39 protein-coding genes, 2 tRNA genes and 1 riboswitch are annotated in these 42,729 nt (G+C 72.1%); of the genes, 16 read left to right on the forward strand and 25 right to left on the reverse strand.

All coding sequences use genetic code 11. From position 1 onward, the window contains the following. On the forward strand, positions 1-461 hold a 461-nt coding region (locus EF918_RS06010), incomplete at its 5' end, for a glucosamine-6-phosphate deaminase (protein ID WP_148141216.1). Between the two features lie 382 nt (positions 462-843). Here EF918_RS06010 and EF918_RS06015 read toward each other — a convergent pair. The 4 genes from EF918_RS06015 to EF918_RS06030 all read right to left on the reverse strand — a co-directional run bounded on the left by EF918_RS06015 (position 844) and on the right by EF918_RS06030 (position 5,671). Next, on the reverse strand, positions 844-2,340 hold the full coding sequence (locus tag EF918_RS06015) for a glycoside hydrolase family 3 protein (protein ID WP_125641926.1): 1,497 nt from the start codon (positions 2,338-2,340) through the stop codon (positions 844-846). Positions 2,341-2,348: 8 nt separating this feature from the next. After that, positions 2,349-3,167 carry a carbohydrate ABC transporter permease gene (locus EF918_RS06020; protein WP_260609874.1) on the reverse strand — a complete coding sequence of 273 codons (819 nt, stop codon included), beginning with the start codon at positions 3,165-3,167 and terminating at the stop codon, positions 2,349-2,351. Positions 3,168-3,214: 47 nt separating this feature from the next. After that, the gene (locus EF918_RS06025) at positions 3,215-4,234 is read right to left on the reverse strand and encodes a carbohydrate ABC transporter permease (RefSeq protein ID WP_125641929.1); all 1,020 of its coding nucleotides are present in this window, start codon (positions 4,232-4,234) and stop codon (positions 3,215-3,217) included. Positions 4,235-4,387: 153 nt separating this feature from the next. After that, positions 4,388-5,671 carry an extracellular solute-binding protein gene (locus tag EF918_RS06030; RefSeq protein ID WP_125641932.1) on the reverse strand — a complete coding sequence of 428 codons (1,284 nt, stop codon included), beginning with the start codon at positions 5,669-5,671 and terminating at the stop codon, positions 4,388-4,390. Between the two features lie 291 nt (positions 5,672-5,962). Between EF918_RS06030 and EF918_RS06035 the strand changes: the two genes are divergently transcribed. The 5 genes from EF918_RS06035 (at position 5,963) to EF918_RS06060 (ending at position 13,355) form a co-directional block, all read left to right on the forward strand. Beyond that, on the forward strand, positions 5,963-6,727 hold the full coding sequence (locus EF918_RS06035; RefSeq protein ID WP_125641935.1) for a GntR family transcriptional regulator: 765 nt from the start codon (positions 5,963-5,965) through the stop codon (positions 6,725-6,727). Positions 6,728-6,928: 201 nt separating this feature from the next. Continuing rightward, positions 6,929-9,082: a carbon starvation CstA family protein gene (locus EF918_RS06040; RefSeq protein WP_125641937.1), complete on the forward strand. Its 2,154-nt coding sequence runs from the start codon at positions 6,929-6,931 to the stop codon at positions 9,080-9,082. Further along, positions 9,079-9,276: a YbdD/YjiX family protein gene (locus EF918_RS06045; RefSeq protein ID WP_125641939.1), complete on the forward strand. Its 198-nt coding sequence runs from the start codon at positions 9,079-9,081 to the stop codon at positions 9,274-9,276. Before EF918_RS06040 ends, EF918_RS06045 begins: the two co-directional genes overlap by 4 nt. A 412-nt stretch (positions 9,277-9,688) precedes the next feature. Further along, a riboswitch (cobalamin riboswitch) is annotated at positions 9,689-9,765 on the forward strand. A 174-nt stretch (positions 9,766-9,939) separates the two neighbouring features. Continuing rightward, positions 9,940-12,339, forward strand: coding sequence for a ribonucleoside-diphosphate reductase subunit alpha (locus tag EF918_RS06055; protein ID WP_125641940.1), 2,400 nt, complete (start codon positions 9,940-9,942; stop codon positions 12,337-12,339). Continuing rightward, positions 12,339-13,355 (forward strand): ribonucleotide-diphosphate reductase subunit beta, encoded by a 1,017-nt coding sequence (locus tag EF918_RS06060; protein ID WP_125641943.1) that lies wholly within the window; start codon positions 12,339-12,341, stop codon positions 13,353-13,355. Before EF918_RS06055 ends, EF918_RS06060 begins: the two co-directional genes overlap by 1 nt. Positions 13,356-13,458: 103 nt before the next feature. Here the strand turns inward: EF918_RS06060 and def are convergent, their stop codons facing one another. The 8 genes from def to EF918_RS06100 all read right to left on the reverse strand — a co-directional run bounded on the left by def (position 13,459) and on the right by EF918_RS06100 (position 20,951). After that, positions 13,459-14,094 carry a peptide deformylase gene (gene def, locus EF918_RS06065; protein WP_125641946.1) on the reverse strand — a complete coding sequence of 212 codons (636 nt, stop codon included), beginning with the start codon at positions 14,092-14,094 and terminating at the stop codon, positions 13,459-13,461. Positions 14,095-14,152: 58 nt separating this feature from the next. Then, positions 14,153-15,148, reverse strand: a complete 996-nt coding sequence (locus EF918_RS06070) for a hypothetical protein (protein ID WP_125641948.1) — start codon at positions 15,146-15,148, stop codon at positions 14,153-14,155. Positions 15,149-15,266: 118 nt separating this feature from the next. Further along, positions 15,267-16,535, reverse strand: a complete 1,269-nt coding sequence (locus EF918_RS06075; protein ID WP_125642028.1) for an HD domain-containing protein — start codon at positions 16,533-16,535, stop codon at positions 15,267-15,269. A 47-nt stretch (positions 16,536-16,582) separates the two neighbouring features. Further along, positions 16,583-17,989, reverse strand: a complete 1,407-nt coding sequence (locus tag EF918_RS06080) for an HD-GYP domain-containing protein (protein WP_125641951.1) — start codon at positions 17,987-17,989, stop codon at positions 16,583-16,585. 193 nt (positions 17,990-18,182) lie between these two features. Continuing rightward, a complete protein-coding gene (gene rsrA / locus EF918_RS06085; protein ID WP_125641956.1) occupies positions 18,183-18,485 on the reverse strand; it encodes a mycothiol system anti-sigma-R factor in 303 nt (100 codons plus the stop codon). After that, positions 18,482-19,291 (reverse strand): sigma-70 family RNA polymerase sigma factor, encoded by an 810-nt coding sequence (locus tag EF918_RS06090; RefSeq protein WP_125641960.1) that lies wholly within the window; start codon positions 19,289-19,291, stop codon positions 18,482-18,484. The genes rsrA and EF918_RS06090 overlap by 4 nt, the downstream gene beginning before the upstream one ends. A gap of 105 nt (positions 19,292-19,396) precedes the next feature. Next, positions 19,397-20,065, reverse strand: coding sequence for an alpha/beta family hydrolase (locus tag EF918_RS06095; RefSeq protein WP_125641963.1), 669 nt, complete (start codon positions 20,063-20,065; stop codon positions 19,397-19,399). A gap of 70 nt (positions 20,066-20,135) precedes the next feature. Further along, a complete protein-coding gene (locus EF918_RS06100) occupies positions 20,136-20,951 on the reverse strand; it encodes an SOS response-associated peptidase (RefSeq protein ID WP_125641967.1) in 816 nt (271 codons plus the stop codon). Between the two features lie 50 nt (positions 20,952-21,001). On the opposite strand from EF918_RS06100, the gene EF918_RS06105 reads away from it, so the two are divergent. The 4 genes from EF918_RS06105 (at position 21,002) to EF918_RS06120 (ending at position 24,546) form a co-directional block, all read left to right on the forward strand. Beyond that, on the forward strand, positions 21,002-21,730 hold the full coding sequence (locus EF918_RS06105) for a M50 family metallopeptidase (RefSeq protein WP_125641970.1): 729 nt from the start codon (positions 21,002-21,004) through the stop codon (positions 21,728-21,730). 42 nt (positions 21,731-21,772) lie between these two features. Continuing rightward, positions 21,773-23,110: a 3-phosphoshikimate 1-carboxyvinyltransferase gene (gene aroA, locus EF918_RS06110; RefSeq protein ID WP_125641973.1), complete on the forward strand. Its 1,338-nt coding sequence runs from the start codon at positions 21,773-21,775 to the stop codon at positions 23,108-23,110. Between the two features lie 4 nt (positions 23,111-23,114). Beyond that, entirely contained in the window at positions 23,115-24,125 is a 1,011-nt protein-coding gene (rsgA, locus tag EF918_RS06115; RefSeq protein WP_125641976.1) for a ribosome small subunit-dependent GTPase A, read from the forward strand. 97 nt (positions 24,126-24,222) lie between these two features. Further along, positions 24,223-24,546 (forward strand): multidrug efflux SMR transporter, encoded by a 324-nt coding sequence (locus tag EF918_RS06120; protein WP_125641979.1) that lies wholly within the window; start codon positions 24,223-24,225, stop codon positions 24,544-24,546. Here the strand turns inward: EF918_RS06120 and EF918_RS06125 are convergent. Next, the gene (locus EF918_RS06125; RefSeq protein ID WP_125641982.1) at positions 24,500-25,096 is read right to left on the reverse strand and encodes a TetR/AcrR family transcriptional regulator; all 597 of its coding nucleotides are present in this window, start codon (positions 25,094-25,096) and stop codon (positions 24,500-24,502) included. The genes EF918_RS06120 and EF918_RS06125 overlap by 47 nt on opposite strands. Positions 25,097-25,203: 107 nt before the next feature. On the opposite strand from EF918_RS06125, the gene hisN reads away from it, so the two are divergent. Both hisN and EF918_RS06135 read left to right on the forward strand, forming a co-directional pair. Further along, a complete protein-coding gene (gene hisN, locus EF918_RS06130; protein WP_125641985.1) occupies positions 25,204-26,007 on the forward strand; it encodes a histidinol-phosphatase in 804 nt (267 codons plus the stop codon). A gap of 242 nt (positions 26,008-26,249) precedes the next feature. Next, complete coding sequence (locus tag EF918_RS06135; protein ID WP_125642031.1) at positions 26,250-26,642, forward strand: cyclic nucleotide-binding/CBS domain-containing protein; 393 nt, start codon at positions 26,250-26,252, stop codon at positions 26,640-26,642. A 75-nt stretch (positions 26,643-26,717) separates the two neighbouring features. Here EF918_RS06135 and EF918_RS06140 read toward each other — a convergent pair whose 3' ends face one another. After that, entirely contained in the window at positions 26,718-28,169 is a 1,452-nt protein-coding gene (locus EF918_RS06140) for a catalase (protein ID WP_125641988.1), read from the reverse strand. Between the two features lie 133 nt (positions 28,170-28,302). Here EF918_RS06140 and EF918_RS06145 point away from each other — a divergent pair, with 133 nt between their 5' ends. Beyond that, complete coding sequence (locus EF918_RS06145) at positions 28,303-28,719, forward strand: Fur family transcriptional regulator (protein WP_125641991.1); 417 nt, start codon at positions 28,303-28,305, stop codon at positions 28,717-28,719. Between the two features lie 162 nt (positions 28,720-28,881). Here EF918_RS06145 and EF918_RS06150 read toward each other — a convergent pair. The 4 genes from EF918_RS06150 to EF918_RS06165 all read right to left on the reverse strand — a co-directional run bounded on the left by EF918_RS06150 (position 28,882) and on the right by EF918_RS06165 (position 34,136). Next, a tRNA-Met gene (locus tag EF918_RS06150) sits at positions 28,882-28,955 on the reverse strand. 72 nt (positions 28,956-29,027) lie between these two features. Further along, positions 29,028-30,896, reverse strand: coding sequence for a tetratricopeptide repeat protein (locus tag EF918_RS06155; protein WP_125641994.1), 1,869 nt, complete (start codon positions 30,894-30,896; stop codon positions 29,028-29,030). 228 nt (positions 30,897-31,124) lie between these two features. After that, positions 31,125-31,198, reverse strand: a tRNA-Met gene (locus tag EF918_RS06160). 46 nt (positions 31,199-31,244) lie between these two features. Then, on the reverse strand, positions 31,245-34,136 hold the full coding sequence (locus EF918_RS06165) for a UPF0182 family protein (RefSeq protein WP_260609881.1): 2,892 nt from the start codon (positions 34,134-34,136) through the stop codon (positions 31,245-31,247). 127 nt (positions 34,137-34,263) lie between these two features. Between EF918_RS06165 and EF918_RS06170 the strand changes: the two genes are divergently transcribed. Continuing rightward, a complete protein-coding gene (locus tag EF918_RS06170) occupies positions 34,264-34,830 on the forward strand; it encodes a PPA1309 family protein (RefSeq protein WP_185921606.1) in 567 nt (188 codons plus the stop codon). Positions 34,831-34,848: 18 nt separating this feature from the next. Here the strand turns inward: EF918_RS06170 and EF918_RS06175 are convergent, their stop codons facing one another. From EF918_RS06175 to EF918_RS06190, 4 genes are all read right to left on the reverse strand, one after another. Next, on the reverse strand, positions 34,849-35,937 hold the full coding sequence (locus tag EF918_RS06175) for a PDZ domain-containing protein (protein WP_125642004.1): 1,089 nt from the start codon (positions 35,935-35,937) through the stop codon (positions 34,849-34,851). 98 nt (positions 35,938-36,035) lie between these two features. Next, complete coding sequence (locus EF918_RS06180; RefSeq protein WP_125642007.1) at positions 36,036-36,230, reverse strand: hypothetical protein; 195 nt, start codon at positions 36,228-36,230, stop codon at positions 36,036-36,038. Positions 36,231-36,357: 127 nt separating this feature from the next. Further along, positions 36,358-36,819, reverse strand: coding sequence for a molybdenum cofactor biosynthesis protein MoaE (locus EF918_RS06185; protein WP_125642010.1), 462 nt, complete (start codon positions 36,817-36,819; stop codon positions 36,358-36,360). A 203-nt stretch (positions 36,820-37,022) separates the two neighbouring features. Further along, a complete protein-coding gene (locus EF918_RS06190; protein ID WP_125642013.1) occupies positions 37,023-38,177 on the reverse strand; it encodes an SDR family oxidoreductase in 1,155 nt (384 codons plus the stop codon). 193 nt (positions 38,178-38,370) lie between these two features. Between EF918_RS06190 and EF918_RS06195 the strand changes: the two genes are divergently transcribed. Together EF918_RS06195 and EF918_RS06200 are read left to right on the forward strand one after the other, a co-directional pair. Then, entirely contained in the window at positions 38,371-39,798 is a 1,428-nt protein-coding gene (locus tag EF918_RS06195; RefSeq protein WP_125642016.1) for a zinc-dependent metalloprotease, read from the forward strand. Next, on the forward strand, positions 39,795-40,319 hold the full coding sequence (locus EF918_RS06200; RefSeq protein ID WP_125642019.1) for an NUDIX hydrolase: 525 nt from the start codon (positions 39,795-39,797) through the stop codon (positions 40,317-40,319). The genes EF918_RS06195 and EF918_RS06200 overlap by 4 nt, the downstream gene beginning before the upstream one ends. 38 nt (positions 40,320-40,357) lie before the next feature. On the opposite strand, the gene EF918_RS06205 is transcribed toward EF918_RS06200, so the two are convergent. The 3 genes from EF918_RS06205 to EF918_RS06215 all read right to left on the reverse strand — a co-directional run. Next, positions 40,358-41,113, reverse strand: coding sequence for an AIM24 family protein (locus EF918_RS06205; protein ID WP_125642022.1), 756 nt, complete (start codon positions 41,111-41,113; stop codon positions 40,358-40,360). A 17-nt stretch (positions 41,114-41,130) separates the two neighbouring features. Then, positions 41,131-41,811, reverse strand: a complete 681-nt coding sequence (locus EF918_RS06210) for an AIM24 family protein (protein WP_125642034.1) — start codon at positions 41,809-41,811, stop codon at positions 41,131-41,133. 20 nt (positions 41,812-41,831) lie between these two features. Beyond that, the coding region (locus tag EF918_RS06215; protein WP_148141217.1) for an AIM24 family protein at positions 41,832-42,729 on the reverse strand (898 nt) is incomplete at its 5' end.

The following is a 42,729-nucleotide window of genomic DNA, read 5'->3' on the forward strand; positions in this document are numbered from 1 at the left end:
TGGTGGCGGCGTGCGAGACGTACGACCGGGCGCTCGCCGAGGCCGGCGGGGTCGACCTCCAGCTCCTCGGCATCGGGACCGACGGGCACATCGGGTTCAACGAGCCGTGCTCCTCGCTGGCCTCGCGGACGCGGATCAAGACGCTGACGGAGCAGACGCGCGTCGACAACGCGCGGTTCTTCGACAACGACATCGACCAGGTGCCCCACCATGTGATCACCCAGGGCATAGGCACGATCCTGGACGCGCGGCACCTGGTGCTGCTCGCCACAGGTGAGGGCAAGGCCGAGGCCGTGGCCCAGACGGTGGAGGGGCCGCTGTCGGCGCTCGTGCCGGCGTCGGCGCTGCAGTTGCACCGGCATGCCACGGTGGTCGTGGACGAGGCGGCTGCCTCGAAGCTGAAGCTGGCGGACTACTTCCGCCATGCGTACGGCAACAAGCCGAGCTGGCAGGGCCTGTAGCCCTGCACCCGCCAAGGCCGGGCCCCCTCCTCCGGGACCCGGCCTTCGCCGTCCCCCCTCGCACGGGGGCTCCACCCCCGTGCCCCGGGTCCTCGAACGCCGGACGGGCTGAAAGCGTCCTGGGGCTCCGCCCCGGACCCCGCGCCTCGAACGCCGGCGGGGCCGGACAGGTACGCGGGGGCTGGATGAAAGCCCGCGCGGCGATCGAGCGCACCAGGGCGGGCAGCGCCCGGTCCGCCCGCCGCAGCCCGCACCTGCCCGGCGAGGCCGGCCACCAATGATCCGGCCCCGCCGGCGTTCGAGGCGCGGGGGTGCGGGGGCAGAGCCCCCGAAACCCGGAGCGGGGGCCCGGGCCCCCGGTCGCAGGGGGCCGCGGGGACGGTCAGGCCCCCGCTACGACCTCGGCCGCGGCCCGGCCGCATACGCGGGAGGCGCCGTGGGTCGCCACGTGGTAGGCGCCGGTCGGGGCCGCCCGGGGTACGCCCATCTCCACGACCACGGTGTCCGGCCGCGCCGAGATCAGCTCGGACAGGGTCCGGGCCATCCACGGGTGGCGGTGGGCGTCGCGGACCACCGCGACGATCGTGCGGTCGCCCGCCGCCGCCAGGACCTCCGCCGCCGTCACGCCCTCCGGGTGCACGGCCCCGGCCGTGTCCGGCAGCAGGGCCGCCAGCTCCGCGGCCACGCCCCACGGGGTCTCGTCGCCCACGGCGATGTTCGCCACGGGCGCGAGCGTGGCGACGTACGGGCGGGTCACCGGGACCGGGGTGCCCGACACCCGCAGCGCCCGCCTCGCGGCCACCAGGCCGACGCCGGGGCCGGGCGCGCTCCCCTCCTGCGGCGCGCCCGGCGCGGCGGCGGCCCGGGCGCGCCGGGTCCACTCGGCGAGGGCCCGGACCCGGGCGGCGGCGTCGGCGAGCCGCTCCTCGGGCAGGGCGCCCCCGCGCACGGCGTCCACCAGGGCGTCGCGCAGGCGCAGCACGGTGGCCTCGTCGGCCAGGCCGCCGCCCACACAGATGGCGTCCGCGCCGGCCGCGATCGCCAGGACCGAGCCCCGCTCGATCCCGTAGGTGCCGGCGATGGCGTTCATCTCCATGCCGTCGGTGACGATCAGCCCCTCGTAGCCGAGCTCCTTGCGCAGCAGCCCGGTCAGGACGAGCGGGCTGAGCGTGGCCGGGCGGACCGGGTCGAGGGCCGGGACCAGGATGTGGGCGCTCATCACGGCCTTGGTGCCGGCCGCGACGGCGGCCCGGAACGGGACCAGCTCGCGCTCGGCCAGCGTGTCGAGGTCCACGTCGATGCGCGGCAGCGCGTGGTGGGAGTCGACGTTGGTGTCGCCGTGGCCGGGGAAGTGCTTGGTGCAGGCGGCCACGCCGGCCGCCTGGAGGCCCTCCACGTACGCGGCGGTGTGCCGGGCCGCGAGGTCCGGGGAGGCACCGAAGGAGCGGACGCCGATGACCGGGTTGTCGGGGTTGGAGTTGACGTCCGCGGACGGGGCCCAGTTGAGGTTGACCCCGCACTCGGCCAGGCGGCGGCCCAGCTCGTGGGCCACGTCCCGGGTCAGGGCGGTGTCGTCGACGGCGCCCAGGGCGAGGTTGCCGGGGAAGCTGGAGCCCTGGCGGACCTCCAGGCGGGTGACGTCGCCGCCCTCCTCGTCGATGGCGACGAGCACGTCCTCGCGTTCGGCGCGCAGCTGCGCGGTCAGCGCGGCCAGCTGTCCGGGCGAGGCGATGTTGCGGCCGAACAGGCCGACGGAGGTCAGGCCTTGGGAGACCTGGCGCAGCAGCCAGGCGGGGGCGGTGGTGCCTTCGAAGCCGGGCTGGAGGACCGCCAGGGCGTCACGGGTGACCGTGTCGGGGCGGTGCGCAAGGACTGTCATGGGTGCCGTTATCCCTTCACTGCGCCGGCGGTCATCCCGCCGACGGCCTTGCGCTGGAGGAAGACGAAGACGAGCAGGACCGGCAGGGCGAACAGCGTGGAGGCGGCCATGGTGGCGCCCCAGTCGTTGCCGAAGGCGGTCTGGAACTGGGTCAGCCACAGGGGCAGGGTCTGCGCGGACTTGTCCTTGTCGAGGATCAGGACCATCGCGAACTCGTTCCAGGCGGTGATGAAGCCGAAGAGCGAGGTGGACATCAGGCCCGGGGCCAGCAGCGGGAAGATGACCTTGCGGAAGGCCTGGCCGCGGGTGCAGCCGTCGATCTGGGCGGCCTCCTCCAGGGTCACCGGGACGGCGGCGATGAAGCCGCGCAGGGTCCAGATGGTGAAGGGCAGGACCATCACGAAGTAGATCGCGGTGAGCAGCGGGAGGCTGTTCAGCATCTCGGAGTCCCGGGCGATCATGTACATCGCGATGACCATGACCTCCCAGGGGGCCATCTGCGCCATCATCACGCCGAGGACCATCGCCTTGCGGCCCTTGAACTTCATCCGGGCGATGGCGAAGGACGCGGCGAGGGCGACGAGCAGCGCCAGCAGCACGGCGCTGACGGTGACGACCAGGCTGTTGGTGACGTAGGTCCAGAACAGGTCGACGGCGGTGGCGGTGCCGAAGTTGTCGAAGGTCGGGGTGAAGAGGAAGACCGGGTCCTTGGTGAGGATCTGGCTCGACGGCTTCAGGGCCGAGGAGAACATCCAGTAGACCGGGAAGACGAACACCACCGCGAGCAGGAGCGCGCCGAGGTTCTTCGCCACGGCGGCGGGGCGCAGCGGCTTGCGGGTGCGGAGGGTCTGCGCGGGCTTGGGTGCGGTGGTGCTCACTGCTCCTCCTCCTGCTTCAGGATCAGGCGGAAGTAGAACGACATGACGACCAGGAGCATCAGGATCGTCAGGACGGAGATGGCGGCGGCGAGGCCGTAGTGCTGCTGGGACTGGCCCTCGATGTAGGCGAAGACCGGGAGGGTCTCGGAGGCGCGGTCGGGGCCGCCGGCGCGCATCGCGTAGACCTGGGTGAAGGCCTTGAAGACCCAGATGACCTCAAGGAAGGTGGTGACCAGGAAGAAGGGCTTGAGGTTGGGGAAGACGACCTTCCAGAACGTCTGCCAGCCGTTGGCGCCGTCCATCCGGGCGGCCTCGTACAGCTCGGCGCCGACGGTGGTCAGGCCGGCGTACATGTTGAGCGCGACGAACGGGATGGAGCCCCAGACCACCAGGATGGTGATGATCACCAGGGTGGAGAAGCCAGTCTCGAACCAGTTGTGCTGCTCGTAGCCGGCGAAGCCCAGCGTGCGCATCAGCCAGTTGACGACGCCGAACTGCTCGTCGAAGAGCCACTGGAAGACGGTGACGGAGGCGACGATCGGCATGGCCCAGGCCATCACCAGGGCCAGCGAGAGGACCAGGCGCATCGTCTTGCCGAGCCGGTTCAGCAGGATGCCGATGAGGCTGCCGAGCACCATGATCAGCGCGACGTTGGCGGCCGTGAAGACGAAGCTGCGCACGACCACGGTCCAGAACCGGGAGTCGCCGAGCAGCGCGGTGTAGTTGTCCAGGCCGACGAAGGGGGCCTTGCGCTGGATCAGCTCGATCTTGTTGACCTGCTGGAACGACAGCAGGATGTTCTTGAAGAGCGGGTAGAGCAGCAGTCCGGCGAGGGCGAGGACGGCCGGGGCGACGAGCGCGTACGGCAGCCAGCCCGAGGGGAGCGACGCTCTGGCGCGGCGAGGGGAACCGGAGGTCCGGCCGGCTGCGGCCGGGGGCGTCTTCGGGCGTCCGGCGGACGGCGGTGGTGCGTCCTGTGGAGCGCTGGGCGCCGCTCCCTGGGAGTGCACGGTCATGGCGGTGGTTTCCTCGCGTTGACTTAAGGAGTCACATGCGCGACCAGGGGTACGGCCGGCGCCCGGGCGCCCGCGCCGTACCCCGGTGCGTTCACTGCTGGTGGTGCGTGGTGCGTGACGGGTGGTGCGTGGGGAGAGGTGCTGCGGGCCGCGTCACTTGTTGATGCGGCTCGCGATCTCCTTGTCGGCCGCCTCGCCCGCCTTCACGGCGTCCTCGCCCTTGAGCACCTTGGTCATGTACTCCTTGATCGGGTTGGGCTCGGTCTCGACGTTGGCCCAGCCCGCGGTCACCGGTGTGATCTTGCCGTTGACGGCGCCCTTGGCCATGGACTCGGCGAAGGAGCCCGCGGCGGCGGCGAAGTTGGCGGCCTGCTGGTTGGGCAGCAGCGCGCCCTCGGTGGCGGCGGCGTACTTGGTCATCTGGTCCTTGCCCGCGGCCAGGGCCAGCCACTCCTTGGCGAGGTCCTTGTTCTTGGAGCGCTCGGCCACGGCGAGGTTGGAGCCGCCGAGGAAGACGGAGCCGGGCTTGTCGGCGGTCTTGCCCGGGATCGGGAAGTAGCCGAAGTCGCCCTCCTTGCCCGCTTCCTTCAGGGCCTTCAGCGCGCCCTGGGCCTCCCAGCCCAAACCGATCCAGGAGGCGACGCCGCCCTTGGGGACGATGTCGGTGGACTGCTGCGGGGTGGCCTCGTCCTTGTCCTTGGGAGCGGTGGAGTAGGACTGGAGCTTCTTGTAGAACTCCATCGCGGAGGCGGCCTGCGGGGTGCCGAGCTGGCCCTTCCACTTGCCGCCGTCCTTGACGGCGAGGTCGCCGCCCTCGTCCCAGATGAAGCCGGCGAGGACGTACCAGCTCTGGCCCGGGAGGTAGATCGGCTGCGACGCCGGGTCGGCGGCCTTCAGCTTCTCCAGGCCGGCGATCCACTCGTCGCGGGTCTTCGGAGCGGTGATGCCGGCCTTCTCGAAGGCCTTCTTGTCGTAGACCACGACGCGGTTGGCGGCGTACCAGGGGGCCGAGTACAGCTTGCCGTCGACCTCGGCGGAGCTGAGCATGCCCTTCTGCCAGGCGTCGGCGCCGAGCTTGGACTTGTCACCCGTGAGGTCGGCGAGGCCGCCGGTGACCGCGTAGCCGGCGGTCTGGGTGTTGCCGAGCTCGATGACGTCCGGCGGGGTGTTCTCGGAGAGGGCGGTGGTGACCTTCTCCTGGATGCCCTTCCACTGCTGGGTCTCGACCTTGACCTTGGTGTTCGGGTGCTTGGCCTCGAACTCCTTGTTGACCTCGTCGAGCCAGGCCTTCGGCGCGGAGCCGTCCATCACCCATACGGTGACGGTCTTGTTTCCGTTGGCGTCGGCCGTACCCTTGTCGTCGCCACCATTGCCACAAGCCGCGACACCGGCCATCATGCCCGCGACACCGACCGCCGCGATGAGCTTGCGCTTCACGCCACCCTCCTCAGGGATGCTGTCTGCACTTCCCTTGCCCGCCGCGATGACATACGCCAAGTACTGCTTGTGGGGCCGGGATCTGATCCAGATTGGTTTAGACCAGTACCCGGAGCTTGGCCTAGACCTTTAGGGGTGTCAAGGGTCTAATGAGCGGGGGTCACGTCCGTTACCGGACCGACACCTCGGGGCGGGGGCGAGGTACGCCCTCCACACCGTGTCACCATGTGACCGCAGATAACGGAGGAGCCGGTGACGGCAGCGAAACTGGAGTCGGGAAGGCGGGCGGCCATGGCCACCGATGGGGAGTCCGGGGAGCCGGAGGGCGGGGCGGCCACCCGCACCGCACGGGTGCCCAAGTACTACCGACTCAAGCGGCACTTGCTCGACATGACCGAGACCCTGCCGCCCGGCACGCCGGTGCCCCCGGAGCGCACCCTCGCGGCCGAGTTCGACACCTCGCGGACCACCGTCCGCCAGGCCCTGCAGGAGCTCGTCGTCGAGGGCCGGCTGGAGCGGATCCAGGGCAAGGGCACCTTCGTGGCCAAGCCCAAGGTCTCCCAGGCCCTGCAACTGACCTCGTACACCGAGGACATGCGCGCCCAGGGCCTGGAGCCCACCTCCCAGCTGCTGGACATCGGCTACGTGACCGCCGACGACACCCTGGCCGGGCTGCTCAAGATCGCCACCGGCGGGCGGGTGCTGCGCATCGAGCGGCTGCGCCTGGCCAGCGGTGAGCCCATGGCCATCGAGACCACCCACCTGTCGGCCAAGCGGTTCCCGGCCCTGCGCCGCCAGCTCGCCAAGTACACCTCGCTCTACACGGCCCTCGCCGAGGTCTACGACGTCCACCTCGCCGAGGCCGAGGAGACGATCGAGACCTCGCTGGCGACCCCGCGCGAGGCCGGGCTGCTGGGCACCGACGTCGGCCTGCCGATGCTGATGCTCTCCCGGCACTCCCTGGACGCGGACGGCGAACCCGTCGAGTGGGTACGGTCGGTGTACCGCGGCGATCGTTACAAGTTCGTGGCTCGGCTCCAGCGCCCCGCCGTCTGATTCGTAGTTGACTCTCGTACCGCTATGCGGACGGGGGCTTACGCCAGGCGGGCGGGCCCCCGTAGATTCCTGCGCTCACTGCAGATGATCAACGAGGGGACGAGGATCATGCCAGAACCAGGATCAACCGGCACGGAACGGAACGCGGCGAGTCCGGGCGGCCCCACGGACTCGCTCCCCTCCACCGCTCCCCCGTCCCGGGTGACGCCGAAGTCGATCGCCGGCTGGTCGCTCGTCGCCCTGGTCGGTGCGGTCGGCTGGAGCGTCCTGGCGCTCTCCCGCGGCGAGGAGGTCTCGGCCGCGTGGATGCTCGCGGCGGCCCTGGGCTCGTACGCGATCGCGTACCGCTTCTACTCCCGCTTCATCGCCCACCGCGTGCTCAAGGTGGACAAGACCCGGGCCACTCCCGCCGAACGCCTCGACAACGGTGTCGACTTCCACCCGACCGACCGGCGGGTGCTCTTCGGCCACCACTTCGCCGCCGTCGCGGGCGCCGGCCCGCTGGTCGGCCCGGTGCTCGCCGCGCAGATGGGCTATCTGCCGGGCACCATCTGGATCGTCGCCGGCGTGATCTTCGCTGGCGCCGTCCAGGACATGGTCACGCTGTTCTTCTCCACCCGGCGCGACGGGCGTTCGCTCGGCCAGATGGCCCGGGACGAGATCGGCCCGTTCGGCGGGGCCGCGGCGCTGGTCGCCGTGTTCGCCATCATGATCATCCTGCTGGCGGTGCTCGCCCTGGTCATCGTCGGGGCGCTCGCGCACTCGCCGTGGGGTGTCTTCTCCATCGGGATGACCATCCCGATCGCCCTGTTCATGGGCCTGTACCTGCGGATCCTGCGCCCGGGGCGGGTCACCGAGGTCTCGCTGATCGGTGTGGCCCTGCTGCTGCTCGCGATCGTGGCGGGCGGCTGGGTGGCCGAGTCGTCCTGGGCGGAGTTCTTCACGCTGAAGCCGACCACGCTGGTCATCTGGATGGTGGCCTACGGCTTCCTGGCCTCGGTCCTGCCGGTGTGGCTGCTGCTCGCGCCGCGCGACTACCTGTCCACCTTCATGAAGGTCGGCACGATCGCGCTGATGGCCGTCGGTGTCGCGGTGGCGGTGCCGACGCTGAAGATGGACGCCATCACCTCGTTCGCGGGCCGCGGCGACGGGCCGGTGTTCGCCGGGTCCATGTTCCCGTTCGTCTTCATCACCATCGCCTGCGGCGCCCTGTCCGGGTTCCACGCGCTGGTCTCCTCGGGCACCACCCCGAAGATGGTGCAGAAGGAGACCCAGATCCGGATGATCGGCTACGGGTCGATGCTGACCGAGTCCTTCGTCGCGATCATGGCGATGATCGCCGCCTGCATCATCGAGCCGGGCCTGTTCTTCGCGGTCAACTCGCCCGCCGGGTTCATCGGCACCACCGTGCAGTCGGCCTCCGAGGCGGTCTCCCACCTCGGGTTCGCCATCACGCCCGAGCAGCTCACACAGGCGGCCAAGGACGTGGAGGAGGCCAGCCTGCTGTCGCGGACCGGTGGCGCACCGACGTTCGCACTCGGAATGTCGCAGATCTTCTCCTCGGTGTTCGGCGGGGCGTCGATGAAGGCGTTCTGGTACCACTTCGCGATCATGTTCGAGGCGCTGTTCATCCTCACCACGCTCGACGCGGGCACCCGGGTGGGGCGGTTCATGCTCCAGGACATGCTGGGCAACGTCTACAAGCCGTTCAAGCAGATCAGCTGGAAGCCCGGCGTGTGGATCGCCAGCGCGCTGGTCGTCGGCGCCTGGGGCTACTTCCTGTGGGTCGGCGTGAAGGACCCGCTGGGCGGCATCAACCAGCTCTTCCCGCTGTTCGGGATCGCGAACCAGCTGCTGGCCGCGGTGGCCCTGGCGGTGTGCACCACGCTGCTGGTGAAGTCCGGGCGGCTGAAGTGGGCCTGGGTCACCGGTGTCCCGCTGCTCTGGGACGCGGCCGTGACGCTCACGGCGAGCTGGCAGAAGGTGTTCTCCGAGGACCCGCGGGTCGGGTTCTTCGCCCAGCGCGACAAGTACCAGGCCGGCATCGACGCCGGGAAGACGCTCGCCCCGGCGAAGAGCATGGACGACATGCACACCGTGGTCCTCAACTCCACGGTGGACGGCGTCCTGTCCGCCCTGTTCGCGATCCTGATCCTGATCGTGCTGGCCGATGCGGCCCGGGTCTGCGTCAAGGCCGTGCGCGACCCCGGGTCGGTGCGGCTGGCGGAGGTCCCGTGGACCGAGTCCCAGCTCGTCGCGCCGGCCGGGCTGTTCCCGACGGCCGAGGAGAAGGCCGAGCTGGCCGCGGCCGGCCTGGACTCCGGAGGTGGCCGGGCCAAGGAACCGGTCGGATGACCGCCCTGCGGGACCGCCTGGCCCGGATCCGGTACTACGTCCGCGAGTTCTCGGGCGAGGCGGCGTACGACCGCTACGTCGCCCACGCCCGCGCCCACGACCCGACCGCCGAGGTCATGACCCGCCGCGCCTTCGAACGCGCCCGCACGGACGCCCGCGAGGCCGACCCCCGCGAAGGCTTCCGCTGCTGCTGAGGCCGACCGGCCATGAAGGGCCCCGCCGGACCACCGGCGGGGCCCTTCATGCTGTCCGGGCCAGCGCACCCCGTCCTTGAGGACCTCGGTCCGGAGGGTGATGCCGACGGGGTCGGGGAGGTGGACGTCCTTGCCGAAAGGCACGGTGCGCACGATTTCGTAGTGCATCCCGTTGGGCTCACCGTGCACGGACACGGGGCGGCTGTGCGGGCGAGGGTCTCGAACTCTTCCGTCAGCATCTGGGGATGTTCGGCCATGACGGTCCTACCTCACTCGCCTTCCTGGGAGGTGCTCGCTCCGACGATAGCGGAGAGGTACGACACACGACGCTGCGTCGCCGGGCGACACAACATCTAGGGGGTCACACAGACATGGCCCCCCACATGTATGCTCGTCCTCGCTGTCGCCGCAGGGGAATCCGGTGGGAATCCGGAACTGTCCCGCAACGGTATGAAGTGTCCGGCCGCCCGGGCGCCAAGTCCGATGACCTGCCGACGGCGCGCCCGGGTCGACCGTCCCGGACGCCGACCACGTCCGGGCCTCGCGGTTGGGCCGGTGGACGCCGTGCGGTGCACATGAGCCTTCGTCGCTCCCGCCTGCCCGCGCGCGCTCCCGCCTGCCCCGCCGTTCGATGAGCCGGAGCCGAGCGAGGGAGAGCCCCCCGTGACCATCGCGCCTGCCGCATCGCGCGCCGAGTCCGACCTGCCCGAGTCCGCCGCCGAGGCCGGCGGCCCCGGGGCCGCGCTGCTGCGCACCCTCACGGAACTGACCGCCGACCTGCCCGACACCGACCCCGGCCGGGTCGCCGCCGCCGCCCTGCGCGGCCGCAGCGCCGACGCGGACGAGGCCGAGCTGCGCGGGCTGGCCACCGAGGCCGCCGCCGGTCTGATCTCCGAGGACCCGGCCTACTCCCGGCTCGCCGCCCGGCTGCTGACCCTCGCCGTCGCCGACGAGGCGGCCGGCCAGGGCGCCACCTCCTTCTCCGCCTCCGTCGCGGTCGGTCACCGCGAGGGCCTGATCGCCGACCGCACCGCCGCGTTCGTCGCCGCCCACGCCGCCCGCCTGGACGCGCTGGTCGAGCACGCGCTCGCCGAAGGCGCCGACGACCGGTTCGGCTTCTTCGGCCTGCGCACCCTGCACAGCCGCTACCTCCTGCGCCACCCGATCACCCGTCAGGTCATCGAGACCCCGCAGCACTTCATGCTGCGCGTGGCCTGCGGCCTGGCCGAGGACGACAGCGTGCGCGCGGTCGAGGAGGTCTCGTCCCTCTACGGGCTGATGAGCCGGCTGGACTACCTGCCCTCCTCCCCCACCCTGTTCAACTCCGGCACCCGGCACCCGCAGATGTCCTCCTGCTACCTGCTGGACTCCCCGCTGGACGAGCTGGACTCGATCTACGGCCGCTACCACCAGGTGGCCCGGCTGTCCAAGCACGCCGGCGGCATCGGTCTGTCGTACTCGCGCATCCGCGCCCGCGGCTCGCTGATCCGCGGCACCAACGGCCACTCCAACGGCATCGTGCCGTTCCTGAAGACCCTCGACGCCTCCGTCGCCGCCGTGAACCAGGGCGGCCGCCGCAAGGGCGCCGCCGCCGTCTACCTGGAGACCTGGCACGCGGACATCGAGGAGTTCCTGGAGCTGCGCGACAACACCGGTGAGGACGCCCGGCGCACGCACAACCTGAACCTCGCGCACTGGATCCCGGACGAGTTCATGCGCCGCGTGAACGCCGACGGGCAGTGGTCGCTGTTCTCCCCCGCCGACGTCCCGGAGCTGGTCGACCTCTACGGCGAGGAGTTCGACGCCGCCTACCTCAAGGCCGAGGCCGCGGGCCTGGCCAAGAAGACCATGCCGGCCCGGGACCTGTACGGCCGCATGATGCGCACCCTCGCGCAGACCGGCAACGGCTGGATGACGTTCAAGGACGCCTCCAACCGCACCGCCAACCAGACGGCGCTGCCCGGCCGCGTGGTGCACTCCTCGAACCTGTGCACCGAGATCATCGAGGTCACCAACGACGACGAGACCGCCGTCTGCAACCTCGGCTCGGTCAACCTCGGCGCGTTCGTCCTGACCGAGACCGGCGACCTGGACTGGGAGCGCCTGGACGAGACCGTCCGCACCGCCGTGACCTTCCTCGACCGCGTGGTGGACATCAACTTCTACCCGACCGAGCAGGCCGGCAACTCCAACGCCAAGTGGCGCCCGGTGGGCCTGGGCGCGATGGGTCTGCAGGACGTCTTCTTCAAGCTGCGCCTGCCGTTCGACTCCGACGCGGCCAAGGCGCTGTCCACGAAGATCGCCGAGCGGATCATGCTGGCCGCCTACGAGGCCTCCGCCGACCTCGCCGAGCGCAGCGGCCCGCTGCCGGCGTGGGCGGAGACCCGGACCGCGCAGGGCGTGCTGCACCCCGACCACTACGGGGTCACCCACCACTGGCCCGAGCGCTGGGAGGCGCTGCGCGCCCGGATCGCGAAGACCGGCATGCGCAACTCGCTGCTGCTGGCCATCGCCCCCACCGCCACCATCGCCTCGATCGCGGGCGTGTACGAGTGCATCGAGCCGCAGGTCTCCAACCTCTTCAAGCGCGAGACCCTCAGCGGTGAGTTCCTCCAGGTCAACGGCTACCTGGTGGAGGACCTCAAGAAGCTGGGCGTCTGGGACGCGCAGACCCGCGAGGCGCTGCGCGACTCCTCCGGCTCGGTCCAGGGCTTCGGCTGGATCCCGGCCGAGGTCCGCGAGCTGTACCGCACGGCGTGGGAGATCCCGCAGCGCGGCCTGATCGACATGGCGGCGGCCCGTACGCCGTACCTGGACCAGAGCCAGTCGCTCAACCTCTTCATGGAGACGCCCACCATCGGCAAGCTCAGCTCGATGTACGCGTACGCCTGGAAGCAGGGCCTGAAGACCACCTACTACCTGCGCTCCCGTCCGGCGACGAAGATCGCCCGCGCCGCCCAGGCACAGCCGGCGGCCACCCCCGCCCCCCTTCCGCAGGCCGTCGACGCCGACGCGCTGGCCTGCTCCCTTGAGAACCCCGAGTCCTGCGAGGCCTGCCAGTGATGAGCACCACCCGAAAGCAAAACCTTCTCGACCCGGGCTTCGAGCTGACCCTGCGTCCGATGCGCTACCCGGACTTCTACGAGCGCTACCGGGACGCGATCAAGAACACGTGGACGGTGGAGGAGGTCGACCTCCACTCCGACGTGGCCGACCTCGCCAAGCTGACCCCGGCCGAGCAGCACATGATCGGCCGCCTGGTGGCGTTCTTCGCCACCGGCGACTCGATCGTCGCGAACAACCTGGTGCTGACGCTGTACAAGCACATCAACTCCCCGGAGGCGCGCCTGTACCTGTCGCGCCAGCTCTTCGAGGAGGCCGTGCACGTCCAGTTCTACCTGACCCTGCTGGACACCTACCTGCCCGACCCGGACGACCGCGCGGCCGCCTTCGACGCCGTCGAGAACATCCCGTCGATCCGCGAGAAGGCGCAGTTCTGCTTCAAGTGGATGGACTCGGTCGAGAAGATCGAGAAGCTGGAGACGGCCGCCGACCGCCGCCGCTTCCTGCTGAACCTGATCTGCTTCGCCGCCTGCATCGAGGGCCTGTTCTTCTACGGCGCCTTCGCCTACGTGTACTGGTTCCGCAGCCGCGGCCTGCTGCACGGCCTGGCCACCGGCACCAACTGGGTGTTCCGCGACGAGACCATGCACATGAACTTCGCCTTCGAGGTCGTGGACACGGTCCGCAAGGAGGAGCCGGAGCTCTTCGACGACGCGCTCCAGCAGCAGGTCACCGACATGCTGAAGGAGGCCGTCGAGGCGGAGCTGCAGTTCGGCCGCGACCTGTGCGGTGACGGCCTGCCCGGCATGAACACCGAGTCGATGCGCGAGTACCTCCAGTGCGTCGCCGACCAGCGTCTGGTCCGCCTCGGCTTCGCGCCGGTCTACGGCTCGGCGAACCCGTTCTCGTTCATGGAGCTCCAGGGCGTCCAGGAGCTGACGAACTTCTTCGAGCGCCGCCCGTCGGCCTACCAGGTCGCCGTCGAGGGCACGGTCGACCTCGACGAGGACTTCTAGTCCGCACTCCGCACCACGGACGAAGGCCCCGCACCGGAACGATCCGGTGCGGGGCCTTCGGCGTGCGCGTGGACGGGCGGGAAGCCCGGCCCCTGGTCCGGCCCTACTCGTTGGGGACGGTCTCGTAGCGCGGGGTGCCCTCGGCCATCTGGCGCAGGGCGTCCTTGCGGTCCCGCTTGGAGAGCTTGTCGATGTACAGGAAGCCGTGCAGGTGGTCGGTCTCGTGCTGGAGGCAGCGCGCGAAGTAGCCGGTGCCTCGGACCTTGATCGGGTTGCCCTGGGCGTCCTGGCCGGTCACCTCGGCGTAGTCGGGGCGCGGCAGCGAGGCGTAGGCGGTGGGGACCGACAGGCAGCCCTCGTTGGAGTCGTCGAGCACCCGGGCGGCGGCCGGCAGGTCGACCAGCTTCGGGTTGACCACGACGCCGGTGTGGCGCACGCCCTCGTCGTCCGGGCAGTCGTAGACGAAGACCTTCTGGTCCACGCCGATCTGGTTGGCGGCCAGGCCCACGCCCTCGGCGGCCCGCTGGCTGGCGAACATGTCGTCGATCAGCTGCGCCAGTTCGGCGCCGAACTCGGTGACGTCCTTGCACTCCCGGTGCAGCACCGGGTTGCCGACGACCGTGATCGGGCGCGCGGTGCCGCGCTCACGGTGGGCGAGCTCACGCGCCTCACAGTCCTCGGTGTCCACGACGTATCCGTCGGCATCGACCTTGAGGACCTCGTTCTCCTGCTGCGCCATGTCCCGCGTACGCCTTCCCTGAAGCCACTGGTGTGCCCGTACAGCCTACGTGCAGGGATCAGCAGACTTCTTCGAGATCCCGCCATTCCCGGGTGTCCGGGCTGTCGGCGACCCAGCCGTCCAGCAGTCCGCGGACCAGTCCGGCCGGGGCCGCGATGCCGCACTCCCGCTCGGGCACCCACAGGGAACCGGAGCCGGCCGTGCGGTGCCCGAGCGGGCCGGGGTGGCCCGGTTCGCTGTGGTCGTGCGGGTCGAGGTGCTCGCCGTCGCCCTCGTCGCTGGGCATGGAGCTCTCCGAGCAGGTCCGGCACAGCAGCCGCACCGACGAGGACCAGTCCTCGGCGGCGAAGCCGGCGTCGGAGGCGAGTCGCTCCAGGGCGTCGCGGTCGGCCTCGGTGGCGGCCTCCAGCAGCACCACCCAGGTCGGTACCGGGGACGGCGCCCACAGCTCGATCTCGTCGAAGACCGGGTACGCGGGCCCGGCCGCGGTGACCCGCTCGCCGTGCGGGACCCCGTCGTGCAGCACGACCTCGCCCCAGCGCCGGCCCGAGGAGGGCAGCGGGATGGACAGGACCTCCATCCGCGCCGGGTCCAGCCGGCGGCCCCAGACCACCTCGGCCTCGCCCTCGGGCGAGAGCCGCACGGCGGCGCTGCCCAGCTCCATCCCGACCGGTTCGCCGGTGCCGGCCGCGCCGTGCGGCTCGCCCGGCACCCGCAGCCCGTAGGCCTGCCAGGCCCGGCGCGCCAGCGGCCAGTCCTGCAGGGCGGTGGCGGCGATGCCGACGTTCCACCAGTCCGGCGCACCGGTCTCGCGGTCGAGCAGGGCCACGGCCCGCAGTCCGGCGGCCCGCGCCTGTTCCCAGTCGTGCCGGAACTTGTGCAGCAGCGCCAGGTTGAACCAGGACTCCGACAGCCACGGTTCCAGGTCGGCCGCTCTGGTCAGCAGGGCGCCCGCGTCCTCGTACCGACCGTCGCCGATCAGCGTGAACGCGCGGTCGGTGGCCTGCCGCCACGAGGCGGAGGGCCGATGCCGTACCTTCCCGAAGATCCTCACGATTCCCGCCTGTGGGGGTCCCCCCAGCGGTGGCTGGGGGATTAACGGTGCAGCCTGGTGGACACTCTCACTTCGCATCCAACCATGCCCACTCGGACGGCCGCTCATTACCCATGGGTTACCCCGGTGGGACGGGTACGACTCTGGCACGTCCGTCCCGGGCGAGAACCCGCGCGAGGCCCTCCACGACCTCCGGCTGGTAGTCCCGGGCCGTGCCGAGGCGCAGCTGTTCCAGGGCCGCCAATGAGCCACCCGGGTGACGGCTCCCGCCGACCAGGTCCTCGTAGGCGTTGACCACCCGGACGATACGGGCCGCGACCGGCTGCTCACGGTACGGATCGGCCTGCCGTTCCACCACCACCGCGACCTCGGCCGGCACCCCGGTCTGCCGGGCCACCTCCCCGCCGAGCTCCGCGATCCGCCGGGCCTCGGCCGCCGCCAGCGGGGCGGTCGCCCCGGCCGGGACGGGGTCGATCAGGGAGAGCTGGCCGATGTCGTGCATCAGCGCCGCGTACTCCAGCACGGTCAGCTCCCGCTCCGACAGGCCCAGCTCCCGGCCGACCGCGCAGCTCAGGGCCGCGACCCGGCGGGCGTGGCCGGGCGGGGTGTACCCGGCGATCTCGGTGGCCCGGGCCAGCGAGGTGATGGTCTGGCGGTAGGTGGTGCGGATCGCGGTGATCCGGCGGAACGACATCTGGGTCAGCAGCAGCGGCACGCTGAAGGCGGGCAGCGCCCACAGCCCGGCGACGGCCACCCCGAGACCCATCACCACCCCCGTGGCGCAGATCGCCGAGCCGATCCCGGCCAGCGCCCGCAGTTCGTCGCGCAGCAGGGGCCCGTACGGCCAGCCGGTGCGCGCCCCGGCCAGCGCGGCGGCGAGCACGGCGTCGCACAGGGCGGTCAGGCCCAGCAGCCCGAGCAGCAGGAACACCAGGTACGGGCCCTGGCCGACGCTCTCGGCCAGCCGCCCGGAGTGGTAGAGCGGCCGGAAGCAGGCGGCGGCGAAGGCCACGGTGAGCACCCGCCGGGCCACGTCGTCCAGGGCCGGACCGCGGCCCCGGGCGACGTGCGGGACGATCCCGACGAGGGCGGCCGCGACGACCACGGCCACCACCTGGAGCACCCCGTGGTGGGTGGGCCGCCCGGCCGCGTGCCCGAGCAGCGCGTACGCCAGCGCCCCGGCCGAGCCGAGCGGGGCGGGGTGGCGGTCCTCGGCCGGATGGGGGTGGCCGGGCCGGGGCCGGCCGTCGCGCCGGGCCAGCTCGCCGACCGCGATCAGCACGCCGAAGGCGAGCGCGGTGCCGGGCTCGACGACGCCGTGCCAGAGCGTGTGTCCGAGCCCGGCCGCGGTCAGGGCGGCGGCGCCGGCCCGGACCGCCCAGGGCATGACCACCGCGCCGGGCCGCAGGCCGCCGGCCGGGACGGCGGCGGGCCTCACCCGCCGCCCCCGGCGGCCCGGGTCCGGCTGCCGGCGTCGCCCTGGGCGGGCATGCCCGGCAGGGCGGTGGTGCCGTCGGTGGCCGGGATCACCTGGAGGTCGGCGTCGGAGGTGACCACCGGGTGCCAGCCGTGCCGGCCGATGGCGCGGACCAGGGCACGGACCATGGCCGGGTCGAAGTGGGAGCCGGCGCAGCGCTGGAGTTCGGCGAGGGCGGTGGGCACCGGGCGGGCCCGGCTGTAGGAGCGGGTGGAGGTCATGGCGTCGAAGGCGTCGGCGACGGCCACCACCCGGGCCAGGACCGGGATCTGTTCCCCGCTCAGGCCGTAGGGGTAGCCGGAGCCGTCGATGCGTTCGTGGTGGTGCAGGATCGCCACCCGGGCCTCGCCGAGGAAGCCGATGCCGCGGACCATCTCGTGCCCGTACTCGGGGTGGAGTTCGATGACCTGGCGCTCCTGCGGGGTCAGCGGGCCGTCCTTGCGCAGCAGCCGGGTGGGGACGCCGAGCTTGCCGACGTCGTGCAGGATGCCCGCGATCCGGACGCATTCGAGGCGGTCCCCGTCCATGCCGAGCTCGCGGGCGATCATGGCGGAGGCCTGTCCGACCCGTTCGCTGTGGCCGCGGGTGTAGCGGTCCTTGATGTCGACGGCCTGCACCAGGGCCCTGATGGTGGCCTGGTGGGCGGCGCGTTCGCGGTGGTACTGGGCGAAGATCCAGCAGGAGAGGTACATCGGCAGCAGCACCAGCAGCGCGGCCGGCGGCCCGTACGGGCTGTGCCAGAGCACGGCCATCATCAGCCCGGCCAGGGCGTGCACGGCGTGCGGGGCCAGCGAGCGGGCGAGCAGTCCGCGCCAGGCCCGGGTGGCGGGGCGGCGTTCGGCGGCGACCAGGATGCCGCCGTCGAGGGCGGTGAGGACCAGGCAGAACACGGCGGCGGCGACGGCCGCGGGCAGCAGGACGTAGGGGAAGTCCGCGACCCAGTCCTGGCCCCCGCCGCCGAGCGCGGCCGGACCGTGCAGCAGGGCGAAGGCGTGGGCCGCGGCCCAGGCGGCCCCGGCCTGCTGGGCGGCGTGCCAGATCCGGCGGACCCCGGCGGGCCGTTGCACCACGGGCCCGGCCAGCGCGCCGGGGACCGCGACGAGCGCGGCGGCGGCCGGCGGGAGCAGGTAGACGGCGGCGAGCAGCACCGGCAGGAAGGAGCCGATGCCCTCGGGGGCCCGGCCGGCCGGCAGCGGGCACAGGCGGACCAGTTCGCAGCCGAGGTAGAGCCCGGTGAGGAGGACGACCGGAAGCAGGGGCACGTGCCCGTGCCGCAGCGCGGTCAGGGCGGGCAGCACACAGACGAGCGCACCGCCGACGGTGCTCAGGAGAAAGATCCGGGCCGCCGGCGGAAGTACCCGCATCGCGTTCTCCTCCCCGTACCGGTGCGCTGTCGCGCACGCCGGGGCACCGGTCGCACCGGTACCGATTGGGGAGAATAGGCGGGCCCCCGTCAGCGGGGGGCCGCCTTGTGGCATTGCGCCGTCCGGGCACCCCCGGATTAACGCCTTCGGGTGAACGAAGGGGTGTTCCCGGGGCGGCCGTTCGGCCGAAAGGTCAGCCGGTGGCCGGACCCGCGGTGACGTCGTGGTCGGGCACCGACTGCCCGGCGCGGATCAGCTCGATCCGCCCCATCACCTTGGCGCGCAGGTCGGACGGTACGTCGTCGGACCCGCAGCACCGCTGCACCAGCTTCTTGACGGCCTTCTCCAGGCCGTACTTCTCCAGGCACGGGTTGCACTCGCCGAAATGCGTCTCGAACTTGGTGCAGTCCGAGTCCGGCATTTCGTGGTCGAGGAACTCGTAAAGGTGGTCCAGGACCTCAGAGCAATCCGTCTCGTGCGGCTCTCCGCAGCTCATGAGCCCGAGCCTTTCCGTTCGTTCGACTCTCCCGCGCCGGCCGGGACCAGCCCGCGCTCACGAGCGTAGTCCTCCAGCATTCCGCGGAGTTGACGGCGGCCACGGTGCAGTCGCGACATGACCGTACCGATGGGTGTACCCATGATGTCCGCGATCTCCTTGTACGCAAACCCCTCCACGTCGGCGAGATACACGGCGATGCGGAACTCTTCCGGAATGGCCTGGAGCGCTTCCTTCACGTCCGAGTCCGGCAGGTGGTCCAGTGCCTGCGACTCCGCCGAGCGCAGGCCCGTCGACATGTGCGACTCGGCACGGGCCAGCTGCCAGTCCTCGATCTCCTCCGCCGCGCTGCGCTGGGGCTCGCGCTGCTTCTTGCGGTAGGAGTTGATGAAGGTGTTGGTCAGGATGCGGTACAGCCACGCCTTGAGGTTGGTCCCCTCGCGGAACTGGTGGAAGGACGCGTACGCCTTGGCGTACGTCTCCTGGACCAGGTCCTCGGCGTCGGCCGGGTTGCGCGTCATGCGCAGCGCGGCCGAGTACATCTGGTCGAGGTAGCCGAGTGCGTCCCGCTCGAAGCGCGCGTTGCGCTCCGCGGGCGTCTCTTCCGCGTGGCCTTCGTCGGTCCCAGGGACGGAACCCACCTCCTCCGACTGCGTGGCGGCTCCGAATGCGGACCCACTCGAATCGGAGAATAGTCGACCATCGCGCCCCTGCGCCGCCCGGGCCGGGGCGCGCTTGGGGGCGGGCAGCACCGTCCAGTCCAGGTCAGTGGCCTGTGGGCGGTTCTGGCTCATGACCTGGGTCATGCGCGTCCTCTCCTTCGGCGGTTCCGTGCGTTCCGACATCCGGCACAACCAAGGAGCCGGCGTGCGCATTCCCGTGCGGGAGGCGGGTGCCGCACGGGGTCCGCGTCAGGTCGTGCGCGGCGCCGGGAGCGGGAGCCGGTCCAGCCAGTCGGCCACCGCGCCGGTGATCACCGCCAGGGCCTCCTGCTGGGTGAGCTCCGCCTTCTTGGGCACCGCGAAGCCGTGGTCCCCGTACGGGACCTCCAGCAGGTCGAAGCCGCCCGCGGGGAACTCCTCGGGGCGGCCGAAGGTGTCCCGGCCGCCCTGGAGCACCAGCGTGGGCAGCCCGGCACCGAGCAGTTCGTCGGCCCGGGACTTCTCGGGCCGGCCGGGCGGGTGCAGCGGGAAGGCCAGCGCCAGCACCCCGGCCGCGCCGAGTGCGGCGGCGGTCCGGCAGGCCACCCGGGCCCCGGCGCTGCGGCCGCCCGCGACGACGGGCGGGCCGGCGGCGGCGAGCTGCGGCCACAGTCCGCGCCAGCCCTCGTCGAGGGTCTTCGGGGCGGCGGCGACCTTCTTGCCCGCGACCCGCCAGGGCTGCTCGACCAGCGCGACGGTGACCCCTCGCCCGGGCAGGGCCGCGGCCAGGGCCTGGAGGTCGCGGGCCTCGATGCCGCCGCCGGCGCCGTGGCCCAGGGCCAGGACCAGCCGGGCGTCGGGGGCTTCGTGCCAGGTGATCCGTGCCTCGCCGGCCGGGGTGTCCACGCTCTGGGTGCGGCGGGGGGTGTGCGACGTCATGCGCCCATCCTGCCGGGTCGCGCGCGTGCTGCCGGGGTCGGCGCCGCCGGGGCGGACCGGCGGCGCCGGGTCAGAAGAGCGTGCCGAGCTCGGGCGCGGCCAGTTCGTGCAGCAGCTCGGGCCCGTTGTTGCGGACGTTGCTGACGGCGGTGGCGACCGGGTAGGCCCGCATCAGTCCGCCGGGCGGCGGCTCCAGCAGCGGGCGCAGGGCGTCGACGTCGGTCCTGGCCGGGTCCAGCCAGGCGTCCCAGCGGTCCGGGGTGAGCATCAGGGGCATCCGCGGGTGGATCTCGGCGAGCGAGCCCGGCCCGTCGGCGGGGGCGGCGGCGAGCGGGGTGGTCTCGGCCTCGGTGGTGATCACCGAGCAGGTCACCCACCAGGCGTCCGGGTGGTCGTCGGGCAGGGTCCGGTCGCGCCAGAACTCATAGAGGCCGGCCATGGCGAAGACCGAGCCGTCGGCGGGCCGCACGAAGTACGGCTGCTTGCGCGGGCGCTTCTTCTTCCCCTCGACCTCCAGCTGCCGCTCGTCGGCGCCGGTGACCCACTCGTAGTAGCCGTCGGCGGGGATGATGCAGCGGCGCTGGGCGAAGGCCCGGCGGAACGAGGGCTTCTCGTGCAGGGTCTCGGACCGGGCGTTGATCATCCGGGCCGCGCCGTCGGGGTTCTTGGCCCAGGACGGGACCAGACCCCATTTCAGGACGCGCAGCTGGCGAACCGGACGCGGGTCCTGCGCGTCCTTCAGTGCACGGTCGAGGACGACGTGGACGGCTTTGGTCGGTGCCACGTTCCAGTCCGGGTCCAGGGTCTCCGTCGGCTCCCACCGCTCGATGCCGAAGACGTCCACCAGGTCCTCGGGCCTACGACTCGCTGCATACCGTCCGCACATGGCTGCCACACTGCCATGGCCCCGTCCCCGCTCGCCAAGGAGTCCGCCCCATGACCGTCGCCTCTTCCGCGGGTACCACCGCCGCCGGGATCTGGGACCGGCTGACCGGGCTCCAGCCGGCGCCCGAACTGTGGCTGGTGGTGCTGACCGCGGCGGTGGCGCTGGCGGTCGTGGCGCCGCGGCCGCTGTGGCGGATATCCCGCAACGCCGTGACCATCGCCCACGAGGGCGGGCACGGTCTGGTGGCCGTGTGCACCGGGCGGCGTCTGGACGGGATCCGGCTGCATTCGGACACCAGTGGCCTGACCGTCAGCCGTGGCAATCCCTCGGGTCTCGGCATGATCCTGACCGCCGCCGCCGGCTACATCGCGCCGTCCCTGCTGGGGCTCGGCGGGGCCGCGCTGCTGGGGGCGCACCGGATCACGCTGCTGCTGTGGGCGGCCACGGCCCTGCTGCTGGCCATGCTGGTGATGATCCGGAACGCGTACGGGGTGCTGACCGTGGTGGTGTCCGGCGGGACCTTCCTGGCGGTGTCCTGGCTGGCTCCGCCCGAGGTCCAGGCGCTGTTCGCCTACGGCGTGGTGTGGTTCCTGCTGCTCGGCGGGGTGCGGCCGGTGTTCGAGCTGCAGGCGAAGCGGAGGCGCGGCGGGGCGCCCGACTCGGACGCCGACCAGCTGGGGCGGCTCACCCATCTGCATCCGGTCGTCTGGCTGGTCATGTTCCACGTGGTGACGCTGTGCTCGCTGATCGGCGGCGGGCGGTGGCTGCTCGGCCTGTGAGCGGATCATCGGGGGCCACGGCTCTGCCACTAAAGTGAGGGCATGACCCAGACCCCTGCGCTGCCCGCCCTCTGGCCCGCCCCGCTCGCGGACGGAGCCGTCCACGCCACCGTGACCGTGCCGGGGTCGAAGTCGGTGACCAACCGCGCCCTGGTGCTCGCGGCCCTCGCGGCCGAGCCGGGCTGGGTCCGCCGGCCGCTGCGCTCGCGCGACTCGCAGCTGATGTCGGACGCGCTGCGCGCGCTGGGCGTCGGCATCGAGGAGACCGTCTCGTCCAGCTCGGCCGAGGCCGGTTCGGGCGAGGCCTGGCGGATCATCCCGGCGGCGCTGCACGGCCCGGCGACCGTGGACGTCGGCAACGCCGGCACCGTGATGCGCTTCCTGCCCCCGGTGGCGACCCTCGCCGCCGGCGACATCCGCTTCGACGGCGACCCGCGGTCCTACGAGCGCCCGCTCGGCCAGGTCATCGAGGCGCTGCGGGCGCTGGGCGCCCGGATCGACGACGGCGGGCGCGGTGCGCTGCCGCTGACGGTGCACGGCGGCGGGGCCCTGGAGGGCGGCACGGTCGAGATCGACGCCTCCAACTCCTCCCAGTTCGTCTCGGCGCTGCTGCTGTCGGCGCCGCGCTTCAACCACGGCGTGGAGGTCCGGCACGTCGGTGCGACCCTGCCCTCGCTGCCGCACATCAAGATGACGGTGGAGATGCTGCGCGCGGCCGGCGCCCAGGTGGACACCCCGGAGGCGGGCGGCGAGAAGAACGTGTGGCGGGTGGCGCCGGGCGCGCTGCTGGGCCGCGACATGGTGGTGGAGCCGGACCTGTCCAACGCCCAGCCGTTCCTGGCGGCGGCGATGGTCACCGGCGGCACGGTCACCATTCCCGACTGGCCGCGCCGCACCACGCAGCCGGGTGACGCGCTGCGTTCGATCTTCACGGAGATGGGCGGCTCCTGCGAGCTGACCGACGCGGGCCTGGTCTTCACCGGCACCGGCACGATCCACGGCATCGACGTGGACCTCGGTGACGTCGGCGAGCTGACCCCGGGCATCGCGGCGGTGGCGGCGCTGGCGGACTCCCCGTCCACCCTGCGCGGCGTGGCGCACCTGCGTCTGCACGAGACGGACCGGCTGGCCGCGCTGACCAAGGAGATCAACGAGCTGGGCGGTGACGTCACCGAGACCGCCGACGGTCTGCACATCCGCCCGCGCCGCCTGCACGGCGGGGTCTTCCACACCTACGACGACCACCGCATGGCCACCGCGGGCGCCGTCATCGGCCTGGCGACCCCGGGCGTGCAGATCGAGAACGTCGCGACCACCGCGAAGACCCTTCCGGACTTCCCGCGGATGTGGGCGGACATGCTCGCGGGAGCGGGAGAGTAGCGCCATGCGCCGGTACGGCAAGCACACCGACGAGGACGACATCCGGAGCCGCCCCAACCCGAAGGGGAACCGGCCCCGGACGAACATCCGGCCCAAGCACGAGGACGCGGCCGAGGGGTTCGTCCTCACGGTCGACCGGGGCCGGCTGACGTGTCTGGTGGAGGACCGCGAGATCACCGCCATGAAGGCCCGTGAGCTGGGCCGCAAGGCGGCGGTGGTCGGCGACCGGGTGGGTCTGGTCGGTGACCTGTCGGGCCGCAAGGACACCCTCGCGCGGATCGTGCGCATCGAGGAGCGCAGCTCGGTGCTGCGCCGTACCGCGGACGACGACGACCCCTACGAGCGGGTGGTCGTGGCCAATGCCGACCAGCTCGCGATCGTGACCGCGCTCGCCGACCCCGAGCCCCGGCCGCGGCTGATCGACCGCTGTCTGGTCGCCGCGTACGACGCGGGCCTGGAGCCGCTGCTGGTGCTGACCAAGTCGGACCTGGCCCCGGCCGACAAGCTGCTGGACACCTACGCCTCGCTGGGCGTGGCCCATGTGGTGACCAGCCGGGACGAGCTGGAGAACGGGGACGCGGCCGACCGGGTGCGCGAGCGGCTGGCCGGGCGGATCACGGCGTTCGTGGGGCACTCGGGCGTCGGCAAGACCACGCTGGTCAACTCCCTGGTGGCCGAGGACCGGCGGCGGGCCACCGGCCATGTCAACCGGGTCACCGGGCGCGGCCGACACACCACGACCTCGGCGCTGGCGCTGCCGCTGCCGGGCGTGGAGGGCTGGGTCATCGACACCCCGGGCGTGCGGTCGTTCGGGCTGCACCACGTGGACCCGTCCCGGGTGATCCTGGCCTTCCCGGACCTGGTGCCGGGCACCGAGGAGTGCCCGCGGGCGTGCAGCCACGACGAGAAGGACTGCGCGCTGGACGCCTGGGTGGCCGAGGGCCATGCCGATCCGGCCCGGCTGTACTCGCTGCGGCGGCTGCTGGCGACGCGGGAGCGGCGCGAGGGCGACTGACGTTTGCCGGGCGGCGCAACCGGTCAATGCATAGTCGCACCGAGTGGCGCGCGGCCGAGGCCAGGACCGTGTCACCTGACGCGGGGAGGCATCCGACATGGCGTGGCTGCTGGTCGTGGTCGCGGGAATCCTGGAGACCGGGTTCGCGGTCTGCCTCAAGCTGTCCCACGGGTTCACCCGGCTGTGGCCGACGATCGCCTTCGCCTGCTTCGCCCTCGGCAGTTTCGGCCTGCTCACCCTGGCCCTGAAGAAGCTCGACGTGGGGCCGGCGTACGCGGTGTGGACGGGGATCGGCGCGGCCGGTACGGCCATCTACGGCATGGTCTTCCTCGGCGACCTGGTCTCCACGCTGAAGATCGTCTCGATCACCCTGGTCATCGTCGGGGTGATCGGCCTGCAACTGTCGGGCTCGTCCCACTGACCGCGCCCAGCAGCTCGTCCAGCACGGGCCCGGCCGCGTCCTCGGCCGGGGCGATGACGTAGGACAGGGCGAGCCGTACGACGAGTTCGCAGTGGCCGGGCGAGGTGTACGCGGGGCCGAGTGCGGCCGCGGCCCGGTCGCGTACCGCCCGGGTGAGCGCGCCCGGTTCGGGGGCCACCGTGCCGGGCGGCCGCGGGGCGGGGAAGCCGGGGCCGGGCTCGGGTAAGGCGTCGGTCCAGCAGCCCGTGAGCGCGGCGCGGACCACGGGGCGGCTGCGGGCGGTCCGTACGGTCCAGTCGGCGAGGGCGGCCAGCCGCTGCGCCGGGGGCGCCGGGGAGTCCAGGGCCCGGTCGACCCCGTCGAGGAACCGGTCGGTCTCGCGGCGCACCAGCGCCCGGCCCAGCCCGTGCTTGCCGCCGAACTCGTTGTAGAGCGTCTGCCGGGACACCCCGGCCGCCGCCGCGACGTCGACCATCCGTACGACCCGCCAGGGGCGCGCGGCCAGCGCCGCACCCGCCGCTTCCAGCAAGGACTCCCGCGCTGCCGGCATTGCCGCCTCCCGCCCGCCCGTCCGTTCCCGCCAGCGTTGACGGCGGTTCGGACAGTGTCAAGAGAGGCCGTGTGGTCCGCCCGGTCGGGTGCCGATACTGTTCGGCCATGCCCGAGTATGACGATGATCTGCGCCTCGCCCACGCCCTCGCCGACGCCGCCGACACGGTCACCACGGCCCGCTTCAAGGCCCTGGACCTGAAGGTGGAGACGAAGCCGGACATGACTCCGGTGAGCGAGGCCGACACCGCCACCGAGGCCGCGATCCGCGCCCTGCTCCAGGAGGCGCGGCCCGAGGACGCGATCCTGGGCGAGGAGTACGGGCTGGTCGGCTCGGGGCCGCGGCGCTGGGTCGTGGACCCGATCGACGGGACGAAGAACTACGTGCGCGGGGTGCCGGTCTGGGCCACGTTGATCTCCTTGATGGAGGAGGACGAGAACGGCCGGTTCCGGCCGGTCGTCGGTGTGGTCTCCGCCCCGGCTCTGGGCCGGCGCTGGTGGGCGACCGAGGGCGGCGGCGCGTTCTGCGGCGGGAGCCTCGCCGAGGAGGGCCCGATCGGGGTCTCCAAGGTGGCCTCGCTCGCCGACGCCTCGTTCGCGTACTCCTCGCTGGGCGGCTGGGAGGAGCAGGGCCGGCTGGAGGGCTTCCTCGACCTGACCCGCGCCTGCTGGCGCACCCGCGCCTACGGGGACTTCTGGCCGTACATGATGGTCGCCGAGGGCTCGCTCGACCTGTGCGCGGAGCCGGAGCTGAACCTGTGGGACATGGCCGCCATCGCGGTGGTGGTGACCGAGGCCGGCGGGCGGTTCACCGGCCTGGACGGGGTGGACGGCGTCCACGGCGGGAACGCGGCCGCCTCCAACGGGCTGCTGCACGAGGAGCTGCTGTCGTACGTGCGCCCGCGCGGCTGAGCCCCGGGTCCACGGGCCCGCGCCCCCGCGGCTGAGCCCCGGGTCCACGGGCCCGCGCCCCCGCCCGGTGCTGTGGGACGCCGGGCGACGGCGCCACCCGCGCTCCCATTCACCGGCTGTGCCCTCTTGATGACCCTGTGCGGTCGTGGGACTCTGAGAATTCCTCCGCTTGTGCGCTTGTGAATCTCTTCTCACAGCGCTCCGCCCGAGCGGAGGTCTCGACCCAGGAGGTGGCTGACTTCATGCTCGTCCGTGACGCCATGAGCACCGTGATCCTCACCCTCGGACCCGCCCACACCCTCCGACAGGCAGCGACCCTGATGTCCGGCCGGCGCGTCGGCGCGGCCGTCGTCCTCGACCCCGACCACAGCGGCATCGGCATCCTCACCGAACGCGACATCCTCAACTCCATCGGCGCGGGGCACGACCCCGACCGCGAGGGCGTGGGCGCGCACACCACGAACAACGTGGTGTTCTGCACCCCCGACGCCACCCTGCAGGAGGCCGCCGAGGCCATGGTCCACGGCGGCTTCCGGCATCTGATCGTGCTGGAGCAGGGCGGTCCCGTGGGGATCGTCTCGGTGCGCGACATCGTCCGCTGCTGGGTGCCCGCGCGGCGCTCGGTGGCGGCCTGACGGTCCTGAAACGGCGGCGGGCCGGAACCCCGGGTGGGGTTCCGGCCCGCCGTCTCGCCCCGGCGAGCGGTCCGGTCAGCCGCGCAGGGCCTGGACCGCGGCCTCCAGCCGCTTGCCGAAGTCGGCGTCCGCCCGGCGGAAGTTGTCCACCGCGCGCTCGACGATGTCGTCGCGGGAGACCTTGGCGATGAAGCCGGACAGGTTCTCCACCAGACGGTCCTGCTCCTCCTGCGACATCAGCCGGTAGAGGTTGCCCGCCTGCACGAAGTCGTCGTCCTCGGCGTGCAGCGGGGCCGCGTGGTTGCCGGTGCCGCCGGTGAACGCGACGGACTGCCACAGCGGGCGGCCGGTCTGCTGCGGGCCGCCGAAGGAGTTCGGTTCGTAGTTCTTCGCGCCCTTGTGCCGGCCGTCGTAGAGGAAGCCGTCACGGGAGTTGGTCCGCGCCTCGGTGGCGTGCGGCCGGTTCACCGGCAGGTGGTCGGCGTTGATGCCGACGCGGTAGCGGTGCGCGTCGCCGTAGGCGAACAGGCGGCCCTGGAGCATCTTGTCGGGCGACGGGCCGATGCCGGGCACGAAGTGCGCGGGCGAGAAGATGCTCTGCTCGACCTCGGCGAAGACGTTCTCCGGGTTGCGGTTGAGCTCCAGCTTGCCGATCTCGATCGGCGGGTAGTCCTCGTGCGGCCACACCTTGGTGAGGTCGAACGGGTTGAAGCGGTATCCCGGCGCGTCGGCCGCGGGCATGATCTGGACCTGCACGGTCCAGGTCGGGAACTCCCCGCGCTCGATGGCCTCGCGCAGGTCGCGCTGGTGGCTGTCGGGGTCCTCGCCGGCCAGCTTGTTGGCCTCGGCCTGGGTGAGGTTCTTGATGCCCTGGTCGGTCTTGAAGTGGTACTTGACCCAGAAGACCTCGCCCGCCTCGTTGTTCCACTGGAACGTGTGCGAGCCGTAGCCGTTCATGTGCCGGTACGAGGCCGGGATGCCGCGGTCGCCGAACAGCCAGGTCACCTGGTGCGTGGACTCGGGCGACAGGCTCCAGAAGTCCCAGACGTTGTCCGCCTCGGTCGAGCCGGTGTACGGGTCGCGCTTCTGGGTGTGGATGAAGTCCGGGAACTTGATGGCGTCCCTGATGAAGAACACGGGGGTGTTGTTGCCGACGAGGTCGTAGTTGCCCTCTTCGGTGTAGAACTTCAGCGCCCAGCCCCGGGGGTCGCGCACGGCGTCGGCGGCGCCGAGGTTGCCCGCCACGGTCGAGAACCGCAGGAAGACCTCCGTCTGCTTGCCGATCTCGGACAGGAACGCGGCACGGGTGTAGGGCGTCACGTCGGCGGTGACGGTGAAGGTGCCGTAGGCGCCGGCGCCGCGGGCGTGCACCACGCGCTCCGGGATCCGCTCGCGGTTGAAGTGGGCCAGCTTCTCCAGCAGCAGCTGGTCCTGGACCAGAACCGGACCCCCGACACCCGCGGTCTCGCTGTTCTGGTTGTCGGCGACCGGCGCGCCGGCCTCGGTGGTCAGCGGTCCCTGCGTCACGTGCGCCTCCTGCGTCTGTCCTGTCCTTGCTGATACGTGATCCTACGCTGGACTTTGTCTAAGTCAAATAAACATCCAAGTCCGTATCCACTCGGGATCTACACCAGGTCCCCGCGCTGTTACGCTGGCTCCTATGAGTGACCTCCTGGAACGACTTCGCGGCCGCGGCTGGCGCATGACCGCACAGCGGCGCGTCGTGGCCGAGGTGCTCGACGGTGACCACGTCCACCTGACCGCGGACGAGGTGCACGCGCGCGCCGTGGCCAAGCTGCCCGAGATCTCGCGCGCCACGGTGTACAACACCCTGGGCGAGCTGGTGGCCCTCGGCGAGGTCCTGGAGGTCTCCACGGACCGCCGGGCCAAGCGCTACGACCCCAACGCCCACCGGCCGCACCAGCACCTGGTCTGCGCCCGCTGCGGCGCGATCCGCGACGTCCACCCGGCCGGCAACCCCCTGGCGGACCTCCCCGCCTCGGAGCGCTTCGGCTTCACGGTCGAGGGCGTCGAGGTCACCTACCGCGGCATCTGCCCGAACTGCACGGCGGCCTGAGCGCCCCGGAACGACGCACGACGCGAGGGGGCGGGGGCCGAAAGCCCCCGCCCCCTCGCGTCGTGCACCGTCCGTCGCGGTCGCAACCGCCACTCGCAGCTCGCGGCAAGCCCGGAAAACACCTGAGGCCCGGATCCATGGGATCCGGGCCTCCGGGCTGAGTAGCGGGGACAGGATTTGAACCTGCGACCTCTGGGTTATGAGCCCAGCGAGCTACCGAGCTGCTCCACCCCGCGTCGGTGAACCCCACGTTACGTGACGCCACCCGGCACATGCAAATCGCTTAACGCCGCCCCCGCCGCGCCGCCTCACGCCGACTGCCCCGACTGCTCGGCCGCCAGGGCCTCGCGGAGGCGGGAGGCGCGTTCGGCAACTTCGGACGGGCCGAGTTCCATGGCGCGGGTGCACCACTTCTGGCCCTCGGCCAGGTCGCCGTGGCGGGCCGCCAGGAGGCCCAGGCGCAGGGCGGCGCGGCCGTGGCCGGCCACCGCCGCGCGGGTCCACCACAGGGCCGCCTCCGGCTCGCTGCCCTCGCGGGCCAGCAGCAGGCCCAGGTTGAAGGCGCCGTTGCGGGAGCCCGCCTCGGCCGCCTCCCGGTACCAGCGCGCCGCGACCTCCAGGTCGCCGCGGCCGGCGGCCAGCATGCCGACCCGGACCTGGGCCCGGCGGTGGCCGAGCTCCGCCGCGCGCTCGTACCACTCCTCGCTCTCGCTGCGCGGGCCGGCCACCGGCTCGCCCAGCGCCGGGGCCTCCGGCGGCGGGGCCAGCGACTCCAGCAGCGCGGCCAGCCGGAACGCGGCCTCGGCGCTGCCGCCGCCCGCCGCGCACCGCAGGTGCTTCTCCGCGGCCCGCTCCTGGCCGTCGCGGACCAGGGCGATGCCGACCTGGAGCGCGGCGTCGGTGTGCCCGGCCGCGGCCGCGCGCTCGTACCAGCGCAGGGCCATCTCGTCCTCGTCGCGGCTGGCGAACAGGATGCCGAGGTTGAAGGCGGCGTCCACGCTGCCCGCCTCGGCCGCCTTGGAGAACCACGGCTCGGCGCCGGCCGCGTCCCCGCCCTGCAGGAGCAGGATCGCCAGGGCGTTGGCCGCCTCCCGGTGGCCGGCGTAGGCGGCCCGGCGGTACCACTGCTCGGCCTGCGCGGTGCGATTTTGGGATGCGCACAGCAGAGCAAGGTTGTACGCCCCGTTTTGATCGCCCGCGTCCATGGCGGCGCGGTACCAGCGCTCCGCGGTCTGGGTCTCCCCGCGGGCGGCGTGCAGGGCGCCGAGGGCGTTGGCGGCGTTGCCGTCGCCGTCCTGGGCGGCCCGGTGCCACCAGGCGGCGGCGCTGTCCTCGTCCCCGGCGTCGCGCAGCAGGAAGCCGAGGGCGCACGCGGCCCGGGCCTCGCCCTGCTTGGCGGCGGTCAGGTACCAGCGCTCGGCCTCCTTGAGCTCGCCGCGGGCCTCCAGCATGGCGCCCAGGTGCAGGGCGGCCCGGCGGTGGCCGCGGGCGGCGGCCTGCCGGTACCACTGCTCGGCCTCGGCCGGGTCGCGGCGGCGCAGGATCCGGGCGAGCCGGTAGGCGGCCTCGCGGTGGCCCTGCTCGGCGGCGGCCCGCAGCCAGCGCTCGGCGGCCTTGTCGCCGCGCCGCTCCAGCAGGTCGGCCAGGCCGTACGCGCCGAGGGCGTGGCCGGATTCGGCCGCCTGCCGCAGCCAGTACTCGGCGGCGGGCTCGTCCCCGCGCTCGCGGTAGTGGCGGCCCAACGCGTGGGCGGCGGGGGCGGATCCGGCCACGGCGGCGACGCGCCACCAGCCGGCGGCCTCCTCCGGGTAGCCGCGCTGGTGCAGCAGGACTCCGAGGTTGTTGGCGGCGGCGCGGTCGCCCTCCGCCGTGGCACCCCGCAGGTAGGGCTCGGCGCCCTCCAGGTCTCCCCGGCGCAGCAGCAGGGCCCCGAGCACGCTCATCGCGCCCGGGTCACCCTTGTCGGCGGCGACCCGGTGCCGGGCCTCCAGCTCCGTCTCGCTGGCCGCATGGGCCTCCGCCAGTACGTCTGCGAACGCCGCATCGGTCAGTGCGGTGTCCGTGTCTGCTGCGGGAGCCGGCTCGTTGGCCACGGTGCCCGCGGCGCCTGCTTCGGGTTCCGTCCTCAAAAACCGCCCTGTCTCCAGCAGAGTTGACCTGTCCCCCATAAATCCCATCGTCGCATCACCTGCTACCCGCGTACACCTGGTATGTCGCAGTCAGTGAGGTCGTGCCTACAGCGTTTTGTCGACATGCCCACAGAGAGACAAGTCAAACACGCTCCCGCCCCAACTCACCTGCCTCAGCTACCTCGTGTCCGTCCCGGCTTCGTCACAGTCGTCACAGCACCGGCACACGCGCACGACAAAGGCCCGGATCCCAAGGATCCGGGCCTTCATCTTCAGTAGCGGGGACAGGATTTGAACCTGCGACCTCTGGGTTATGAGCCCAGCGAGCTACCGAGCTGCTCCACCCCGCGTCGGTGAGACAACCGTATCACGACGCGGAGCGGAACCTCGCCAGGGTTATTGCTGGCCCTGCGGCTTCGGCGTGCTGCCGAGCTTGGCCTCCGCCTCGGCCGCCCGCTTGATCGCGGCCTTCAGCTCGTCCTGGGCCTTGCCGAAGGCGGCCCAGTCGCCGGACTGGCGGGCCTTCTCGGCGTCCTCGATCGCCTTCTGGGCGTCGGCGAGCGCCGCCTTGACCGTCGGGTCCTGGGTGGTGGGCGGCTTGACCGTGCCGTCCGGCTGGGTCGGGGGCTGGACCGGGGTGGTCGGCGCCTCGGCCCCGAAGACCACGTTCAGCGCCTTCTCCAGGGTGTCCTCGAAGGCCGTCTGGCCGCCGTAGGTCACCAGCACCTTGCGCAGCAGCGGGTACTTCAGCCCGGCGCTGCGCACGTAGACCGGCTCGACGTAGAGCATGCCGTCCGCCAGCGGGACCGAGAGCAGGTTGCCGTACTCGACCTCGGAGTCACCGCCGCGCAGCAGCCGGATGGACTCCGCGATCTTGGGCTCGGAGTTGAACTTGCTCTGGACCTGCTTGGGCCCGTCCACCGGCTTGCTGGTCGGCATCTTCAGGATGCGGATCTTGCCGTAGTCGGGGGTGCCCGGGTCGGCGTTGACCGCCATGAAGGCGCTCAGGTTGGGCCGGCCGTTCGGGGTGAAGGTGGTCGTCAGCGAGAAGACCTGGTCCTTCTCCTTCTGGTCCGGCATCTTCATCGACAGGTAGTACGGCGGGACCGCCGTGCCGGCCTTGGTCGTCGGGTCGTCCGGGACCTCCCAGGCCTCGGAGCCGGAGAGGAAGGTCTGCGGGTCCGTGACGTGGTAACGGGTCAGCAGCTCGCGCTGGACCTTGAAGAGGTCCTGCGGGTAGCGCAGGTGCTCCATCAGCTTCGGGGAGATCTCGCTCTTGGGCTTGACCGTGCCCGGGAACGCCTTCATCCAGGTCTTGAGGACCGGGTCCTTGGTGTCCCACTGGTAGAGCTCGACCGCGCCGTCGTACGCGTCGACGGTGGCCTTGACCGAGTTGCGGATGTAGTTGACCTGGTTCTCCTGCGCGACCACGGCCCGCTGGCTGTTGGTGAGCGAGTCCGCGGTGCTCTGGCCGAGCGTGGTGCGCGAGGCGTACGGGTAGCCGTTGCTGGTCGTGTACGCGTCGACGATCCACTTGATCCGGCCGTCCACGACCGCCGGGTACGGCGCGCCGTCGATGGTCAGCCACGGGGCGACGGCCTCGACCCGCTCCTTGGGCGTGCGGTTGTACAGGATCCGCGAGCCCTCGCCGATGGCGCCGGAGTAGAGGATCTGCGGCTCGCTGAAGGCCAGGGCGTACGCGGCGCGGTTGACCGGGTTGTCGAGGTTGACCCCGCTCTTGCCCTCGTACGTGGTCTCCTTCTCGCCCGCCTTGTCGTCCGAGTAGTCGAGCTCCTTCTGCGGGCCGCCGACGATCGAGTACTGCTTCGTCTGCTCGCCATAGTAGATCCGCTGCTCGAAGTCGGTGCCGAACTGGCCCTTGGAGGGCAGGTCGGACTGGGTGAAGTCGGGGCTGCCGTCGGCCGCGGCCGTGGTGCCCTTGGCGGCGACCACACCGTAACCGTGGGTGTACCGGAAGTGGTCGTTGATCCAGTTGTTCTTCGGGATGCCGCCGATGTTCAGCTCGCGCAGCCCGATCACGGTGTCCTGGCCGTTGTACCGGTCGACCGCGAGCGTGGACGGGAAGGCGTAGTAGCCCTTGACCTGCTGGAGCTGCTGGAACGCCGGCGAGACGATGTTCGGGTCGAGCAGCCGGACGCTGGCCGTGGTGTCGGCCGCCTGCCGGAGCTGGTTCTTGTCGGCCTTCGGGTCGGGCACGCCCGGGTAGTCGCGGACGTCGGCGCCGTCGATCGCGTACGCGTCACGCGTCGCCTCGATGTTCTTCTCGACGTACGGGGACTCCTTGGCCTGCTCGTTCGGCTGGACCTGGAACTTCTGCACGATCGCCGGGTAGAGCCCGCCGATCAGGATCGCGGAGAGCACCATCAGGCCGAAGCCGATCACCGGCAGCTGCCAGGTGCGCCGCCACAGCGTCGCGAAGAACAGCACGGCGCAGATCACGGCGATGCAGAACAGGATCGTCTTGGCCGGCAGGTAGGCGTTGGCGTCGACGTAGCGCAGGCCGGTCCAGTTGTCCGCGGCCTTGAAGTCGCTGGACTTCACCGCCAGCCCGTACCGGTCGAGCCAGTACGCGACCGCCTTGAGCGAGACGAACAGGCCGAGCAGCACCGACAGGTGCCCGGTGGCCGCGGCGGTGGCCCGGGCGCCCGGGCTGGTCACGCGCAGGCCGCCGTACAGGTAGTGCACGGCGGCGGCGGCGATCAGCGACAGCACGGCGGCCGCGAAGCCGAAGCCGAGCAGGAAGCGGTACCAGGGCAGGTCGAAGGCGTAGAACGCCACGTCCAGGCCGAACTGGGGGTCCTTCGTACCGAAGGGCACCCCGTTGACGTACATCAGCCAGGTCTTCCACTGGCCGGCCGCCGAGGCGCCCGCGACCAGGCCGACCAGCACCGAGATGCCGATCAGCAGCCACTTCTTGTACGGGGCGATGCTCATCCGGTAGCGGTCGAGGCTCTGCTGCTCCAGCGACATCGCGGACAGCGGGGGCCGCAGCCGGTGGGCCAGCCAGATGTTCAGCCCGACGACACCGGCCATGAGCAGGCCGAACACCGCGAACAGTCCGATCTTGGTCCACAGCGTGGTGGTGAAGACGGACGAGTAGTGCACGGAGCGGAACCAGAGCCAGTCGGTCCAGAAGCCCGCGAACATGATGAACGCCATGCCCAGGACGGCCAGGACGCCCAGGGTCATCAGGAGAGTGCGGGCGCGCCGGGACGGGCGGCCGACTCTCATCCGTGGCCCGGAGGGGCCTCCGCCGCGGTCCGGCATCTGGAAAGCCAAGGTGCGCACCTCGAAAGTCGCGTGTGTCTGCTAGCGGGCCCCTGATCGTAGGGCCCACTCATGCAACTTACTGAGGCTTTAGTCAGTTCCCGGTATCGGGTGGAAAGGAGGCAGGATGTTGTCCATGTCCAACCTTTCCTCCTCCGGCACTCCCATGGCGGCCAGTCCGCTGACGCGTGCCGTGCTCGAAATCGACGAGTACGCCTCCGGCCTGGGCTGGGACCGGCCGGCCCGCCTGTTCGCCCTCGTCGACACCGCCAAGCTGCGCCGACAGGAGCCCCGGCTGGCCGGGCAGCTCGGCCTGGACCAGGACGACGCCGGCAACGCCCAGCTCACCCCGATCGAGCAGGACGAGCTGCCCGCGGGGACCCCGCTGGACAAGTTCCTGGGCACCGTGGCCTGGCCCGACGCGGTCGTGGGCTGCGCCCTGACCGTGGAGCGGCTGATGCTGCCGCCGTCCGCGGAGGCCGCCGTACCGAGCGGGCTGAACGACAAGCAGCTGGCCAAGTGGGTCGCCGGCCACCCGGAGCGGCAGGAGGTCCGGCTGACCGTGGCCGTGCTGCGCGACGGCTCGCGCGAGTCGGCCGTGCGGCTGCGGGACAAGGACTCGGCCAGCGAGGTGCTGACCGGGGCGGGCCTGGTCCCGGGGCTGGCGGACGCGCTGGCGGCGACCTTCTCCTAGCCGGGACGGGGGCGCGGGCTACTTCGCGGTGCACCGCGGCAGTGCGCCCGTGTCCCCCTTGCTGATCTTCTCCAGCGACTGCACGGCGTCCCCGATGGTCTCGACCTTGACCAGGGTCAGGCCGTCCGGCACGTCCTTGGCGGCGGAGGCGCAGTTCTCGGCGGGGGTCAGGAAGTACTCGGCGCCGGCCGCGCGGGCACCGATCGTCTTCATCTGGATGCCGCCGATCGGGCCGACCTTGCCGTTGTCGTCGATGGTGCCGGTGCCCGCGATGAACTTCCCGCCGGTCAGGTCCTGCGGGGTCAGCTTGTCGACCAGGCCGAGCGCGAACATCAGGCCGGCGCTCGGGCCGCCGACGTCGGCGAGCTTGATCTCGACGGGGAACGGGAAGGTGTGGTCGGTGCCGGCCTTGATGCCGACGATCGCGTGCCCGTCGCCCTCCGCCTTGGCCGTGGTGATCACGACCTTCTCGCTGCCCTCGGGCTCCTTGCCGGCCTTCTCGGCGGCCTCGGCGTCCTTGGCGGGCACGAGGGTGAACTCGACCGGCTCCCCCGCCTTGTGCTTGGTGACCAGCGCGGCCACGTCTCCCGGGACCTTCACCGGGCTGCCGTCGACGGCCTTGATCACGTCACCGGCGTGCAGCTTTCCCTCGGCCGGGGTGCCCTTGACGACGGTGGAGACCACGACCCGGGCGGTGACCGGGATACCGAGCTGCTTGAGGGCCGCGACCTTGGCGCTCTCCTGCGACTGGCTGAACTCCTCGGCGTTCTCCTGCGTGGACTCCGCGTCGGTCTTGCCGTTGGGGTAGAGGTTCTCGTGCGGGACGACGATGTTGTCGCCCGCGAGCCAGCCGTAGACCGCTTCCAGCAGGTTCATGTCGTAGTCCGCGCCGGTGACCCGGACCGTGGTCATGTTCAGGTGGCCACTGGTCGGGTACGTCTTGCGGTCGGAGATCTGCAGGACCGGCTCGCCGCGCGACTCACCGAGCGTGTTCACCGTCGGACCGGGGCTCATCTCCGAGTACGGGACCTTGAGGAAGACCCCCGCGCACAGCAGCGCGAACAGCAGGAGCGTGGAGGCGAGCATCGTCGCGGTGCGGCGTGGCATGGCTCGACAGTACGGGACGCCCCGGGAGGCCTGCCGCCGGGGCCGGTCCGTACGGGCAGCGGGCGGGGCAGGAGCGGCGTCGTCGTCGGAGGGCGTCGTCAGACGGTGTCGGAAGCGGAGTGCGCCGCCTGGCGGTGGTCCCGTCCGTTGCGGTCCATGGCCTCACGGAACCGTGCGTAGCCGGCGAGCTCGGATATGTCGCCCTGCGTCCTGTCGCGGGCCGCCCAGCTGCCCCATATCGCCGCCCCGATCGCGGCGAAAAGCGGAATGAGCAACCACGCCAGAGACCCCATGGCCTGCCTCCTGCCACAGCAACGATGAGTTCGTGACCTCAACGCTCGGGCTCGGGGCCGAGTTACGCAAATCGAGGGCGTGTTGGGCGCCCGAACGGCCCCGATCCTCCCCCTTTCGGCCGGTGGCTCAGCAGGCGCCGACCCACTCCTCGGTCCCGTCGGAGAACCGCTGGTGCTTCCAGATCGGCACCTCGTGCTTGAGGTCGTCGATCAGCATCCGGCAGGCCTCGAAGGCCTCGCCGCGGTGCGGGCAGGACACGGCGACGACGACGGCCAGGTCGCCGACGGAGAGGTCACCGATGCGGTGCACGGCGGCCAGGGCCCGCACCGGGTACTTCGCCACGACCCGCTCGGCGACGCGGCGCATCTCGGCCACGGCGGTCGGGTGGCAGGAGTAGCCGAGCGAATCGACGTCCACCCCGCCGTCGTGGTCGCGCACCGTCCCGACGAACAGCGTCGTCCCGCCCGTGGCGTCGTCGCCGACGGCCTGGAAGACCTCGTCGAGGGACAACGGGGTCTCACGGATCTCCAGCAGCCGAATCGGGTCGGCCGCGGCCTGCTCACCGGGGTGATCGAAGTGCGGTGCCATACCGTCCATCGTGCCCTAGCCGCCGCAACGGCGGAATAGCGAGATCACCCGGTCCGGGACGCCCCGGCCTGGAGCCTCCTACAGGGCCGAGCCCGGGCCGGAGCCGCGCCATCCGGCCCCGCCGGCGTTCGAGCCGCGCGGCCCGGGCCGCAGCCCCGGGGCCGGGTGCGGGGCTCCGGGGCGGGTGCGGGGCTCCGGCCCCGTCACAGGCCTCGGCGGCGCCGGGCGCGCCGGACCACGGCCGCGGCGCCCAGCAGGGCCACGGTGGCCCCGGCCGCCCCCGCCGCGGTGGCGTCCTTCCGCCCCAGCCGCCGCCCGGCGACCGTGTGCCGCCCGGCCACCTCCTGCAGCAGCTCCGCGAGCACCTCCTCGTTGGTCCACCGCGGCCGCCACCCCGCCGCGTGCAGCCGGCTCACGCTGACCACCCACGGGTGCATCGTGTACGCGAGGTCCCCGGCCGGCGACGGCGTCAGGCCGATCCGGTGCAGCCGGGCGGCCGCGCCCAGCGCGACCGCGGACGGGAGCTCCATGCGGCGGATGCCGCTCAGCTCCTCGACCTCCTCCTGCTCCAGCCACCCCTCGCAGCCCACCGCCAGCTCGCCGTCGACCTTCTCCAGCGCCGCGTACTCCAGGGCGCTGACCAGGTCCTCCACATGGCAGAACTGCCAGGTCGGCCGGGACCCGGCCACCACCAGCAGACGCGGCGACTCGAAGTAGCGGGTCAGCGCGGTGTCCGTGCCGCCGACCAGGACGGCCGGGCGGACCACGGTGACGTTCAGGCCGGGGTGCGCACGCGGCGCCCGGCGGCCCAGCCGTTCGATCTCCAGCAGGTCACCCACCCCGGTGGCCTCGGCCGTGGCCCGCAGCTCGGAGTCCTCCGAGAGCGGGATGTCGTTGTCGGGCAGGGCGCCGTAGACCATGGCCGACGTGCACAGCACCACCCGCCGCACCCCGGCGGCCGCGGCGGCGGTGAGCACGGTCTGGGTACCGCGCACGTTGTACGCCGTACGGGCCGCGGAGTCCGTCTCCAGGTCGAGGTCCAGCGCGAGGTGGACGACCACGTCCGCCCCGCGCAGTTTCTCGGCGATGGCCGGGTCGCGGACGTCCAGGACGTGCCACTGCGCGGCCGCCGTCTCACCGCGCCGCTCGTCGATCGCGACGACCTGCTTGACCTCGTCGGACGCGGCCAGGCGCGCCACGAGGGCGGCGCCGACCCCGGTCGCGGCGCCGGTGACGGCGACGACCGGGCCGCGCGCAGCCTGGTTTCGCGGCTGGCGAACGCCGTCCTCGCGATCGGGCCGATCGGGGCGGTCATGGGCGTCCTGCGCCGCGTGAACCTGCGGATCTGGGGAACTCACCAGGCGTCTCCAGCGGTTGTCTTCAGTAGGTACGCGTCGTGACGCGTACCGACCAGGTGATGTCCATCCTGCCGCAGCCCAGGAGCCGGTGGAGCACCGAGCCCGGAAGCGGGTGCGGTGTCTACGCTGGTGGTGTTGCCAGACCCCACGTCCGCCGGCCCCCGGTCGGCGGCCCTACGAGCCGAGGAACCCCGTGAGTGACACCCCATTCGGATTCGGCCTTCCGCCGGAGGAGCCGGAGCACGGCGACGAGGGCGCGAAGAAGGGCAACCAGGGCGGTGGCCAGGGCGGACCGGGGAATCCGTTCGGCTTCGGTGCGGGACTGCCGGGCGGCCCGGAGAACCCCTTCGCCGCCATGTTCGGCTCCATGAACCCCGGTGACCTCGGTGCGGCCTTCCAGCAGCTCGGCCAGATGCTCAGCTACGAGGGCGGCCCGGTCAACTGGGACATGGCCAAGGACGTGGCCCGCCGGACGGTGGCCCAGGGCACGGCGGACGGCGTGAAGGACGCCAGCGTGGGCGTCGCCGAGAAGTCGGCGGTCGAGGAGGCCGTGCGCCTGGCCGACCTGTGGCTGGACGGGGTCACCTCGCTGCCCTCGGGCGCCTCCACCGCCGTGGCGTGGAGCCGTGCCGAGTGGGTGGAGGCCACCCTTCCGGTGTGGCAGGAGCTCGTCGACCCGGTCGCCGAGCGGGTCGGTGCGGCCATGGGGCAGGTGCTGCCCGAGGAGATGCAGGCCATGGCGGGCCCGCTGCTCGGCATGATGCGCTCCATGGGCGGGGCGATGTTCGGCCAGCAGATCGGCCAGGCCGTGGGCGTGCTCGCGGGCGAGGTCGTCGGCTCCACCGATGTCGGCCTGCCGCTCGGCCCGGCCGGCAAGGCGGCGCTGCTGCCGCTGAACATCGAGTCCTTCGGCAAGGACCTGGGCATCGCCTCGGACGAGGTCCGGCTCTACCTGGCCCTGCGCGAGGCCGCCCACCAGCGGCTCTTCGCCCACGTGCCGTGGCTGCGCTCGCACCTGTTCGGCGCGGTCGAGGGCTACGCCCGCGGGATCAAGGTCGACACCTCCAAGCTGGAGGACGTGGTCGGCCGGCTCGACCCGACCAACCCGGAGGAGCTGCAGGAGGCGCTCCAGGGCGGCATGTTCCAGCCGCAGGACACCCCCGAGCAGAAGGCGGCCCTGGCCCGGCTGGAGACGGCGCTCGCGCTGGTCGAGGGCTGGGTGGACGCCGTCGTGCACGAGGCCGCCAAGCCGCGGCTGGCCTCGGCGGACGCGCTGCGCGAGACCCTGCGCCGGCGCCGGGCCACCGGCGGCCCGGCCGAGCAGACCTTCGCCACGCTGATCGGCCTGGAGCTGCGCCCGCGCCGGCTGCGCGACGCCTCGCGGCTGTGGGCCTCGCTCGCGGACGCGCGCGGGGTGGACGGCCGGGACGCGCTGTGGGAGCACCCGGACATGCTGCCGACGGCGTCCGACCTGGACGACCCGGACGGCTTCGTGCACCGCGAGCAGCTCGACTTCTCCGAGATCGACAAGATGCTCGGCGAGGCGGCGCAGCAGCGGGACGACAAGCCCGGGCGCGAGGGCTCCGGGACGGACGAGAGCAAGGGCGACGACGCGAAGTGAGCCTGTTCGACGACGCGGTCCACGTGCTGAAGACGTACGAGGGCCAGTCCGACCTGCGTGACCTGTACCTGGAGCACCTCGCGGAGCACCCGGACGGCATGTACAAGCCCTGTTCGGCCGGTCACCTCACCAGCAGCGCGCTGGTGATCGACCCGGTGCGGGAGCGGGTGCTGCTGACCCTGCACAAGAAGCTGGGCATGTGGCTGCAGATGGGCGGCCACTGCGAGGAGGGCGACCCGACCCTGGAGGCGGCGGCGCTGCGCGAGGCCCGGGAGGAGTCCGGGATCGCGCACGGCCTGAGCCTGCTCCCGGGCGGCCCGGTGCGGCTGGACCGGCACCCGATCCCGGCGCCGTGCCACTGGCACCTGGACGTGCAGTACGCGGCGCTGGCCCCGGCCGAGGCGGTGGCCGAGATCAGCGACGAGTCCCTGGACCTGCGCTGGTTCCCGTACGCCGAGGTCCCGACCGTGGCCGACGCCTCGGTGGTCCAGCTCCTGGAGGGGACGCTGGCGCGGCTGTGACCCGGTGGGGCGGCCCCGACCGGGCCGCCCCTCAGGGCTCAGTTCCAGACGTTGCCGCGGTTCTGGGCGTGGGCGCCGTGCTGGCCCATGCCGTACTGGGCGGCGATGCCCTGGCCGAGCTGGGCGTTCTGCGGCGGCAGCAGCTCGCTGGGCTGCACCAGGGCGAAGCCCTGGCCGAGGAAGCTCAGCTCCCAGCCCTCGCCGGTGTTGCCCCGGCGCCGCCAGACGCCGCTGGAGTGCGTCTGGGCCTGCATCTGCACCCGCAGCGAGGTGGACCAGGCCACGATCGCGTCCGCGTCCACGTTGACGTACTTGTCCGGGGTGATGTGGAGCATCAGCGGCTGGCCCGAGGTCATCAGCGCGACCTTGCCGCGGCCGGTGATGTTGAGCTGGTACTTGCCGGAGCCGGAGATCCCGTACTGGCTGTCGACCGCGATGACCTCGGTGTGCAGCGTGGAGTCCATGGCGAGGACGTAGGCGCTGTCGACCGTGAGGCCTTCCTGCTCGACGTCCATGACGTGGACGTTCTGCGCGAGGTTGGCGAAGTAGATGCTGCCCTGCCCGGAGCAGCGCATCAGGTCCAGGCCCTCACCGGTGCGGCTGCGGGCGCTGCGCTGGTTGCTGGTCCGGTACTCGCCGTCGAAGTCGATCAGGCCCTGGTAGGCCACCATCGCGCCCTTGCGGGCGAGGACGTCGTCCGAGCCCTGGAGGGTGACCCGCAGCAGCTGCGGGTTCTGGACGGCGTACCGGTCCTGCGACGGCACCTCGGCGTGGGCGAACAATGAGCTCTGCATGATGGACGACTCCCCCCTCAGCCCCGCGCCCGCAGGCGGTCGGTGCTGTCCTCGCTCGGCTGTACGACGACGATGCCCTGGCCGGAGAAGGCCATCTGGTAGGCCTCCCCGCTGCCCCGGCCGATCATCGACGAGGCCTTGAAGCTGCGCTTGCCCTTGACCTTGAGGTTCGGCGACCAGGCGACGAGCGCGTCCGGGTCGACGTAGGTCTCGTCCTCGCCGCGGCCGCAGTCCACCACGATCGGGGTGCCGCGCGAGGTCAGGGCGACCCAGCCGGTCCCGGCGATCTGGACGTTGAACAGGCCCTGGCCGGCGAACTTGGCCATGCCCTTGACCCGTTCGACGCCCCACTGGAGGTGGGCGTCGAAGGCGAGCACGTTGGTGCCGTTGACCGACAGGGCGTCGTTGTTCAGGTTGATCACCACGACGTCGGCGCCGTAGTCGGCGAGGTAGAGCAGGCCGTCGCCGGAGCACTTCATCAGCGGTGCGCCCTCGCCGGTGAGCCACTGCGAGGCCATCTGGCGGACGGCGGGCGGGTTGGGCTCGTACTGCACGAAGCCCTCGTACGCGACCATCGAGCCGGTGCGGGCGAACAGGTCGTGGCCGCTCTGCATGGCGACCTTGAGCATGGCCCGGCCGTGGTTCTCCATGCGGGCCGTGACGGGGGTCGGGGCGTAGCCCGCGAGCTGCTGGTTCATGGCGTTCATGACGGGCTCCCTCAGACCTCGTAGGGCTGGACGACGATGAAGTTGCCGGGGGCGCCCCGGAACTGGAGGTTCACGGTCTCGCCGCTGTGGCCGGGGTAGGCGTTGCGGCGCAGCCGGACCTGGCTGGAGATGATCACCTGCGAGGCGGCCGACCAGGCGACGATGGCGTTGCTGTCGGCGAAGGTGGTCGGGGTGACCGGCAGGACGACCGGGACGCCGTGCGTCTTGACCACGACCGTGCCGGTGCCCTGGAACTGCATGGTGAACAGGGCCCCGCCGGGGATGCCGTGGCCCTCGATGCGGCGGACCTCGTGGTGGAGGGACTCGTCGAAGGCGAGGACGTTCTCGGCGGAGACGCAGATGGCGTCGCCCTGGAGCTCGATGGCGTGCAGGTGCGCGCCGTTCTCGGCGAGGAAGACCTGGCCGCGGCCGGTGCAGCGCATCAGCTGCATCTCCTGGCCGGTGGCGTTGCCGACGATGCGGCCGGCGAAGCCGGCGCCCTTGTAGCTGAAGTCGACCTTGCCCTGGTAGAGGACCATGCTGCCCTGGCGGGCGAGGACGGGCTGGCCGCCCATCGCCAGGTCGACGCGCATGAGCTGGGCGTTCTGCGCGGTCCAGCGGGCGCCGGTCGGGGCCTCCTTGTAGAGCTGGAGGGCGGCCGACAGGCCGGGGCCGGCGGCCGCCGCGGCGGGCTGCTGGCCGTACGGGGCGGGGGCGCCGGGCCCGCCGGGCGGCGGGTAGCCGCCGGGGGCCTGGCCGGGGTACTGGCCCGGCATCTGGCCGGGGGCCTGAGCGGGGTACTGCCCGGGGGCCTGGCCCGGGACCTGGCCGTAGGAGGGCTGGGCCGGCTGGCCGTAGGGCGCGGGCGGCGGGGTCTGGCCCGGGACCGGGACCTGGCCGTACGAGGGC

The organism is Streptomyces sp. WAC06614 (genome assembly GCF_003949795.1).
GTDB lineage: Bacteria > Actinomycetota > Actinomycetes > Streptomycetales > Streptomycetaceae > Streptomyces.

Bases quoted from the DNA above. Each gene is read 5' to 3' on its own strand.
- EF918_RS06210 (WP_125642034.1), bottom strand. From the start codon at position 41,811: ATGAACCAGCAGCTCGCGGGCTACGCCCCGACCCCCGTCACGGCCCGC.
- EF918_RS06100 (WP_125641967.1), bottom strand. From the start codon at position 20,951: ATGTGCGGACGGTATGCAGCGAGTCGTAGGCCCGAGGACCTGGTGGAC.
- rsgA (WP_125641976.1), top strand. From the start codon at position 23,115: ATGCGCCGGTACGGCAAGCACACCGACGAGGACGACATCCGGAGCCGC.
- EF918_RS06135 (WP_125642031.1), top strand. From the start codon at position 26,250: ATGCTCGTCCGTGACGCCATGAGCACCGTGATCCTCACCCTCGGACCC.
- EF918_RS06155 (WP_125641994.1), bottom strand. From the start codon at position 30,896: ATGGGATTTATGGGGGACAGGTCAACTCTGCTGGAGACAGGGCGGTTT.
- EF918_RS06205 (WP_125642022.1), bottom strand. From the start codon at position 41,113: ATGCAGAGCTCATTGTTCGCCCACGCCGAGGTGCCGTCGCAGGACCGG.
- EF918_RS06075 (WP_125642028.1), bottom strand. From the start codon at position 16,535: ATGCCCTGGGCGGTCCGGGCCGGCGCCGCCGCCCTGACCGCGGCCGGG.
- EF918_RS06125 (WP_125641982.1), bottom strand. From the start codon at position 25,096: ATGCCGGCAGCGCGGGAGTCCTTGCTGGAAGCGGCGGGTGCGGCGCTG.
- EF918_RS06180 (WP_125642007.1), bottom strand. From the start codon at position 36,230: ATGGGGTCTCTGGCGTGGTTGCTCATTCCGCTTTTCGCCGCGATCGGG.
- EF918_RS06015 (WP_125641926.1), bottom strand. From the start codon at position 2,340: ATGACAGTCCTTGCGCACCGCCCCGACACGGTCACCCGTGACGCCCTG.
- EF918_RS06170 (WP_185921606.1), top strand. From the start codon at position 34,264: ATGTTGTCCATGTCCAACCTTTCCTCCTCCGGCACTCCCATGGCGGCC.
- EF918_RS06090 (WP_125641960.1), bottom strand. From the start codon at position 19,291: ATGACCCAGGTCATGAGCCAGAACCGCCCACAGGCCACTGACCTGGAC.
- EF918_RS06060 (WP_125641943.1), top strand. From the start codon at position 12,339: ATGAGCACCACCCGAAAGCAAAACCTTCTCGACCCGGGCTTCGAGCTG.
- EF918_RS06145 (WP_125641991.1), top strand. From the start codon at position 28,303: ATGAGTGACCTCCTGGAACGACTTCGCGGCCGCGGCTGGCGCATGACC.
- EF918_RS06120 (WP_125641979.1), top strand. From the start codon at position 24,223: ATGGCGTGGCTGCTGGTCGTGGTCGCGGGAATCCTGGAGACCGGGTTC.
- EF918_RS06105 (WP_125641970.1), top strand. From the start codon at position 21,002: ATGACCGTCGCCTCTTCCGCGGGTACCACCGCCGCCGGGATCTGGGAC.
- EF918_RS06175 (WP_125642004.1), bottom strand. From the start codon at position 35,937: ATGCCACGCCGCACCGCGACGATGCTCGCCTCCACGCTCCTGCTGTTC.
- EF918_RS06035 (WP_125641935.1), top strand. From the start codon at position 5,963: ATGGCCACCGATGGGGAGTCCGGGGAGCCGGAGGGCGGGGCGGCCACC.
- EF918_RS06045 (WP_125641939.1), top strand. From the start codon at position 9,079: ATGACCGCCCTGCGGGACCGCCTGGCCCGGATCCGGTACTACGTCCGC.
- EF918_RS06165 (WP_260609881.1), bottom strand. From the start codon at position 34,136: ATGCCGGACCGCGGCGGAGGCCCCTCCGGGCCACGGATGAGAGTCGGC.
- EF918_RS06185 (WP_125642010.1), bottom strand. From the start codon at position 36,819: ATGGCACCGCACTTCGATCACCCCGGTGAGCAGGCCGCGGCCGACCCG.
- def (WP_125641946.1), bottom strand. From the start codon at position 14,094: ATGGCGCAGCAGGAGAACGAGGTCCTCAAGGTCGATGCCGACGGATAC.
- EF918_RS06025 (WP_125641929.1), bottom strand. From the start codon at position 4,234: ATGACCGTGCACTCCCAGGGAGCGGCGCCCAGCGCTCCACAGGACGCA.
- rsrA (WP_125641956.1), bottom strand. From the start codon at position 18,485: ATGAGCTGCGGAGAGCCGCACGAGACGGATTGCTCTGAGGTCCTGGAC.
- aroA (WP_125641973.1), top strand. From the start codon at position 21,773: ATGACCCAGACCCCTGCGCTGCCCGCCCTCTGGCCCGCCCCGCTCGCG.
- EF918_RS06080 (WP_125641951.1), bottom strand. From the start codon at position 17,989: ATGCGGGTACTTCCGCCGGCGGCCCGGATCTTTCTCCTGAGCACCGTC.
- EF918_RS06095 (WP_125641963.1), bottom strand. From the start codon at position 20,065: ATGACGTCGCACACCCCCCGCCGCACCCAGAGCGTGGACACCCCGGCC.
- hisN (WP_125641985.1), top strand. From the start codon at position 25,204: ATGCCCGAGTATGACGATGATCTGCGCCTCGCCCACGCCCTCGCCGAC.